Below are 57671 nucleotides of genomic sequence, written 5' to 3'. Positions count from 1 at the left end.
TGGCGGGTCTCGACTATACGGCCACGTCAGGAACGCTGACTTTTGCGCCAGGCGTTTCTAAGCGAAACATCGTCGTTTCGATTCTCAACGACGAGATTTACGAATCGCCGGAATTGTTTCAGCTGACGCTGACGAATGCAGTCGGCGCGTCGATCGCAACGCCTGAGGCGAGTGGTGAAATCAAGAGCGATGATCCCCCTGCCGAAGCCGCAACGCAATTGCAGACTCGGATTTCTGATCAATTCCTCTCCGTCAACGATTCTCCAGTAACGATCGAGCTTGCAAACTATATTTCGTCGTCCAGCAACTTGACTTTTACCCTATCAAACTCTAACTCCGCACTGCTTGCAACGAATGAAATAGATGGAGTGCTAACGTTAACCCTGGCGCCGGGCGAAATCGGACAGTCCGAGATTACGGTCATAGCAACGGATCTGGATGGCGTACAAGTAAGCGACACTTTTCTGGTCATCGTCGAAGCGGTGAATTCGGCTCCCACGGTGATCACGCCGCTGGGCGACATTCATGTTGATGAAGATTTTGGCGAGTGGACGCTGGATTTAGCGACCGCGTTCACGGACAGCGAACTTGTCGATTCAGATGACACGCTACTTTACGTTTTGCTGGAGCATGCCAACGCTATTGAGTCTAGCGTGCCTGTGACCTCCACCTACATTTTCGACGGAAACTTGCACATTTCGGCGCCCGAAAATAGTAGCGGCACATCCACGATTACCATTCGGGCGATCGATTCGATGGGAGAATTTGTCGACGAGACGTTTACGTTCACGATCAATTCGGTCAACGACGCACCGGTTGTGATTGGCGAATTGGGCGATGTTTCGACAACCATCAATTCCGCAGCGACGATCGTTGACTTGGCCGGACTCTTCGCGGATGTCGATGTCGAAACCGCGTCCGATGAGTTGGCGTTCAGCGTCACGTCGATTTCCGCTGTGTCGCTGCTCAGCGCGGATATCGTCGGCAATCAACTGACAATCACCCCGTTAACCGACCAAACCGGCGAAGCGATCGTCACCATTCGCGCGACGGATCTGGCGGGGGATTTTGTCGAATACGAGTTGCCAGTCAAAGTGATCTATACGGGTCAGGCCCCCATCGTTTCTGCAGGCATAGCCGATCAATTGGTCGACGAGGATTCGGAGGATCTCGTCATCGATATTTCGACCATCTTTGCTGATGCTGACATCGCACTGCAGGGAGATAGTCTTAGCTATTCGGTTTCCGTTGATTCGAATGATGTGCTTTCCGCCGAAATTGACGGAACCAATCTGGTTTTGGTCTTTCTGCCTGACGCTTCGGGGAGCGCGACAGTCACCATCACGGCGACCGATCAATCGGGGCTAACGGGAACAGACGAATTCTTGATGACTGTTTCTCCAGTCAATGATGCCCCGACGGTAACGAACCCGCTGGATCTTAGTTATACCGGCGGCGTCTCCCAGTCTGTGATTGATCTATCGGCAATCTTCTCCGACGCTGACGTGTCGCAAGGAACGGACACGCTGACCTATCAGCTAATCTCGGAATCCAACACGATGCTGGCCAGCGCCGATTTACAGAATGGCTCGCTGACGTTGAACTACGATCCCGCAGAGATCGGCGAATCAGAGGTTGTCATCCGAGCCACTGACTCCTCTGGAGAATGGATAGAGAGCATAATCACTGTTTCGATTAGCGATACGGTCGCCGATTATCACGGCAGAATTGACAATGTACAACTTGCAGATGATTGGGGATACGAGTTTGAGAGCTCCACTTACAACGCAGGCGTAACTGGACGCATCCTGGCCAAACTCCCTTCCGGACACGTTGAAATTGAGTTCGATCACGACGGCGATGGGATCGTCGATGGCGTCAAAGTCGTCGAATCCCCTGAGCTGTTTACCTATGATACCTTCTACTACAATCCTCGAGCGATTGACGAATCGCTTTACCTATTTGAGGGAGATTTCACGCTTGGATATCGGTCCGCTGAGGTAGATGAAAGCGGTGCGGTGAAGACGTATCGCGACTGGGCCGAATTCCAATTTAGTTTGGAAACGCTGCCAACTGGTCTAATCGCCCAAGTCTCGCTGTTGGAGGATACGAATGGTGTTGGCGACAAGAAAACGTCCAATCCAACCCTGCAAGGCAGCGTTGGCGCCGACAACGCCGGCGCCGTTATCCAGTTTGATCTCGATGATGACCAGCAAGCCGATGGCCAGGCGTTCGCCGACCTGGACGGAAAGTTCCTGTTTACACCGCTGCTGACGGAATATGGCCCGATCACAATTTCCCATCGCGTCCTTCAATGGTCGAGTAACGCTGGGGCATATCTAACGGGCCCATGGATCGACTTTACATACGAGCTGATCCCCGAAACAGGGACGAGAATCACGCAATTCCACCTGGCGAGTCAGGAAGCGAGTGAATACGACGAATTCTATTCGTACGGGGGATCCACGCAGGATCCACAACTCGTGGGGCAACTTGATCCCGACGCAGAGACATTATCGAACGTTCGCATCGAATTCGATCATGACGGCGACGACCAATACGATGGATTTGTCTATACCGGTACAGAAGGCAGTTTTCAGTATTCGCCGACCGGAATGAGTCCCGGCCAGGTGACGATTCGCGCTCGTAGCGTGCGTCTCGACTATCGCACCGACACCGAGGTATACGGCGACTGGACGTACGCATCTTTCAAGCTAGAAGCGCCGGAACTGCCCGAAGTAACGCAGCTCCATCTCGCCAATGACACCGGAATCGACCCCGCTGACAAGATCACCACTGACGGATCGCTGATCGGCCTTGTCACTTTTACCGATGGCCTCAATCTTGACGAGTTGTTCGTTGAGATCGATCACGACGGTGACAACGTCATCGATGGTTTGGCGACGGTCCAAGGAGATGGAAGTTTTCTCTACGAATCGCCGTGGCTATCCGCTGGCGATTACAACTTACGTGCGAGAGTCGCCGTCTGGAACGATACGCTCTTCGATTTTGCCTCCGGGGCCTGGACATCGCTTGCCTTCACGATCGAAAACTCCACGAACACGCCGGCTACCGTTGTGAATATGGAGTTGTTCAATGACAACGGCGTCGACAAGCACGACGGCATCTCCACCGATGCCGCAATTTCAGGCCAGATCGCCAACGATGGCGATGTCGCCTATTGGACGGTCGAATTTGATCAGAACGGAGATGGCGTCTCTGATGGTCGCGTCAATGCGGACGCTAGTGGAAGATTTCTCTATGTGCCGATCGGTCTTAGTTTAGGCGAACACACCGTCAAGGCGCGCGTCCGCGAATGGGACTATGCGTCGCGACAGATCATCACCGGCGACTGGAGCGAATATACCTTTACCGTCGCTCAACCGGTCAACGAAGCCGCTGAGGTCACGCAGTTCTATCTGCTCAGCGATACAGGCGCTTCCCCCAACGACGGAGTCACCGGAAACCCGCTGCTCGGCGGCGTGGTGACAAACGCAGAATCTCTCGATGGATTGATCGTCGAGTTTGATCACAATGGCGATGGAACCGTCGATGGATATTCATTCACCGACGCCAGTGGTGAATTTGACTACGAACCAGTTGCATTACCCTACGGAACCCATACGATCGCGGCGCGTGTCCGCGAATGGGACTACATTTCGTCAACGTACAAGCTAGGTGCGTGGGAACCGCTCACGTTTACGTTCGAAGAGCAAGCGAATGTCGCTGCAGAAATCGTCAGCGTTGGGTTGGCGGATGGAGCTGCAATCGTCAACGGAGCCACGTACGATCCAACCATTTCAGGCGTCATTCGAAACGAAACTACGCTTGCTGGCGTTACAATCGATATCGATTTTGATGAAGATGGAATTGCCGACGCAATCACCGTGACCGATCAACGGGGTCATTTCAACTACACGGTCGACAACCCAGCCGATGGCGAAATCTCGCTGAAGATTCGGACTCGCGAATTCGACTTCGCCACCGGCGCTGAATTGATTGGCGACTGGACTCCGATCGCCTTCTCCTACGCGCAGCGAGTCAACACGCCAGTCTCAATCACGAGCGTTGAGCTCGTTAACGATACAGGAACCGCCGCCGACGGAGTTACCACCGATCCGACGATCCACGGCGTTATCGCCAACGATCAATCCCTCTCAGGCGTCGAAGTTCAAATCGACACCAATGGCGACGGCCTCTTTGACCAGACGACCACAACCAACAGCAGCGGCGAATTCGAATTCAAGCCGACTGGCCTGGCAGCCGGGGAACATACTCTATCGATCCGGGTGAAGGAGTACGACGAGCATAACGTCGCCATTTACAGCGACCTATCGACGGTAACGTTCGAATTAGAAACGCCCCAAGTGACAACGGCCGGCAGCATTTCTCAATTGAAGTTGTTGTATGACACCGGCAATAGCAATTCGGACGGCGCTACGGCCAACTCCACCTTATCCGGAGTGCTTTCCGCTTCCCTCGGCTCGGGTAATATAACGATCGAATTCGATCATGACGGCGACGGCGTTATCGATGGAACCGCCACCGGAGTTGCTGGCCAATCGTTTAACTACCTGCCCGCCGGATTGGAGGAAGGGTACCACAATATCAGCGCCCGAGTCGCCGGAACCAGCGACTGGCGCAGTATCAGCTTCATCTCCAGCACTAATCCTGATTCGGAAGCGACGCAAGATCTCCTCACGTCGCAAGCAAATTTGGGCAACGCGCTGGGAAATATCAACACCGACTACCAGCTCTCAATTGACGGTTCCAATTTCCAATTCAATACCTCCATTACCAGTGTCATCAATCAGTTCGACTCGGCGATCGCAACGGCCACCGCGACCTTCCAATCGACCATGGCGGACGCACGGACCACTTTGGAAGGCATCGTCAAGCAGTCACTATTAGATGTGAACGCCGCCACTTCACTGGCGAACGCAAACTACCTGACCGATCTGGGGCTCTTCAGCGGCGACAAAACCAGCTTCCAGTTCGACGGATTTGAACTAGATGACGCGCCGCAATCCATCGCCTACAAACTTGCCAGCGGCGATGATCTGGTCACCGCGCCGCAATACGACGCCGAGCCAAACTACTTCCGCTTCGACATCGAAAAAGACCCCGTTTACCAGGCGTCGAAGCGTGCGGCCTACCAGGTCCAAATGCAATCAAAAAGGACCGCTGTTGCGAACTATAAGCAGACGGTACACGACCTAGCCGAGGCGGCCAACGGCGAGATCGCGACGATTCTAAGCGATCTGGAAAAGGAGATAAACGCAGCCGAGCGGCTGCGCGATCAAAAACTGGCTGACGCCGAAGAAATTCTGGCCGGCCGTGCCGAAGGACTGCCGTCCGGCGTTAGCGCTTTTGACCTGAAGGCCGAACTGGATCGCGTCAATCAAGATCGCGAAGAGCTCATGGAGGGGTATGAACCATTCCTCGCGATGACGAATTGGATACTCTCGTTCAACTACTCGTCTCTCGCCCAAAGTTTACCGCTGGGGTATGAGCACGTCGTGGATGTCATTGGACAAGAAGTTTACGACGAACTCAACGAAGCCGCCTCGTTCTGGTCCGGTCAGTACAGCGTATCCTCTCAGTACATGGCGGCCCATACGTCCGCCTACAACACCTTTTACCAAAGAACCCTCGACGTTCAACAGGCGTTGGAGAACTGGCCGGGCGAGCCAGGTCCCGACGCCCCTTATGAAGAATGGGACGAATGGTACGAAAGCCAGACCGAGTACTATTACGAGCAGATGGCCGACGCCGCCGAGGCGTACTATAAGACGCTGGCCCCGACTGAGTACCAAATCAGCATTGAGGCCTTGGATACCATGGCCGACTTTAATCGGACGATGATTGAAAAGAAGCGGTCGTATGAACTGAAGAAAACCAGTCTCGACCAGAAACGAGCCGACGTACTGAGCAAGTACGCAATCATCGAGCAGAAATATAAAGCGCAGGTCGAGCACGAGTATCTTACGACGATGTCGACGGCTTTGTCTACCGCGGAAGCCGCCGTACTGCAGATACAAAAGACAAAATACGACGCTGCCACCAGCGCAGCGGCGACCCGTGACAAAGATCTATTCAATGCCGACGTCGTCGCCCAAACCTCGTTGCTTACCGAAGGGACCGGCGCTGTATCCGCCTACGCTCAGGCCGATTCCTCGCAAGCCGCTACACTTCAATTGGATCAACAAAATAACTCCCAAGCCGTCTCCGAGGCGATTCTTACCAAGCAGTTGGAAGTCTTTAACGCCATCGCCGACGACTTGGCGAGCGCTCAGGCCAGCGCCGTATCGCAGCAGTCCCAGGTTGCCAGTCAACTCGCCGCGATGCAAGCAGCCATCCGCATCAGTGATTCGGATGCCTGGATCCAGGCCAATCAGGCTTCACTAGACAACGAACTCGAATACCGACTCGCCGAGAACGAAGCTTATTACACATCGCAAGAAGCGTTCACAGACGCCGTCTATGACGCACTGATCGATCGAGTCAAAGTCTGGCACGACGGCAATAAGCAACTGGCCAAAGATATGCGGGACGCTGTTGCGGAGTGGGAATATCCCTATAGTCGTGACTACTATCCGCAATACTTCGATGATCTATTCCCGCACGAATCGAGTCCAGGACGCCCTAGCAGTTTGACCGGCGACCTGAATCGCATCAAATCGGATACCTTCTCAGGTTATTACAACGGTCAGAATGCGTATGCCGACGGTCAAATAAACGTTGACAAAGTCGCCGCAATCGCCCAATACGACTTGGACATCGCCGAAGCCAAGTTCCAGTGGCAAAAGACCGACGCCCAAATTTGGACCGCTTACGAAATTGAAATCCTACAGCAGGATAGCGGCTATCTGGAGAGCGCGACCAGTCAGCAAGCCAGCGCCGATCAGGCCAATCTCGATACCATTCGTCAGTACGAAGCGAACGCCGCCGGGCTCAATCGCCAACTCCAGGAAGAGATTGCAAACCAACAGGCGACTTACGAAACCACCGACGCAGGCCTCTCGTCTCAATTTGACCTAGATCGCGCGGCGGAACATCAAGACAAGCTGGCCGATTTTGACGCGGCCCAGGGAAACTCCTATTCAGCCAATGCGCTCGCTGACTTTACTTCCTACTTTTCTCAGATCGTCACTTCGGCCGGCGATTTGTTCGACAGCTTTATCGACTCGGCGGCCGAGCTCTCCAATACGCTCACCGCCGCGCTTGCGGCGGCAAACGAAGAGGCCGCGATTTCGGTCAGCGACGCGTCCGCCGCTGCAGACAAAAAGTCAATCACTGATGGCGCTCAGGCGACGCAGGATCTACTCGCCGCCCAAGTCGCCTACCAAATCGCCATGCTCCAGGCCGAGCGAGATCGCGATATCGCACAATTCACGGCGGAACGCGACAAACGGGTGGACGACGTCACCGCGAACTTCGAACTGCAAACGGTCTATGCCGAAGGTAACGCTAAAGCCGCCGCGTCCAGTGAAGAGTGGTATCACTACTGGTACAGATCCAGCCCTTATTATGATCACTTTTTGCCGGAACCTGAACAAACCTCCTACGAAGTTGATCTAGAACGAAGACGCGACAACGTCGACGCCCAAACCGAATACGCTCTCGCCAAAGCACAGGCCGAGGTTGAGTACGTCACCGCCAGCGAAAACGCCAAGACCGCCTTCGCCGGCAAATATGTCACCGCCGCCAACACCCTGGCCGACGCCATCAAAAATTCCAGCGATCGTCTCGCCGACGCCGACAAACAAACGATCGACAAATGGAACGCCGATTTAGCCAAGAGCGACACGGCGGCGACCAAGGCCCAAACCGCCGCCTACCAAGTCTACGACACATCGTTCACCGCTACGCAAAACACGCTCGATACGTCGCTGTCGCCGCTCGAAAACACGCATCGTCAAAATGTCACCTCCAACTCCGGAATCCTGGTCACCAGCGTTGCAACCGATCATCACACGGCGCTGGAAGCCGCCGACTTTGGCGGCCCGCTGTCGACCCTTTTGATCGGTCAAGCCAATTCCGACGTCGCCTCGGTCACCGCTTCTGTCGCCCAACAAAACGGCTACGCCGCCGCGACCGCTTCCAGCCTTGACGCGATGACCAACGCTTTGGCCCCGGTCGCATCCGCGTTCGTCACCGCTACCGCCAACGCCGCCAAAGCGGCTCTCGACGCCTACTCTAGCAATTCCGCGGACTACTCCAACACGGCGACCAGAGCTTCCACCACCGCCGACTCGGCGCAAATCAAAGCCGCCAACGCCTACGACGCCGCCACCCTCAAAGCTGGCGTCGCCCACTTCCAACAGCAAGCCGCCGCCGAAGCCGCCGCCAAAATCGCCTTCGTCCAGAACGATTACGACTGGATAAACAGCGTAGCGCCGAAAAAGCAGGCCTACGAACTGGCGCTGCTTATTCCCTACGATTACCCGCTGGACGAGTTCGAATATTACGACTACGTTCATCCAGAAGTGACCGCAACGCTAGGCGCTTACAATGCAGCCCTGGAAGCGGCCAATCAAATACGCTCTGACGCCAACGGCTCCGCCGAGGAAACCCAGGTCCAGGCCCTCGGCGACGCCGTCAACGCCCACGTCACCGCCAACGGCGTCGCGGTTCTGGCTCACGCGACAGCTGTCGGCGCAGCCTATACCAGTTTCGTCAGCAATCTCTCCGCCGCCGCGACCAAACTGGTCGGCATGGATAACACCGTCGAGTCGACCGCCCAGCAGCAGACCATCGCCGCCGAAACCCAACAAGCCTCCACACAACAGTCCATCACCAACACCTTCAGTTTCGCCCTCTCCGCCGCAGGCACAGCCCAGTGGACTGCGTCGATTCCGGCGATTCAAACGGCGGCCGCCACCGGCGCCACGCTGCTGCACTCCTACTACCTGGGGAAAGCGGCCAGCGACACCGCCGCGTGGTCCAGTCTGGCGACCGTCCAGCCCGGCGTCCGCGCCGATGTTGGGCTCGCCCAGGCCCAAGGCAAACAGGCCTACCTTACCGCCAACACGACCGAAACGGTCCGCAACCAACTCGAACAAACCAACTCCCTGATCGAGTATCAAACCGCGCAGCAAGCCACAACCAACTTGCTCCTTTCGTCGACGAGCACCAAGCTTGACAACTACTACAGCGACCTCAGCAGCAACGGCAACACGCTCGACATCACCTTCTCCGCCGCCAGTCAAAAATATTCGCTCGACTTGACCAAGGCACAACAAACGCTTGACGATCAGCTTGCCGTCGCCGAAGCGAAGCATGGCGCAAAACTCGCCGCCGACTATGTCGACTACTACGCCAAAGCGGTCGCCGCTCAGGTCACTTACCAGATCGAGCTCAACGACGAAGACCAAGACGTCGTCGACGGCGCCGAAGCAAAGCGAGACGCCACCTTGCTCGCCCTCGATCTGGCCCAGATCGAGAAAACCGCCCAGGCCGATTTTCAATACGCCCAGGATACCGCCAACCACCTGAAAACGTACAACGCCGCCGCGATCGACGCCGACTACAGTTTCACGATCAAAATCGACAGCGCTCAGTACGCCTACAGTCAGAAGTCCGCCCAAAGCGAAAAGGCCCTCAACCTCGGGCTCGAAGCGACAAACGAATCGGCCCTCGCCCAAAACAATGCGGCGTCCAATGCACTCAACGCCCGCCTGACGACCAATACCGCGACGCATCAAGCCAACCAGGCCGCCGCCCAACAGGCAGGCGTCACCACCATCGATACGCTGCTGGACAATGACTACACCGCGTTCCTCACCGCCCAGTTCACTGGGCATCAAACGGCCGCGACCAATCTGCTGACCGAAACGGAAGATTGGCTCCTCGACAACATCGGCTCCAACGTCGCCTACGTCGCGATCGCCGCCGTCGCCAGCAATACCTATTCCAGTCTTCGTGAATCGACGATCTTCGCCCGCAACCTGCTCGCCGCTTCCAGTTTGAAGCAGGCCGAAGACCAGATCGCCGGCAGCTACCAGTCGAACGGATCGCAACTGGCCGACGCCATCGCCGCCTACCAAATCGCCGAAGCCCAGGCGCTCCGCGACCATCGCATCGCTATTGAACAAGCCGACCGTCGCTTCGCCGACAACGGCGATACGACCGCCCGCAACACCTCCCTCACAGACGCCAACAAAACGCTCCGCGCTGCCCGCGAAACCTTTACCGAAGCTTACTACAAAGCGGCCATTGGCGCCCAAGGCGCCCATCAATCCACCGTCGCCAAGTCCGAAGCCCAGTACGAAAACAACGTCGGCCAATCCCGCGCCCAGTCAACCAAGGCAATCGCCGACGCCCAGGTCAACTACGTCACCACCGAAGCCGCCGCCTACCGCACCCAGCAAGAAACAGTCGCCGCCCGCGATAAAGAATTCGCCGAGTTCGGTGTCGATAACGACTACGACTCCCTGGTAGACGCCCTTGCCGCACTCACCGCCGCCAACAACGACACCGCCGATCCCTGGACCACCAAAGCCCTGGCAGTCGCCGCCGCCGTCCAAGACGCCGCCACCGACATCGCCGCCGCAATCCACGATTACGACGTCAGCCAAGCCGCCGCCAGCGAAGCCAATGATGTTGCAAACGCTCAGGCCGATCGCGATCGGACGGTTGGAGAGGTGCAAGCGGATGTCGGCAAGACGGTTACGGAGAAGGATATTGTGGCTGATCGGGTCACGAAGGAAGCGGCGATTCGCGAAGTGAACGCGGACTTGGCGCCGATTACCAATGCCGGAAATGCCGAAGCAAGCGAAGTTGAAAGCGACTATGCAAATCTGCCGGTCAGGATTCCAGAGAATTTGATGCGGCCGACGGAGATCGGGCTGAACGACGAATCTGTTGAAATTGCACCTGTATTGGCGGCGCCCACAGGCCAAAATTCGGTTAATGGAATTGGCGTATCGCTTTCGTATAACCCGAACTACTTGCTGCCTTCAAGAGTGAATGATCTTCTCGCCAATGGATACGCCAAGCGGGCAACCTTACCTTCGGTTGGTAATGACTTTATCTATCTTGTGGACGTATCAGGCGGAACGCTTCACCAAATCATTTTGGAGCGGGTACCCACAGTCACCGGACATACGAATGGCGTCCCGTGGAAGCCAGGTCAGCATTTGCCGAAAGCAGTGCGAACGATTCCAGAGCACTACCGTGTCGTAAAATGGACGACAAGCCTAGCTCAGGGTGGCGGCGCTCTGGCGATTGACGAGCTACTGAAAGCTCATCTAAGCCAGGATTCCGTAAATCACAACCTGAGTACCTATCAAAGCATTGAAGACTCTCAAGGGAAAATCAATCGCAGATACGCCGCCGTAGCCGCTTACCGGGCATTTCCACTGTTCGCAAACACGTTCTTAGAGTTCGGCGACGGAAATAAAGAGGAAGCGTTCATTTCCGCCGCTGGCGACGTAGCGACGATTGTAACTCTAGGGGCTGGCTCCGCCGGAGTACAAGGCACCAAGGCCGCCGTAGTAATGTATCGTACCGGCGCCACGATCAACCTTGCGACCGGATCGTACTTCACTTACAAGGGCATCATGCAGGCGATCCAGAATGAAGGGGTCGATCTAGAATCGGGCTCCAACATCGGCATCGGCCTCCTGCATCTGTTTGGCGCAAAACTCGATCTCGGCAAGACGTCAGGCGTCCGTTATGCCGATTTACCTACGGCCGACTGGTTAAAAGCAAGCAGGTTAAACAACTTCCAGGCAGGCGCTCAGACCGTTCGGATATGGACAGCTAACACAGTCGAGGAAGCAAAAATATTTGCGAAGACGTATGTCACAGAGCTGGACAGAATCTTGGCCAAGTCGCAAAAGGGAGTCGTGGTCAGCGCCAACGGATTTGGTAATATTAACGACATTGCCGAAGCGTCAAGCGAGGCGTATAAAAAAGCGGTCGCGGCGGTTAAGAATGCTCCCGTTCCCTTTGGGACACCTTACCGACAGTTAAGCCGTAATAAGTACAACGAGTTACTTAGCAAGGTAGAGTCTCGTACCATTACGAACGATGAATGGAGGCGATTGCAATGGTACGAGCGACTGACTGACAGACGACAAGCGGGAATTGATGCATTTTGGGATCGAGAACGAGAACTGCTTTCTCAGGGGTTGCCGGGAACTCGCAACTGGAACGACCTAGCTCGAAAGACGATTTTGGCTGGCGGTCAGCCACGGGGAATTTTCAGCCACCATAGTTACAGCGTCTCCCTTTATCCCCAATTAGCCGATGACCCAGACATCATCACTCCGTTGACGTTCCGTGAACATTTCTTCAAGTATCACGGTGGCAACTGGTGGAATCCAACACATGGCGTTCCGTTGCGACCGGACCTGCCAGACGATTTTTGAGGTAGTTCACATGGCGCAAATAGCACTAATTCTTGACGATTTTGGGACGATGAAAGCGGATGTCCTTAGAGAGCTTCGCACATTTTGTACGTCCAGCATTTCGGATGTTACCGCTGCTGTCGCAAACTCAAGCCCTTTATTTGTGCGCCCGCTTTTTAGTCGAGATAATCCAGAGTTCCCCGAGCGACTTATGTCATTCTTGGAATGGCTTGAGGCCAACTCGCTTCCTTACAGGTCCTATCAGGTATTAGATGGTCAAGACTTCGATGATGCCAACTGCGACAGGTATTATATCATTAACGCACTACGGTTGAAGAATATCATTTTAACCCGACTTGCATCTTTGGAGCAACAACGGGAATTGGGGCGCTCGCAGGACGAAGTCGACGACTAGAGCACGGCGCTTGCGCCATGATGGGCAATCTGCAACAATCCGGCAAGTGCGTCTTGGTTGGTTTTCGCGACTTGCGTTTCGCTGCCCGACGTTCGCTTTGCAGGAAGGTCTTGGGGATGTCTTCTTCGGCCGCTTCGATTCAACCAACCTCGGGCTCGAAGCGACAAACGAATCGGCCCTCGCCCAAAACAATGCGGCGTCCAATGCACTCAACGCCCGCCTGACGACCAATACCGCGACGCATCAAGCCAACCAGGCCGCCGCCCAACAGGCAGGCGTCACCACCATCGATACGCTGCTGGACAATGACTACACCGCGTTCCTCACCGCCCAGTTCACTGGGCATCAAACGGCCGCGACCAATCTGCTGACCGAAACGGAAGATTGGGGCCTCGACAACATCGGCTCCAACGTCGCCTACGCCGCGATCGCCGCCGTCGCCAGCAATGCCTATTCCAGCCTTCGCGAATCGACGATCTTCGCCCACAACCTGCTCGCCGCTTCTAGTTTGAAGCAGGCCGAAGCCCAGGTCGCCGGCAGCTACCAGTCGAACGGAACGCAGCTGGCCGACGCCATCGCCGCCTATCAAATCGCCGAGGCCCAGGCGCTCCGCGACCATCGCATCGCCATCGAACAAGCCGACCGTCGCTTCGCCGACAACGGCGATACGACCGCCCACAACACCTCCCTCACAGATGCTAACAAAGCGCTCCGCGCTGCCCGCGAAACCTTTACCGAAGCTTACTACAAAGCGGCCATCGGCGCCCAAGGCGCCCATCAATCCACCGTCGCCAAGTCCGAAGCCGACTACGAAAACAACGTCGGCCAGTCCCGCGCTCAGTCCACCAAAGCCATCGCCGACGCCCAGGTCGACTACGTCACCACCGAAGCCGCCGCCTATCGCACCCAGCAAGAGACGATCGCCGCCCGCGATAAACAGTTCGCCGAGTTCGATGTCGACAACGACTACGACTCCCTGGTAGACGCCCTCGCCGCACTCACCGCCGCTAACAACGACACCGCCGATCCCTGGACCACCAAAGCCCTGGCGATCGCCGCTGTAGTCCATGACGCCGCCACCGACATCGCCGCCGCAATCCACGATTACGACGTCAGCCAAGCCGCCGCCAGCGAAGCCAATGATGTTGCAAACGCCCAGGCCGATCGTGATCGGACGGTTGGCGAGGTGAAAGCGGATGTTGGCAAGGTGGTTACGGAGAGGGATATTGTGGCGGATCGTGTTGCTAAGGAAGCGGCGGTTCACGAGCAGAATGCGAACTCGACCCCGATCACAAACGCTGTCACTGGAAATTCAGATGACTCGGCCGGGGAAGGCGAAAGCGCCTACGCCAATCTGCCTGTCAAGATTCCAGAGAATCTGATGCGGCCGACAGAAACCATTCTGCAGCCTGAAGAGGGCGAGGTGACTTTTGCGTTTACCAATCCCGGACCACACTACAATTTGGATCCTCCGCTTTACCATCAACCCTATGTGGACCGAATTCCTGCTCTCACCGAAAGTGAAAAATCGAAGGGAGAACTTGCCCTCAAGATTGCCCGTGATGTGTTCGCTGCGCGAGACAACATTTCGGATCTGGCGCGTAGAATCGCCGTCCTCGAAAACAGGCTGAACAGTGCGGACGGACAACGAAGAAACGAGGCGTTTCGAGAAGGGCTGCGAGAGCAACAAGCAGTCCTGGAACGCGAAATCCTTCAACAGAGCAACAATATCAAGGCCAATCTTTACTTGCTGGCGACAACCTATTCGGATGCGGTGATTCCGGAGCTGTCGTCCAATAATCCTTCTGAGCAAGGCTGGCTAACAAGGTTTTATGGAGGCGTTGGCGGCCAAGCCGCCCTCGATCGCGTTCTTTACGAACGGAACTTTGGCTCCGCTCCGAAAATGGAAAGCGTTTTCGTGGAGGACTTTCTCGCTGTTTACTTTGCAGGACGGTCTATCGCTCAAGCAGTGATGAAGTCGTATGTTACGGTAGGAATCCGTGGAGCGGCTACGACTGGCGGGAAGGAAGTTCTTAAGGAGACGGCGGACGCCAACTCGGAACAGCTGTTCGGATTTTCTCCGCGTACTGTTGTGGAAGGAGCTGCTAAGGGGGCCGCTAGACGTTACAATGGCGTTGACGTAAACCTTTCGAGACTTGATGCCCCAACAAGAAATGTCTCACGTTATTCACGAGACGTATTCGAGGGCAGGCGCATTTACCGTGCTGCGGATGACTTCGATCTTGGTGTTCCCACGAACGTTGATCCGAAGTATGTCCACAAGAGCATTCGTCAGAAGATCGAGAACGGTTGGACGAACGCCGACTTGATGAGAAACGGCAATGCTCCGATTGGGCGTGATGGCCGACCAATCAATCTTCATCACGTTTTAGGTGATGAGCCGGGACCGATGCTGGAGATTCTCGGTAGCACCCACAAGCGGCACCACGGGCCGTTGCATGGGCTGATCGAAGACGGCAACAGCTTCCGCAACGTGCCGGGGTTGGAGAGCCAATACAACTCTTTCCGTGGTCGGTATTGGAAGTGGCGAATCGAACAACTTACAGGGAATTGATATGGCTGACATTGATTCATTGATCCAGCAGCTTGACCAAAGCGGCAAGGATGTCTTTTGGCAAGGTAAGGCATCGCAGGAGTCCATTGAAAAATTGGAGTCACTGCTGGGGTCTCGACTTCCGGTTTCGTTCAAGACCTTTTTGGCAGAATACGGCGGTGGCGGTGTCGTCGAGGAAGAAGTTTCTGGCATCGAAGATGACGACCCCACTCTTGAGCATCGAGGAACCGTTTATGGTGACACGTTGCTTTGCCGTGAAGATTATTCCCTGCCAGAGAATCTGGTTGTGATTTACCTTGGGGCCGATGATGTTGTGTGGTGCCTTGATGTAAGCCAGTTTGATGGGGATGAATGTCCCGTCGTGGCCTTCGATGTTTTTTCTAAGTCCACCAAGCCGCTGGCACCAACCTTCAATGACTTCTTGGCAGAGTATCTCACGCTGAGAATCTCAGCCTGACTTCGGCTTCTGCATCACGATCTTCGCAGGCTGTGCCGGCCTGAAGGGTTGCAGCTTGGCCGGTTGAGCCGGGGCGCCGTGGTCACGGCCTTGCGTGGCCATGATTGTGCGTGAGCGACAGGCTCACATAGGCCCCAATCGTTTGGTCAAATTTCCGTAGGATGCACCGCAGTTAATTCGCCAACGGCATTCATGGCCACGAAGACGTGACCACGGCACCCGGGCTGCCGCCTATCGCACCCAGCAAGAAACAATCGCTGCCCGCGATAAACAGTTCGCCGAGTTCGGTGTCGATAACGACTACGACTCCCTGGTAGACGCCCTCGCCGCACTCACCGCCGCTAACAACGACACCGCCGATCCCTGGACCACCAAAGCCCTGGCAGTCGCCGCCGCCGTCCAAGACGCCGCCACCGACATCGCCGCCGCGATCCACGATTACGAAGTCAGCCAAGCCGCCGCCAGCGAAGCCAGTGATGTAGCAACCGCCCAGGCCGATCGTGATCGGACGGTTGGAGAGGTGAAGGCGGATGTTGGCAAGGTGGTGACGGAGAAGGAGATTTCGGCGGATCGTATTACGAAGGAAGCGGCGGTTCGCGAAGTGAACGTCGCTGGATCTGGAATGCAGACGAATGGTTGGAATGGGGATGTCGTCCAATCGCCCACGGCCGCAGGTGGCCAATCAAATTCGGTTGAGATTCCAGGTGGCGTTTCCCCGGCGACTTCGCCTAGTCTTTTAAGCGAAGAAGCTGAACTGAATCTCACGAATCCATCGTCGCATGCGAATCAAGGCTCGATTGGCGTAATTGGCTCAAATACTTCGATCAATACATCGCCGCCTAGCCGTCCCGCCCGACTGGTGAGTACCTTCGATTCGCAAATGTTCCTGCAAGACAAGGGCGCATTTACATTTGGCGCTGAGAAGGGCTTTACTGTTGAAGCCGTCAAGAAATTGCAACAGCTAGGCTTAACGTCAACTGCGACGAGCTTAGTCGAAATGAAAGTGCGAACGGGGCGCGGTACGTCGAAGACCATAAAAGCCAATGAATTGGGAGACTATCTGACCGTTGTGGAAGTCAGCAACGGGATGGCCACTATTTACGTCCTGAAGCTTACGCGGACATCCAAGCAAGGAAAGCAATATTACTCCCTGGAGAAGGAGATTCATCTCCCAGCTCCGGGCAACGAAGAGGATGAATTAGAGCGTCTTACTTCGGACGAATGGACAAAGAAATTCATTGAAACGGCTCCTGAATTCAATCGCGTCTACCACAATGACGGGCTTGGCGTCGCCCAAGGGGCGGCCAATACGGTTAATGGTGTGCAGGATATCGTTGTCGGGCTTTTGAATACGCCAGCCGCAATTACCAACACAATTATTTGGGCGGAAGAGCAAGTTGGAATTCTAGATGAGGACCCCAACTTCCGTGTTGGCTACATTGCCTTCTACGATTGGTCGCGCGGCCTTATCATCGACGAATACGGCGAAGAAGGTGCTTGGAATGACAGCCATGGATGGAGCAAGTTCATTGGGGGATCCAGCGTAGAGATCTTGACCGGGGCGTACATTGAAAAGATTGGTCTTTTCGGTAAGCTGTTCAAGTCTCTGGGTGGGAAGGGGGCCAGCAGCGCAGACGAAGTCGCCGAGGTAACGGCTGCTGGATTGGATGAAACAAGGTCCTTGGCTTCGAATATAGATGACGTAGACAAGGTTAAGGTGACATCATGGGCTGAGGCTGGCACTACTCCCGATTTAAATCCTGGACGTTGGGTTCAAATAGGCGGACCAACTCCATGGAACTATATTAAGACCGGCCTTTGGGGAGGTAAATTTGAATTGGGACTTAGCAGGAACTTTCCATGGGTTTTCAAGTGGACAAACTCAAACGCGCCGATTTCAAACTATGTTTCGGAGTTCGTTCAGCAATCACAGTTGATGTGGCCCAGAGGTTGGGAATACATTAAAGGCATCTTGGGTCAGAGGATAGTTAAATGATTTCAGTCGCCGCTTGGATTGTCAGCTGGACCGGCACAATCCTCATTGCATTCTGTTGTTTTATTGTTCTCATTAAATGCATTTGGAACATAGGTTTGCCCTACGCAATGCTACTTAGCAAGGAAGAGCGAGGCTGGTCAACGTTTCCCGTTATAGAAGTAGTGCCTTTGATTATAGCTTTATCTATCGCATGGCTCACGGAACAAGCAGGATTGTTCTCTGTTCTGAATATTGCAAAAATTGGTGTTATATTGATAGTTGCGACGTACATACACTTCTGTGCGGTTTCCATCATCGTTGGCATTTGGCAGTACAAGCAAGTTTCCACCAAAAAGGACAGGGAAAGCGACGTAACGAAATAGTTACTAAAGTAGAAGACGGGACGTTGGGTGGCATCCAACGCCGGTAACGATTTCGTCTTCTAAGAAATAAGTCTTGATGCGGCCTGCGGTTAAGCAGTTCAATGCGGTCGACCAAAACCATATGCACTGATGACCAAGAAAGGATTCTTGGATGCCGCATCAAGACAGCACCGATATTCGCACGAATTTACAGGCTTTGAAAGCCGTCTTTCGGGAACTTTTGCCGGCGAAGTTCGACCTGCCCAAGTCGCACGGCAACGCTTCGCTAGACCCGCAGACGCTAGCAGCGAGTGATGTTGCAACCACCCAGGCCGATCGTGATCGGATTGTTGGAGAGGTGCAAGCGGATGTTGGCAAGGCGGTGACGGAGAAGGAGGTTACGGCCGATCGTGTTACGAAAGAAGCGGCGGTTCGCGAAGTGAACGCGGATTTGGCGCCGATTACCAATGCCGGGAATGCCGAAGCAAGCGAAGTTGAAAGCGACTACGCCAATCTGCCGGTCAGGATTCCAGAGAATTTGATGCGGCCGACGGAGATCGGGCTGAACGACGAATCTGTTGAAGTTGCACCTGTATTGGCGGCGCCCACAGGCCAAAATTCGGTTAATGGAATCGGCGTATCGCTTTCGTATAACCCGAATTATCTGCTGCCTTCGAGAGTGAATGATCTTCTCGCCCATGGATACGCCAAGCGGGCAACCCTACCTTCGTTAGGGAATGACCTTATCTATCTTGCGGACGTATCAGGCGGAACGCTTCACCAAATCATTTTGGAGCGGGTGCCCACAGTCACCGGACATACGAATGGCGTCCCGTGGAAGCCTGGTCAGCATTTGCCGAAAGCAGTGCGAACGATTCCAGAGCACTACCGTGTCGTAAAATGGACGACAAGCCCAGCTCAGGGTGGCGGCGCTCTGGCGATTGACGAGCTACTGAAAGCTCATCTAAAGCAAGAATCCGTAAACCACAATCTGAGTACCTATCAAAGCATTGAAGACTCTCAAGGCCAAATCAATCGCAGATACGCCGCAGTAGCCGCTTACCAGGCATTTCCACTGTTCGCAAACACATTCTTAGAGTTCGGCGACGGAAATAAAGAGGAAGCGTTCATTTCCGCCGCTGGCGACGTAGCGACGATTGTAACTCTAGGGGCTGGCTCCGCCGAGATCCAAGGCACCAAGGCCGCCGTGATAATGTATCGTACCGGCGCCACGATCAACATTGCGACCGGATCGTACTTCACTTACAAGGGCATCATGCAGGCGATCCAGAATGAAGGGGTCGATCTAGAGTCGGGCTCCAACATCGGCATCGGCCTTCTGCATCTGTTTGGCGCAAAACTCGATCTCGGCAAGACCTCAGGCGTCCGTTATGCCGATTTACCCACGGCCGACTGGTTAAAAGCAAGCAGATTAAATAACTTCCAGGCGGGCGCCAGACCGTTCGGATATGGACAGCTGACACAGTCGAGGAAGCAAAAATATTTGCGAAGACGTATGTCACAGAGCTGGACAGAATCTTGGCCAAGTCGCAAAAGGTAGTCGTGGTCAGCGCCAATGGATTTGGTAATATTAACGACATTGCCGAAGCGTCAAGCGAGGCGTATAAGAAGGCGGTTGCGGCGGTTAAGAATGCCCCAGCAAGTGGCATCGTTCGTGGCTCGAACCCAAGTCGCTTGGTTTTTGAGGGAATAGAAGTCCGGGCTGTTCGGAGCTTGTCGCATGTCGAATACAGCACGCTTCGAGCGATGACGAAAAACGGCTTCGCACCGAAAGACATCAACGGTAAGAAACTGATTCTTCACCATCTGGACCAGGACCCGGTTGGGCCGATTGTCGAAATGCCCGGTTTCCGCCACAACATTGGGAACCGAATTCAACATCCCCTTGGCAATGCCCCGGGGGCAGGGCTTACTGCTGAACAGCGAGCAGCCTTCAATGCGTGGAGAGAAAGCTACTGGAAAGCAAGAGCCTTGGAAGAATTGGCTGCTAGGAGAATTACACCATGACACCAGACACGATTGAACGACTTGACAATATGTTCGCTGAATCACCAGTGATGCGTGCCGACGAAGTTCCGACAAGCGATGAAGTAGATTCAGCTTCACAGCAAGTCTGCATCCCATTTTCCGAAGATTACCGACAGTTCCTTTTGCGTTACGGTGGAGCAATGGTCGGACCATATCCGGTTTTTGGGCTTCGGGGATCGGATGTCATGGAAGATGATCGTTGGTCAGTCATTGACGTAACAAATGAGGTTCGGCAGTCGGTAACCGATGGTGTTTCCGATTGGGTTATTTTTTCGGAAGACCATTCAGGTAACCCAATCGGCATGGATGTGAATGGTAAGGTCTGGATTTTCGATCATGACTTTGGCGGCGTGACTGAATTGGCTTCTGGATTTGAAGACTACATTCGCACGCAATGCCTCAAAGTTGAGGCGTGAATACTTCACGCCTTCTCAGCGTTTTATCGATGAACTACAGGAAGACGTTTTTTAATGCATACCCACACCTCGAAGATAAGGTGTGAGGTGGTGCCTATGACGAATAGGAACCCAGATGAGCCAGACGTCACACGGCGATTGCGCCATGATGGGCAACCTGCGATAATCCGGCAAGTGCGTCTTGGCGATTTTGCGATGTTCGTTTCGCGGCCGGGCGTTCGCTTTGCAGGGAGGGTTCCGGCATGTCGTCTTCTTCGGCCGCTTCGATTCAACAGCACTTTTCGAACCTGACCGATCCCCGGACGCGGAAGGTGACTTATCCGCTGGTCAACGTCGTGACAATGTCGCTGTGTGCGGTGCTGGGCGGAGCGGACGATTTCGTGGCGATCGCCGATTGGGCGGAGGACAAGAAGGAGTGGCTCGCGCAGTTTCTCGACATGAGCTCTGGCGTTCCTTCGCATGATCGTTTCAATGCGATTCTCGGTGCGCTGAAGCCGGCCGAATTCGAGAAGTGCTTGCTGAGTTGGATCACGGCGCTGCACGAAGTGACCGACGGTCAGGTCATCGCGATCGACGGCAAGACGCTGCGGCGCAGCTTCGACGCAGCCAGCAGTAAGGCCGCTATTCATATGGTCAGTGCGTGGGCGACCGTCAATCATGTGAGCCTCGGTCAGGTCGCGACCGACGCGAAGAGCAACAAGATCACCGCGATTCCGCAATTGCTCGACATCATCGAGGTTTCCGGCTGTTTGGTGACAATCGACGCGATGGGTTGCCAAAAGGAGATCGCCGAAAAGATCGTCAACGCCGGCGGCGATTATTGCCTAGCGATCAAGGGAAATCAGCGATTGCTGCATCAAGCGATTCGCGATTACTTCGCCAATGCGATGGAAATCGACTTCACGAAAAGGAAAGTTCATCGACACGAGACGCACGAGAAAGGACATGGCCGTGAGGAATCGCGTTACTACTATCTCTGCCCGATCGACGCGGATGATTTTCCGTACGCGAGCAAGTGAAAGAATTTGAAGGCGATCGGCATGACGATCAACCTCGTCAAGCAAAATGGCAAAGAGGCGAGCGAAGTTCGCTATTACATCGTGAGCAAATACCTCACCGGCCGGCGCTTTGCCGAAGCGGTTCGCGGGCACTGGGGCATTGAAAATAGTCTGCACTGGCAACTCGACGTGACGTTCGGCGAACACCAAAGTCGAATCAGAAAAGGACACGCCGACATCAACTTCAGCCTGCTGAGAAGAACGAGCCTGAGCCTGCTGAAGAACAACAAAACGGCCAGGGTAGGCGTGAAGAACAAGCGACTAAAGGCGGGTAGGAATGACAAGTACCTGCTGGAAGTGCTGCTGGGGAAGTGATTTATGGTGCGATCGCCGTGGGTTGGTCGGCACAAAGGTCGATTCGAATGCTGATATATCAAAGATTTTCGAAGAGATTGCCCGACGAAAGAACTTACCATCCAAGGCGGCTGCTCGCCGGTGGTTGAAGAATGCGGATGACGGATTTGGTGGAAAGGGACTCGCTCCACATCATGCTGGTGGTGACACGATCGAACTCGTTCCAACAGCAGTTCACAAAGTACAACATACAGACATCACCCACTAGAGAATAAACTATGAATTGGGTTGACAAGCTTCAAGAACTGGGCGTGACGCCTCTGGAAGGTGATCAGTTTTCACCATTGAGCGAAGATGAGCTCGAGCGGCTTGAAAACAGCGTTGGGGTTGCCTTCCCTGATGACTACCGAACTTTTCTCCGTCAATTCGGAGCTTGTGACTTGGAAGAATATGCTGTGATACTAACCGAAGACGGCAGCATTGCCCCCGGCTCGTTCTTTGGCGATGACTTGGCGGGTGCGTTGAACGACTTTAGCGAGCGGCTTCCAAGATTGGTTATTCCCATCAATGATGATGGTGCAGGCAACCTCATTTGTATTTCTCTTCGTCCTGATTGCTTTGGCGCAATTTGCTTTCAAAGCCATTCAGTCGGATGGGATGATTCTCTTGGCGATGAGGATGCCGCAAAGTCGGCCACGCTTATTCGAGTCGCCCCTGACTTTGGCAGCTTCATTTGCAAACTTGTACTTGAATAGGAGTTGGTGCCGAGCAGGCCTTCTCACCAATCACCTTCACTTACTTTTGGGAACGCTCATTCTCAGCAGCGATCCTCAGGTTAACGCCTTGTCTTTGCGTTTCTGCTTAGTTCAACTTTTGCACTTTTACACGGCAATTGCGAGCGTATGTTCCAGGAGTTGTTTTACTTTTCGCGAGCCTGGGCCATTCAGGATAACGTCCTAATTACTGCGCAAATTTGAGAGCCAGCCCTGGCTCTGGTATGGATTTGATTAGCAACATCAACCACCACCAGAACCAAGGACTGACCATGACGAATTTACCAGAAGATCGGACCGGCGAAGAGATCCGGGATGCGATTAAAATTGACGGCGAAGCGGTGCGGGGGCATCTTGATGAGCTGGTCCGCTCGACTGTCGAGGAGACGTTGAATCAGATGCTCGACGCCGAAGCGGATCAGATTTGCAAAGCGAAGCGGTACGAACGCTCGCCGGACCGCGTCGACTCGCGAGCCGGGTCGTATTCGCGGAAGCTGCAGACCAAGGCGGGCGAAGTCTCGCTGAAGGTTCCGCAGTTGCGGAGCTTGCCGCTTGAGACGCAGATTATCGAACGTTACAAACGTCGCGAATCGAGCGTCGAAGAGGCGTTGGTCGAGATGTACTTGGCCGGCGTCTCGGTCCGTCGCGTCGAAGACATCACCGAGGCGTTGTGGGGCACGCGGGTCAGTTCGAGCACCGTCAGCGAGCTGAACCAGAAGATCTACGAGCGAATCGACGTCTGGCGAAATCGGCCGCTGGAAGGAGAACATCCGTACGTGATGCTCGACGGCATCTGGCTGAAGCGAAGCTGGGGCGGCGAGGTAAAAAACATCGCGGTGCTCGTCGCCGTTGGCGTGCGATCGGACGGGCATCGCGAGATTCTGTCGGTCGCCGAAGGGACGAAGGAAGACAGCGAGAGCTGGCGAACGTTCCTACGCCATCTCAAAGAGCGTGGCCTGCAAGGCGTGCGGCTGATCACCAGCGACAAGTGTCTCGGCCTGGTCGAAGCGCTCGGCGAGTTTTTTCCCGAGGCGGCTTGGCAGCGCTGCATCGTGCACTTCTATCGCAACGTGTTGAAGGATGTGCCGCGCAGCAAGTCACGCGACGTAGCGGCGATGCTGAAGGCGGTGCACGCCCAGGAAGACCGAACTGCAGCGACTGAAAAAGCGGAACAAGTCGCCGAGAAACTGGCCTCGCTACGGCTGGGGAACGCGGCGAAATGCTTCCGAGCAGGCGTCCAGGAAACGCTGGCGTACATGAACTTCCCCCGCGAGCACTGGACAAGACTGCGAAGCAATAACATGCTGGAGCGAATCATGAAAGAGATCCGCCGTCGCACGCGAGTCGTCGGAGCGTTCCCCGACGGCCAAAGCGCCCTGATGTTGGTCGCCGCCCGGCTGCGTCACATCGCGGGCACACACTGGGGCACACGGCGTTACCTGGACATGGACCGCCTGCACGAACCGGAGGAGAGGGAAGATCACGGAGCGTGAAAAATTGTTCTTGCCGCGCGCGGCAAAAACAATTTTCCAGAGCCAGGGCTGAAAATCAAATGTGCGCAACTTGACGGACACTACCATTCAGCACGCTTTGACCGCCGTAGGCGCTGTCGGCCACGGCATGAAAACGCCTGTTTTTCCGGTGGGAACAGAGCGTGTCGAGCATCTGCACCGCCAGTTCTGGTCGGGTCCGATAAACGCGGCGATGTTGGTTGGCCTTCGCCTTGTTCAGATACAAACGAAACAAAATCGGCAGGCAGTAATAATGTCCCGGACGAAAGGGCAACTCGACGATTACTCCCAGCACGACCCAGCTATGCCCCCAATTCATCACCGCCTTGCTGCGCGTCGAAATGAGCGGATCATGATGCATGCCGCAGCCGAAGATTTTCAAGCCGCGCTTGCGGGCCAATGTGTCATCCAACGCCAACAGGACGTCGCCATCGATCCACGGTTCGATCAAGTCGAACACCGCCAGACCGACGCGGTCGAGCGACCAGCGGGCGGCGCTGAACACGCGATGGTAGGACGAAAAATGTTTGTCGGCCGAATCGCCCGCCGCGAGAATCATGCGTGTAACAGTCCGTCCACTAGCCAGCACCCACCCGGCCATCAGCGTCGCCAGACTCTCCAAGGTCGGAGTCGTCATCGCTTGGGCAAAGGGTTGCAAAAGGGCAGCAAATTCGGGTACAAGTTCCATTGTGAGCCTCCTTGCTCAAGTGCCTGGATGTGAGATACCCAAGCATCTTGACGGAGGCTCACGCTATTTCGGAAGACCAATTCCTGGGACTGTAAAAGTGCAAAAATTTGAACTAAGGATTGAAGGAGATGATCCCATCCTAATTCGACATGTACTCTACCAAGTCAATGAACTGCGAAAGCAATTTCCTGGCTGGGAGTTCACCGTAGATTTTGGAAAGTAAAAAATGATCGACATTTGCAAAACTAATCGTGCTACTGACGAATCAGAGTTCATTCCGATATGCTCGGCGGAACAATACCAAAAATTATGGCGGCCAGCGATTTCCAAACTAAATCTTCCGATGCTTGCAGCGCTCCCCGCACTGGAAATAGCTTTGGAATTCAAGACGCAATTCCTTTCGGAAGTGGAAACACTCAAAATGTGGGCGATTTCCCAAAATGAGACCCCGTACGTTCAAATGCTGCTTGAAGCTATTGAACTGATTCAAACGACTCTTGATTCAACCGACCTCGATGAGTACGAAATCTCATTTGGATAGATTTCGTGGAAACTCCTTCTCTGTTGATGCGGCCGACAGAAACCATCCTGCAGCCGGAAGAGGGCGAGGTGACTTTCACGTTTACCAATCCCGGACCAAGCTACAATTTGGATCCTCCGCTTCGGGCAGCATCGCTAATAACGCATCCTGATGGACTGCAACCGCCGACCTGATGGCAGGTGTAATCCGCTCAGCCGGAGTATCGACTATGCAGCAGCTACCAGGCCGACGCAGAACGCCGCCGCTGGTTCGGCTTCGACGGGTTCAGATGGCGGCACCATCACGGTCGATGGCAAAGCTGATGCGACGACCGGGAACCAGCATTCGCTGGGGCGTCCAGGTGATTGAAGATCGCAGATCTTTGAGCGGAGTCGAATCCCTTCAGATCAAGCAAAACCTTGTCTAAGCCTTGCTTGTTCAAGTGTCGGTTTGACGGTGACTCGGCAGATCGTCTGCCGGACGTTGAGCTGATCGTGTTGCTTTTTGAGAGAGGTTTCCGTCCAGAACGAAGAATCCTGTTAAGAAACCGACCTCGTGGTTTTCTCCGTTTTTGGCCCAATCTTGACCCAATGGATTGGGCCCAAAAAAACGGCCCGCCAGAAAGTCTTTGTTTACAAGACCTTACGGCGAGCCATTTTTCTGAAGCGGAGAGGACGGGATTTGAACCCGTGGAACGGTTTGACCCGTTCACCGGTTTAGCAAACCGGCGCATTCGACCACTCTGCCACCTCTCCAGTGGAACGAACAGATTAACTTTTGGCTTCTGTTTCGGCAATGGGGAGACCGGGAAATCGTGGGCTGGGTTCGGCCGCTTTTGGCGGAATTGCCCGACTAATCGGTACAAATTTTGGCCATTGGGGAGGAAACCGCCGGTAAATAGGCTTAAATATGGCGTACGGTAGTTTTTCTTTCGATTCCACCTTTGCCCCCTGATCCTGTCGAGACGATTTCCGCCAGATGGTTGAGGGGACCGACTTTCTCGATTTGCACTCGGAGCTTCCGGATGATTCGCCTGATCTCGATTCTTGCGCTGCTGCTTCTCGCGCCGCTGGCCGCCGCCGGCGAGGCGACCCTCGGCGAAGCGGTCCATTCGATCCAGAGCGACGATATTAAGCGCCACGTCGAGACCCTCGCCGCCGATTCCTTTGAAGGACGCGAAGCCGGCAGCCGCGGCGGTCGCGCCGCTGGCAACTACATCGTCGAGCTTGTCAAAGCGCAGGGGCTGCAGCCGGCCGGCGATAACGGAACTTACTTTCAGTGGTTCGGCAGTGAATATCGCAACATCCTGGCCATGCTCCCCGGCAAAGATCCGACCCTCGCCCAACAAGTGATCGTCGTCGGCGCCCACTACGATCATGTTGGTTACGGTAACTCGACCAACAGCTTTGGGCCGACCGGCTACATCCACAACGGCGCCGATGACAACGCCAGCGGAACCTCCGGCCTGTTGGAAGTGATCGAAGCGTTTCAAACCTTGGCCGAACCGCCGCAGTGCAGTATTCTCTTCTGCTTTTGGGATGGCGAAGAGAAAGGGCTGCTTGGCTCGAAACATTGGTTGCAACATCCGACAATTGCGCTGTCGCGCGTCAAGTTCTATCTCAATCTCGACATGATCGGGCGACTACGAAAAGGCCGCGTCGAAGTCTCCGGTGGTCGCACGGCGCATCGGCTTCGCAGTCTGATCACGCGCTCCAACGAAGCGACGCAGCTGATGCTGGACTTCGATTGGGAGATCAAAGCCAACAGCGATCATCATCCTTTCTATGAGCGGAGCATTCCCTACGTCATGCTGCACACCGGGCTGCATGACCAATACCATCGCCCCCAAGACGATGTCGAGCTCATCTCGTTCGACGGCGCCCAGTCGGTCGCTCGCATGGCGTTCCAGTTGACCTGGTTGTTAGCCAACGAAGAGACGCCGCGCACGTTTCGCGATCTAGCGCGGCGCGAGGGTCCTTCGCAGCGACGACGGTTTGAATCCCCCTATCTCGGTCGTGGTTCCCGTTTAGGCGTCCGTTGGGCGACTTCCGAAGCAGAAGCGATCGACGGGCTCACCGTCAAAGGAGTCGTGCCTGCGTCGCCGGCTTCGCTCGCCGGTGTTCGTAGCGGTGACAAAATCATCGCGTTCGCCGGATTGCCGATCCCCACCGTCGAACAGTTTCTGATCAACGTCCAAGCCTCTCCCGCGTCGACCACGATCACGGTCGAGCGCGAAGGAGAAGAGAGCCCGCTGGAACTACCGGTCACGCTGAACGAAAAACCATCGCCGCTCGGCATTCGCTGGCGCGGCGACGATGCGAATCCGGATGTCATGTTTCTCACGTCGGTCGTCCCGGGCTCACTCGCCGCCGCATCCGGCCTGCGAACCGGCGATCGCATCTACGAAGTCAACGGCCAAAAATTTGACGATGGCCACCAGTTCTTCGACTTGGTGACGGACTTTACCCAGCCGCTTCGTTTGGTCGTCGAGCGACAAGGGCGACTCGACACGGTCGAAGTCGATACGTCTAAACTGCACGCAATCCTCGGCATCACGCCGACCGCCGAACAGCCGCCGGCCGAAGTCGCCCCGGCCGAAACTGCTCCGATGGACGAGCCCGCCCCAACTGAGCCCGGCTCTTCGTAGCCCGACGCGCCAGCGAGGGAAATCCGGCCTCTATTTCAAATGACGAATGAAGAAGTCCGAATATCGAAGGAAAGCCCGAAACCCGCATTACCGCCGCGGAGCGCTTCGTACGACATTCTGGTTTCAACGTTCACCATTCCCCAAGGTAGGACCGGACCGCAGTACTTTTTTGGGGAGTCCAACGATCGGCTGATTCAACATTCCAGAAGGTTGGACTGGACCGGACCGCCACGTTTTTTTGGAGTCCAGTGATCCAATAATTCGACATTCTGATTTCGACATTCAACATTGGCCCCTAGGTTGGACTGGACCGGACCGCTACGTTTTTTTGGAGACCAGCGATCCAATATTTCGACATTCTGGTTTCGACATTCGACATTGGCCCCCTAGGTTGGACTGGACTGGACCGGACCGCCACGTTTTTTTGGAGTCCAGCGATCCAATAATTCGACATTCTGATTTCGACATTCGACATTGGCTCCCTAGGTTGGACTGGACCGGACCGCCACGTTTTTTTTGGAGTCCAGCGATCCAATAATTCGACATTCTGGTTTCGACATTCGACATTGGCCCCCTAGGTTGGACCGGACCGCCACGTTTTTTTCGCGCGGCGATCGGGTTGTTCTACCTTCCCCCCCATTGCTGCATCAGGCCAAGGCCAGACCTACAGGTTCACTCGTCTCCAATCGCCCAACCAACCGACGGAAACCAAACCGCGCAGCAGTCCCCGCTCGCGCCGGTCGTTACGGACCGCCGGTGGATTCATCTCGCAATCGACCATAAAGCGGTGCGCTTTGTCGAGAGACAATTTTGGGCGCTTTTCCTGCGATATCTGAGGAGGTCAGGCGGGCGCCATGGCCACGGCTTCTTGCCGATCGAAACGCGTGAACATTCGACTTGATAACGAGCGGGGATAACATTCGTAGAAGGGACCCCTGAACGGTATCGACGATCCTTCAACGTGGTGGACCACATTCATTGTCACAAAGATATAGCGACGGCGTTTGCGATAGAGAAGAGGAAGAAAAGAGACTGGCTGAAAAGGGCGAACGTCCCTCGGATTAGCAGGGATTTCACCATGACCGCTTGGTCGCGATTTAGGGGAATTTAGCGCGTGACGGCGGCTCCGCATCTCGCGCCTTGCGTTCCGCGATTTCCGCCTCGCGGAGCTCTTTGATTCTGCTCGGCGGGTTCGCCCCCCACGACCGCCATCGCTCGATGTCGGCTCGCGCATTCTCGAACGAGGCGCCATGTTCCTTCAACCATCCAACAAGTCGGTCATAGTCCGTTCGCTGCTGCGGAGTCATCTGCGGCAGACGTCCTTCTTCGCGTATTACGACATGGAGAAGCTTACTGTTTTGATTCTCTAGATAGATATCAGGATCCGCCCCGGCCTTCAGAAGCATCAAAACGATGTCGTACTGTCCAAAATGGACACAAGCAAGCGCGGTCGCAGGTACTCCGCTCGCATTCAGCGCATTTAAATCTGCTCCCTTGTCGATCAGGAGACGCATCTTCTCCTTTCGCTGAACCAAGGAGCCGGTGATCAGCACGAAGATCGGCGTTTCTTTCTTTTGGGGATTCACCAGATTGGGATCGCCGCCGTGTTGGAAAACCAACTCGAAATAGCCGGGAAAATGGGTCTTGCAGACCATGTGCGTTACTGAGTCGCCTGGTCGAATCGCCGAGTTACGAGTGTTGAAATCACTTTCGACGATCACGTTCGGATTGGCGCCTAGCTCCAGCAACTTGCCGAAGCGTTCGGGATGATTGTCGGGCAAAGCCCACAGCAGCGGCGTCATCTTCCCTTTGCCCAACGCATTCACGTTGGCGCCCGCCGCGACCAGCCGGTCGATCTCCTGGAGATCATTCGCCGCGATCGCTTCGCAGAGAGCGATTGCCTGCGGATCGTCAAAATACTCCTCCGCCTTCCAGTCGAATTTTTGATGCCAGGAAGTGCGAACTGGAAGCGGCATTTTTTCACAGCCCGTCGCTGATATGAGCGTCCAAACCGCTCCAGTGACGCTCCAAAATAAGAGCCATGCGAATGGATAGCTGTGATTCATGTAACGGCGATTGCTTAGAAATCGGACAAGGAGGCGGGGCCGGACACGGCGATTGCGCCATGATGGGCAACCTGCGACAATCCGGCAAGTGCGTCTTGGCGGTTTCGTGATTGCTTGATCGCGGCCAAGCGTTTGTCTTGCCGAGAGTTGTTCAGCATGTCGTCTTCATCGCGCGCTTCGATTCAAGAACACTTCGCCGATCTGACGGATCCGCGGACTCGCAAGGTAACTTATCCGCTAGTCAACATCGTCACGATGTCGCTCTGTGCGGTGCTAGGTGGAGCAGATGATTTCGTTGCGATCACTGACTGGGCCGAAGACAAGAAAGAGTGGCTTTCGCAGTTCCTCGACATGAGCACCGGCGTTCCTTCGCATGATCGCTTCAACGCGATTCTCGGCGCTTTGAAGCCGGCTGAATTTGAGAAGTGTTTGCTTAGCTGGATCACTTCGTTGCAAGAGATTACCGATGGGCAGATTATCGCGATCGACGGCAAAACTTTGCGGCGCAGCTTTGACGCCGCCAGCAGCAAGGCCGCGATTCATATGGTCAGCGCCTGGGCGACCGCCAATCATGTGAGTCTCGGGCAAGTCGCGACTGACGCGAAGAGTAATGAGATCACGGCGATTCCGAAATTGCTCGAAATCATCGAGGTTTCCGGCTGTTTGGTGACGATCGACGCGATGGGTTGTCAGAAAGAGATCGCCGCCAAGATCGTTAACGCAGGCGGTGATTACTGTCTGGCGATTAAAGGGAATCAGCGTTATCTGCATCAAGCGATTCGCGATCACTTCGCCGCTGCGATGGAAATCGACTTTGCGAAAATGAAAGTTCACCGCCACGAGACGCACGAGAAAGGGCATGGCCGCGAAGAGTCGCGTTACTACTATCTCTGTCCAATCGACGCCGATGATTTTCCGTACGCCTCGCGTTGGACGAAGCTGAAGGCGATCGGAATGACGATCAATATCGTCAAGCAAAACGGCAAAGAGACGAGTGAAGTACGCTACTACATCGTGAGCAAATATCTCACCGGCAAACGCTTCGCCGAAGCGGTCCGAGGGCACTGGAGCATTGAGAATTCGCTCCACTGGCAACTCGACGTAACGTTCGGCGAAGACCAAAGTCGAATCCGCAAAGGCCACGCCGACGTCAACTTCAGTCTGCTAAGAAGAACAAGCCTGAGCTTGTTGAAGAACAACAAAACGGCGAAGTGGGGCGTGAAGAACAAGCGGCTAAAAGCTGGAAGGAACGACGCCTACTTGTTGGAAGTGTTGCTGGGGACGTGATTTATGGTGCGATCGCCGTGCGGGGCCGGACGCCATGCCGGGGTGCTGTTCCTGCCGCCGAAAGAGTTGCAACAGGTTCAGCGTGGCTTTGTCGTGTACTATTCTTCTCTTCTAGCAAATATATCGCAACGCCTCGTCTGAATGAACTTGCAACCACATTTACCTCGCTCGCGCGTTTTTGAAGTTGCGCTATATTTCGGAACCAAGAATGGAACACGGCCAGGCCACGGATGAAGGGACGGTAAAACAGGGCAGGAAAGCAAGCTGGAAGAACATGGAAAAGGGCCGGCCGAAAAGCGCTTCCAATGAACGGAGAATGGGAATGAGCCTGGGTGAGCAAGTTTCTCCCTTCTCGTTTTTGCTCATTTGACGGGAGTGGAACGGCTCGGGTGAATCCGAAAGCAAGACGCTGCCGCGCCTCCATTTCGGGCGCTGCCTCACCGCGCTGCCGGGGGTGTCGCAGAGCAATAATCGTGTTCAGCAAAATAAGGGAGACGCGAAAAAAGTTGATGACACGTGACATCAAGTTAGGTACAGTGGTGGGGGTTGCTAATGGCGTTCCGCTGCATTTTTTGCTTGGTCGATTAGGGCAAATCAGTTTGCGGAGAGCCGAGGAGCGAGAAGGCGGGATCCAAAAACGGAAGTTGCCAAATAGCTCGCCCAGCGCTTCGATGGTGAACCGCTAAACAATTGAAAACATGGGCCGCTGCGTTCCCGCTCGCTCGGTTCCTTGCCGCAGTGGCGATCCTGGGATTCGATGAAGTCGCTTTGGTCGATCGTAAATCGCTGATCGCTCGCCAGTCTGCGTTGGATGGCTGGTGGTGGCTTCATTACTTACTTAGGCGCACTATTATGTTGTAAATCATCCGTTAGGAGAACTTGCTCTCATGGCAATGCTTACGCGAAGAAACTTTCTGAAATCATCTTCCTTGTGCAGCGCCGCTCTGGCGTGCGGAATTTCGCATGGCGCTCCTGCAAACAGCAAGCTGAACGTCGCGTCCGTAGGGGTAGGTGGAAAAGGTTGGTCCGATCTTAATGCGGTTGCATCGAGTCCTTATGTGAATGTCGTCGCGTTGTGCGATATCGATGAGGGGCCCAACAATCTTGGGCGGGCCGCTGAAAAATTTCCCCAAGCGAAGCGTTATGTCGACTGGCGAAAGATGATGGAGCAATCCGGTATCGACGCTGTGATCGTCTCGACTCCGGATCACATGCATGCTCCGATTTCCCTGGCCGCGATGTCGCTAGGAAAGCATGTCTATTGCCAAAAGCCGTTGGCGCACAGTGTGGCTGAGGCGCGGGCGATGACAGAGGCCGCCGCGAAGATGGGGGTCGTGACGCAAATGGGTAATCAGATCCAATCGCACACGTACTATCGTACTGCTGTTCGACTGCTGCAGGAGGGAGCCATTGGCAAAATCCGTGAGGTCTATTCGTGGCAAAGCGGGAATACGTCGTGGAATCTCTGGGACGACCGAGTCCCAGGCAGTAATCCAGTTCCCTCGGGAGTCCATTGGGACCTTTGGCTCGGAGTCGCTCCCGAGCGGCCTTATGTCTCGAAGTGCTACCATCCTTACAATTGGAGAAACTGGCAAGATTTTGGCACCGGCAAGCTCGGAGATTTCGCCTGCCATATTCTGGATCCTGTCTTTACGGCATTGGAACTGACAGCGCCGACTTCGCTAGTCGCCGAAAATCAGGTTTTGAATAAGGAAGTCTGGTCGAAGACGAACATCGTAAAATATAAGTTCCCCGGGACCCAGTACACGACGGATCCGACAATCAAAGTCACATGGTATAGCGGGGAAGGCCATCGGCCTACGCGCGAGCAATTGACCTTGCCGGAAGGGGTTAAGATCCCCAAGGCTGGCTCCGTGTTTATTGGAGAAAAGGGGCATCTTATCCTTCCGCACGTTGGCGCTCCGATGCTCTCGCCTCGAGAAGCATTTGAGGAGTATCCCGTCACCAAGGTCGAAGGCCGGGACCATTACACCGGATGGGCGGACGCGTGTCGCGGGGAAGCGGATACGACCTCTGCGTTTAGTTACTCAGGACCGCTGACGGAGACAGTTCTGTTGGGAATCGTCGCGAGCCGTCTGCCGACGCAGTCGTTGGAATGGGATTCCGCCAAGATGAATATCACCAACGCTCCCGAGGCAAATCAGTTTTTGAGGAAGGACTACCGATCTGGTTGGACTGTGCCGGAGGTGTAAACGCCAGGGCCCAATCGTTCATCGGTGCGTTTCCCTTTCAGCCGCATGGATTCGTTAATTCGATTTTGCGAAATGCATGCGCGTTGCAAGGGAGAGTCTTGATGCCCAGCACAGCAGAGACTGCGCTGCCGCGACGCACCTATCTTCACTTTCCTTCAGTGACTTTGATTCGACAATCGCATGAATGATTGTTTTGGTATTGCTCGCCCACGCGATCAGCCTGCGGCCTTTTGACCTCCTCCGTGCAATGGGATGCATTCGACCAAATACCCAGGTATCGCTTGGAACTCGGCTGAGGGGACGGATAAATCCCATTTCAAACGACAGCAACACTCAACTTGACCTTATTTCACGGCTTTAACTTCGCCGTCTTCCTCGGGAGTCACTATGAAACTTGATTTCTGTTTCGCAACTCGATGTTTGTTTGTATTGCTCCTTGCGCTGGGCTTCGCATCAACGCCTGGATATTCGGCCGAACCGATGCCGCCGGAAGGGTTTCGTGCTTTGTTTAACGGGCATGACCTGAGCGGCTGGTATGGGTTGAATCCACACTTAGCCGCTAAATTGGACGGAGAAGAAAAGGACAAGAACTTACGGACGCAGCGAGCCGAGTTTTCGAAATATTGGAGAGTCGAAGATGGGAGCCTTGTCAATGATGGAAAGGGGCCCTATGCGACTACCGTTGACGAGTTTGGTGACATGGAATTGCAACTGGAATACAAGACGGTGGCGGGGGCTGACAGCGGTATCTATTTAAGAGGCGCACCCCAAGTGCAAATCTGGGATTCGAACCAAAAATTCAACTCGAAAGCGCCGGACCGAAAACCTCATCTTGGTTCCGGCGGTTTGTACAACAATACTCCAGGCGCCCCAGGTCGCGACCCGCTTGAATTAGCCGATCACCCGTTTGGTGAATGGAATCAACTCCGTATTCGACAGATCGGCGCCCGGACGTGGGTTTGGCTGAATGGAAAACTGGTCGTGGACGATGCTGTGATGGAAAACTTCTGGGGGCGAAGCAAACCGCTTCCCTCGACAGGGCCCATTATGCTGCAAACGCATGGAGGCGAAATCTCTTGGCGAAATATTTTCGTACGCGAGATTGGGGCCTCGGAAGCCAAGGAAATCCTCGCCCTAACGAAGAAGTGACCACCCCTTTGTAGTCGGTTGTAAGCCGGGGCGCCGTTGCCGCGGCTTTACACGGCGTTGGCGAAGGTCGACCGATACGGCGGAGGAGCGATGTTGACGCCGGTTGGAGCGCTACGTAGAAAGAAACGCTAATGCGCCGCTAGCCAGGCATCGAGATTCGCACTTTTCTCGACGACCAATTTATCTTGTTCGAGCGTGGTGACGGCGGCCGCGTGATCGGGGTGTTTGGCTAGTGCGGCAAAGCCTTGCTTGGGGCCCAGAACGCTGATCGCCGATGCCCACGCGTCGGCTTGCATCGCGGTGGGGGCGAAGACCGTTACCGTGCGACTGGTCGTGACGCCGTATCCGGTGCGTGGGTCGAGGATGTGCGAGTACCGGGCGCCGTTAATTTCGACAAACTGATAGGCGTCGCCGGAAGTCGCGACGCCGCAGTTGGCCAGTTCGACGATCATTGCTTCGGCGCCGGGCTTTTTCGATTGAGCGACCGAGATCTTCCACCCGGCCGACTGCGGGGGCGCGGCGCCGATGGCCATGTCTCCGCCTGCATCGACCAGCGCCTGCTTCAGGCCGTGGTTGCGTAACGTCTGCAAGCCGGCGTCGATGATGTACCCCTTGGCGACTCCGCCGAGATCGAGACGCATGTGGGGGATCGTTAGCTCGGCCGTGTGAGACGCCGGGTCGAGCTTCAGCTTGGCGTAGCCGACGGTCGGCAAAAGATCGGCGATCGCTTGCCGATCGATCTGGCGGCGGCGCCGCATCCGCCTCCAGGCTTTGGTGAGCGGGCCGACGGTGACATCGAAGGCGCCGTCGGTGGCGTGGCTGATTTTTTCGGAATAGGAAAGCACGTCCCAGAGTTCTGGTCCGATCGGCGTTGTGCCGGGGCTGGCCTGGCCGAGCCGAGAAACCTCGGAGGTCGACTCGTAGTCACTGAGAATCGCGATCTGGCGATTCATCTCGACGAACGCCGCGTCGATCGCTTGCTTGGCGGCGGTGGGCGTATCGGCATAGACGATCACTTTCGCGACGGTTCCCATCAACGGGCGAACGCTTTCGAACCGCTGCAGCGGCGCCGCATGCGCGATCGGCAGAGGCGCGCAGAGGAGGGGGACGAGGATCAAAACGGCTCGAAGCATGGGGAACTCTGACTGGCGGTCGAAATTCGGAAGGGCGGTCTATTATACCTTCCGACTTTGAAGTTGCGCTGTTTGGCAGGTTCACCAATGATCGAATGCGAACAAAGGACCGTATACATGGATAGAATCAACCGAAAATCGTCACGCCAGCCCGCCAGCGCCAGCGAGGAAAGGCGGTTTGCGATCCAGAGACGGATTGAAGCGGCGAGCCGTATTCCCTCGCACGCTTGCGCAACGGGCGATGAAGAGAGAAAGTTCGCCACACCGACTGGCCAAGAAAAACGGCAACCCGCATCGAAGCGGTAGGGAGACTCGATGCGGGTTGCGAGAGAACGATCCGCCAGGGGCTGGAATCCTGGCAAACCGTTAACCGAGCGGTTGTCGATCGGCGGCGGTGACGGAGATCGCCGCGAGCGATTCTAAGAGGTCATCTTCTTCGGGCGCCTGCGCCAGGCCATCTTCCCATGCGTCTCCGTCCACGGCGCGAAGCGGAGGACGCACGACCGCGTGCGTCGCGATGTCGTAGACGCCATACAGAACGCTGACATCGGTTCGGTCAACGCTGTCGGCCAATAGTTTCAATTGATGCGCTGACGCTGCGGCGTTTAGCGTAGTCGCGACGTCGATCAGGCGCTTGCGATCGGTCTCGCGGCGGAAGTCGACGCCGATGGTGGAAGCTTGAATCGAGTGCGCGGCCAGGACCACGGCCGGATTGATCCGTTGCAAAATGCTGCGCAGTCCGACTGACGCGAGCCCCAGGTTCAGCCCCCAGTTGCTCAGGTACGAATCGACCGACGCAGTGACGGCGCCGCAACTTCCGTGCCCGAGCACGACGACCGTTTTGATGGTCGGCATGTGGCTGAGCGCATATTCGACGCTGCCCAGGCATTCGTCTCCCATCGTTTGGCCGGCGGTTCGGACTTCGAAGATATCGTTCGCCGACTGTCCGAAAAGCTGGCGAACCGGAACGCGCGCATCGGAACAACCGAACACCGCGGCGAACGGGGTCTGCTTGGGGACCTTACCCGGGGGGAACAACGTCTCGAGCGCTGCGCGACGCTGCGCGAAGTCGACCTCGTCGGTCGATTCGTTGCCGGTGTAGGCGTTGGCGATCCAGTGCCGGAAAGCCAGGTTCCCTTGTTCCAATGCTTGTTGTGCGGCGACTGCGTCGCTGGGACGCTGCATGGTCGTGCCTAGCGAATACTGACTATTGAGGTTGTAAGCGAAGCTAGAGAACACGGCGGCGCAATCCTTGTGGGTGGTTGCGAAGTCTATTTCGACGCGGAGAAAGGAGCCTGCTCGGCGATGCATCTCATGCCGAGCGGGCCAAAGAGAATAGCGTGGATCGCTGGCGGCGGCTACTGGGCTGCGCGAAACGATTGATCGCGTTCGTCGACTTCGACATGATCCGCATAAGCGAACAACGCGTATTGGCTCAGTTGAGCGAACTGGGCGGCATGGATCCAATCCAGGATCTTGGCCCCGATTTCGGTGGTCGTCACGATCTCTAGACGCAGCAAGTCGTCGCCGTTGTAGAGATCGCCGGTCACCGCGTGGTGACCTTGGCCATGACAATTCATAAAGCTATAGCTGCGGACTCCCAGTTCGGAGAGCTTCTCCAGCATGAAGCCTTTGAGCGCCGCGTCCATCACAATCGTGACGCGACGCGCGTTTTTGGTAGTAAACACGGAATATCTCCAAAGGTCGTTGTGTGCTTGAAAACGGAGGCTGTCGACCGACCCGCGGGCAGCCAAAATCGGCCGACAGCCATCCCATGATTGCGCTTGGGCCTAACTGACCGGAACGGGGAACGTGTCAATGACGAACTTCGCCATCTCGATGTAAATCGGAATGCCCAAAGTCACGTTCCAGGTGAACGTCAAACCGAGCGACGCCGCCAACGGCAACGTCGGGCTGGCTTCCGGAATTGCGATTCGCTGCACCGCCGGAACGGCGATGTACGATGCGGCTCCGCAAAGCACGGCCATCAACGCATACGTACCGGTTTCAAAGTGATGTCCCAGCGCCATGCTGTAGGCGTGCAGGGCGCAGATGCCGATGAAGGCGAACAAATTGGGCGCCAACAAGCCGAACACAATGAACCCGAAGCCGGCCGACTTCAAGTCTTGCAGACGGCGGCAAGCGGTGATGCCCATCTCTAACAGGAACAAGCACAACGCCCCTTTGAACATCATCACGAAGAAGTTGTTCGGGCCTTCGACGACATGCGGATCGATCAGGGCCTGACGACCACTGATGAAACCGACGACCAAACCGCCAAACAGCATGAAGAGTCCCGGGTTCAGGAAGACTTCGTGTAAAATCTTCGGGCTCAGAATTCCACCGCTATGAGCGGCCGCGGCTCCGACCGATTTGGGAGCAAGCTTCTTCGAATCGTCATGAGCATAGGGGTCCGCTTCGCCTGTTCCAGCCCCGTCGGACCAGGAATCATCGCCGGCAGGTCCCGAGTATCCGGCTTCGTCCGGCATGTTGCCCGAGATGTCCATTCCTTGGCGCCGCAAACGCGAGATCAGAAACAAACCGACCAGACAGCCGGGGATTTCCATGACCGCCAACATGACCGGCATGTAGCTGTCGTGGAGCATCCCCAAGGTCGCTAAGATGCCCAAGCAGGTCACAAAAGTACCGGCCGAGTCCGAACCGTAATAAGAACCGACGGTCACCGCATCGATCCGACGCATCGGAGTGAAGGTTCGCAGCATCCACGTAGCTGCGATTCCGATGACGCCGTTCACGACGAACCCCACTACGGCCAATCCGCCGGCGACCGCCAGTTCCGATGGAGCGAGAGCAGCCATCAGCTCGCCGCCGTGCCAACCGATCGCTACTAACAAATAGATGGTCAAGCTTTGATACAAAGCTTTCGGGAATTCAAAGGGGACATGCAACAGCGGAATCGCGAAGCCCATGAAGAAGAAGAGCAACAACGGTTGGAACAAGTTGGCCACAAAGTTGCTCGCGATCGATTCCAACATGCCGACGTTGGCATGATCGACGTACGGCGACAAGCGGAGGATGCCTTGGGCGTCGGCGACGCGGGCCTTCTCGAGTTGGCCGCTGGTCACCTGCAGCGTGACGACGCGCGTCGGATAAAGCTCCGGCGCGACGTGTTCGGCGGCGGCTTCTTCCTCAGCGGCGACAACTTTCTCCGGCTCCGGCTTTTCGCCGCGGGGAACTTCGACCGATTGGACGCGGACCTTTTTCAAGATCTTCTCGACGTGACCATGATCGCCGCCGAGCGTAACCAGCGCGACATCGACTTCGTCGCCGGCCTTCAGGGTCGACGGGTCTTCAACTTCGACGACGGCGCGAAACTCGCGCATGCCGATCGGGCGATTTTTCAGTTCGTCCGCTTTGCGGGTCGCGACCTCCGCTTCGTTTTTCATCGATTGGCCCAAGACGACCGAAGTAACGGCGGAGGCTTCCTTTTCCTGGGCCTTCGCCGTATTGGTCAGCCAGTAGGCGCTTTGTCCGACGGTCACAAGGACAATCGCAAGACAAGCGCCCTTCCACCACCGACCGCGGCCGGTAGCGGCGTTTTGAGCAGAGCGATGCTTCTGCTTTCGCATACTTCACCTGTATAAAATTGTGGGGTTGGATTGAATCTGTGGCGGACTTCCTACATGAAGTCGACGCCGGCGTTCGTTTTGGTCGCGACAGGATCTCAAACTCGTAAGCCAAACGCGTGGACAGATGACTTTTTGAGAACGTGCAGCGGTGAATTCAAAACGAGGTTGAATAAGTGCATGGTGGGCATGAAGAGAGCGGCGACTAAATCGCAGGGGGCCCGCGCAAGAGAAAATTGTTCCGGCTTCGCGGCGACGGGGCAGCTTGTTCTTCGAGGATATGCGAAGTTGTGGAATTTCGCACAACGCTAGGGCGCAAGTCGATGGTCGCCAAAGGGAAGTCGGCGTCCGATTTGGACTGGGCGTCGCACTGTTCCGTTTCCGCCAGAGCGGGATTGTCCGAATCGAGACAGTTGACGTCGACGTAGGAGCCAGGCAAAGCGGCGAGAAAGATCACGCTCAACGGGACCGGAACAAAGCGTGCGAACTTTCCCCGCAGCAGCGAAAGCAGACCGACTAGCAGCAGCAAAACGCCGCTCATGACAGCGATTTCAAAATCAGTTCGCATCAGTTCGTAAGAAGACTCGCGCAGCAAGCTGAGCGGATCTCCTTCGATGCTGATCGCGACGTTAGCGGCTGCCATTGCGAAAACTTTGCGTTGCGGTAAGTCAGCGGAACTTGTATCGGTTTCTCGACGGCGGGCGTTCCCGTTCAGCAAACCTGCGCGGCGGCGTTGTGCGACAATGTCGCCGCCGCCGCCGCTCAGGTGCTGGGGACTGCTACAAGGCTTGCGTTACTTGTGCCGTCAGCGACGGATGTTTCCAGGCTTCGCGGTGGGGAGCGAAGCGGCGAATCCCTGCGGAGGTTATCATGGGGGGCTTGGGTGTGTTGTTTTTGTCGCGAAGACGAAATCCGTTTTCGCCCTTTGCAGCTGTTGAAGCGGTGCACTTCAACTGTGATGCAATTTTGCGTCGAGATGCCGGAAAGTGCAAAGGTCGTTAGAATTAAAAAACATTCATGTTCTCGCAGTGACGCTCCTCTCGTACGGTAGATTTAATGGTTTCAGCGGCAAAGTAACCGCCGCTTGGGATGTAAAAACGAAGCTCGGATCGCCGTAATGCACATATTAGTCGTCGAAGACGAACAACTCCTGGGCAAGTCGCTGTCACGCGGTTTAACCGAAGCGGGGCACGAATGTACGTGGACCCGCAGCGGCGAGAAGGGACTGGAATACGCCAGGACGCAGCAGTTTGACGCGATCTTGCTGGACTTGATGTTGCCGGGGATCGGTGGGCTGGAGGTCGTTAGAACGCTGCGTGACGAAGGTATCGGCACTCCGCTGTTGATTCTCACGGCCCTGGGGTCGGTCGATGATCGCGTCCAAGGGCTGGATCACGGCGCGGACGACTACATGGTCAAGCCGTTCGCTTTTCCAGAATTGCTCGCGCGGCTCAACGCGATGTGGCGCCGAGCCAGTCCGCGTCCGGCGCTCAACTACGAAGCAGGTCCCCTGGCGCTTGACTTGGGAAGCCGCAAGGTGACGCGCAGCAGCAAAGAGATTGATCTTTCGCCGTCGGAGTTCAGCATCTTAGAACTACTGATGCGGCACGCAGGTCAGATCGTCTCGCGCAAGATGCTGAACGAGCATCTGTGGGGACAGGACTGGAACGGCATGACCAATGTCATTGACGTCCACATCAACCATCTGCGGCAAAAAGTAGATCGCGGATTCGACGAGCCCCTGATCCATACCGTACGGGGCAGGGGCTACGTTTTGCGAACCGGCTAACGCACGTGCTCGCGTCGTCGTCGTTTAGAACGCTAACTGGCAGCGCGCGGCGAAGATGTTCGCGTGGCTGTCGCCCAATGTTGGATCGTTCAACATCGCATGGATGTAGTTGAACTGGAACTTGGTGAACTTGTTGACGTACCAGTTCAAGCCGAGCGTCGCGTCGTTCAATTGACGGCCAGGACCAGCGTTGGCGCCGACCCATGCGCCGTTGAAGTCTGCATAGGACCATCGCGCCGTCACTTCCCAAGCGCCGATTCCGCCGTAGCAAGGCTTCACGTCGTGGAAGGGAGTGATTCCGCCAAATACGCCGGTCTTGCGATTGTACGGCAGCTTCTCGCCGGTCAGGATGTAGCGACCTTGAATGTAGGCCGCTTCGATCGTTTGGTTCGGTCCGCCCAGCTGATCCAGCTGCAGCCACTGCGCTTCGGACTGGACGTAAAATCTTCCATAAGCGGCGGCCGCTTCCAAGCGATACGAGCTGACGTGGTTGGTCGGAACGACGCCGGTGTCGATGAACGGCGGCACGCTCGATAGAATGTTTCCTTGGAAGCCGGTGCTGTCGACGATCTGAATTTCAGGCTGCGAGGCGAAGCGAGTCGTATTCAAGGAGGGATCGACATAGAAGTAGTCGGCGCCCAAATGCACTAAGCGTTCGCCGTCATCCTGATAGATCGGCAGCATCGTATAGCGACCGACGAAACCATAGCCTCCGTTGTCGCCGGCGGTGTTGCCAAAGTTATCGGTCTGATAGCGAATGACCGAAGCGGCCCAGGTCATGTTTTCGCCTTCGCTGTTATCGTAAAAGCCGATACCGGTTTGACGGAACGGCGACATCGAAAACAACAGCGAACGTTCCAAGAATGGCAGTTCGCGCACGCTGGTCAATTCGTCCATGCCGAACGGCTGACGCCAGCGACCGATGCGAACGTTGCCCAACAGGGCGACTTCGCTAAAGTTGACCCAGACGTCGGTGAAGCGGGCCTGGCTGACCGCAAAGTCATATTCCATGTTGTAGTTGACGTTTTCGGCCACATTGCCGTTGACGCCCAGGCGCGAGCGACGGAAGCCGCTACCATCTTGAATGTCGCCCACCGTGGCGATATTCGCCTGATTTTGGTCAAACCAATCCGTGTCCAAGTGAAAGAACCCCGAGACCTTCACGGTCGGATAGGTCGCGGCCGGAGGGCACGGCGGTAGGCCGGCGTTGGTGTTGATCACCCAGCGTGCCTCTTCCGCAGGCGTCGAATAGGAGGCCTCGTGGTAGGGTGCGCTGCCGACCGTTTTTGCGGCGGCCAGTTCATTGCGCAACAATTCGATTTCGCTCTCCATCGAAAGGAGACGTCGTTCGACATCGGTTTCGACATAGGCTTCCTGCCCGAAGCTCGTGCGGACAAGCCCAATGCTGGCGAAAAGGAACAACAGGGTCGCGATCCGGCGTATGATCATGAAGCTTCCGACAGTTTTTGTTTTTGACATAGCGAGTGGGGTGTTCGATTTTCATCGGCTATCTCATTTGTCGATGTCAACTATTAAAATACCTTAAGGCGCCTGGTCTTCCCGGATTCACGCGATGCTAGCGAGCGAGTTTGCGATTCACGAAACATACGACTGTCTGGTTTTGAAATTTGTAGGTGAAGCATGAGTCCCTTCTCTCTCTGGATTAGCGAACGTTGGAAGGCCCTGCAAACAGCGTCTCAAACGCTGCGATTTCGGTTGATGGTCTGGAACGCGATCGTCGTCTTGCTGGCGGCGGGGGCGACGCTAGCGGGACTGCGCGAAGGGGTTCGCTACGCGCTCTATCATGAAGTCGATCAGCTGCTAGCAGAGGACATGCGGCAAATCGTATTGATGCTGAATGAGCGACCGATTGACTTGGCCGACATGCGTCAGACGCTCGAGCAGCATGCGGAAGGGCACCTGCAACATGGTTGGTTTGTCGCGTTTATCGGCGAGCAGTCGGACGTCATTTGGGCCAGCGCAAAAGCGCCGGACGTGGCGCTGCGCTATGCGAAGCAGATTCCTGACTCTCGGCCGATCGAAGTTGGTTCGATTCGCTTCGTGCAGCACCAATTGGGAAAACCGGAAGAAGGGATCGCGTCGATCCGTTTAGGAACCAGTCTGCGGCCGATTTGGGACGATCTGACGCGGGTCGATCGTCAGGTCTTGGTCGCATCGGGGATTGTTTTATTGCTCGCTCCGCTGTGCGGATATTGGCTCGCCGGGCGCGCCACCGAACCGTTGTCAGAAATGATCCGCGCGTCGGCCCGATTGCGCCCGAGCCATCTCGAAGAGCGCTTGCCTTGGCGAGGAACCGGCGACGAGATGGATCAGTTAGCGGCGACGATCAACGGATTGCTCGATCGAATCGCCGTGCATGTCTCTCGCAAACAAGATCTGCTGGCCAACGCAGCCCATGAACTGCGCACTCCTTTGGCGGCGATTCGCAGCAGTATCGAAGTCACGTTGAACGAGACGCGGCCGGTCGAAGATTATCAAGAGCTGCTCGGCGAGTTGATCGAAGAGAACTATCATCTTGAGACCCTGGTCAATCAGCTGCTGCTCCTCTCCGAAACCGAATCGGATCGGCGCTATTTTCATCTCCATCGGATGTCGCTCGACCACGCGGTCCAACGCTCGGTCGATATGTTCCGCGGCGCCGCCGAAGAGAATGGATTGACGCTCCATAGCGAAATGGAATCGTGTTGGGTGCGCGGCAATGTCGAGCATCTTCGCCAGGTGGTGAACAACCTGTTGGACAATGCGATCAAGTTTACGCCTGAGGGGGGGCGGATTGACGTGTTGATCGAAAAGTCGGCCGACAATTCGACGGTGGAGCTATCGATCGCCGACAACGGCTGCGGCATTCGCGAAGAAGACCACGAGAAGGTCTTTGAACGCTTCTACCGCGGCGATCGCAAACGCGTGCCTGGTGAACCGACGCAAGGGACGGGCCTGGGGCTTAGCATCTGCGCAGCGGTCATCGCGTCGCACGACGGCAGCATCCGGATCGAAAGTGCGCCTGACGTTGGCACCACCTTCCGCATCACGCTGCCGCTGTTTGACGCTACGACGATTGAAGACAGCGCCAGCGATGGCGAACTAACGGTCGGCGAATCGGCGAAGCAAGCGGCGAAGTAGCCGAACACGTTGCTAGAAGAGAAGTGCGCCTGGGTGAGCAAGTTGCGAGTTTCCTAATCATCCATTCTTTAGGCCCCACAGGCCTCGATAACATCGCCCGGGGGCTCGGTGCTGTTAGAACTGCTGGCGTTTGAGCCCGATTGCTCGGGATTTTTGTCCAACGTCAGTGTCCCGGTTATTCGCTTTGACCCGGGGCTGCGTCGCTTGCAGCGACTCCACCCCAGACTATGTTGGAACGGCCCGGCCGGACCTAAGAGATTTGCTATTTGGCAACTTTCGCGGCCCCAACTTGTCCGTCATTACGGAACGGCGCCATGTTGTTTCTTGCCCTGTTTTGCCGCGTTTCATCTTCTCCTCTAGCAAATAGCGGCCCTTCAAAGCTCGCGTGTTGGGCTACGCATGCCCAAGAAACAACATCAGCCGTTTGGCGAGAAACGGCTGTTGTCGAAAAATGGGGTCTTGGTTGTTGGCGAACTAGCGACGTCCGAAGCCAAAACCGCCGCGCGAACGATCGCCGCGTGACGGCGGTCCGCTGCTCCGTTCGGAAGGGGACGCCGAAGCGGTCGATGACGAGGAACGGCTGGACGACGAGGAGGAGGTTGATGCAGCCGTGGTCGCGGACCCGCCGCCGAGCGCTTCCTTCGCCGTGATAAAGCCGTCGCCGTTCAAGTCATATTTGGCGAACTCGTCCGCTTTGCTGTCGGACCAGACGACCGAGTATTCGCTCATGTGAATCTGGCCATCTTCGTCGGCGTCGTTGTTGTTAAACCAATCGGGCAACCCTTTGGGCAGACGCTCTAGCGGGGTTAAAAAGCGATAGGTCTCCACCTTTTGACCCTCGGCGCGACTGGACGCAAACGACGATCGGTTGGCGAAGCTCGAGATGCGGCTGGCCAGTTCATCGGTCGAGATCTTGCCGTCGCGGTTCTTATCGTAGTTACCGAGATCGCTTTTGAACCATTCGTCCTTTTCGAGATAGCCGTTGCCGTTTTTGTCATGCTGCTTTAGCAGGGCTTTCGCATTTTCGCGGATGTCGCCTTTGTCATCGGAACCGCGACGATCTCCGCCAGCGTCATCTTTGCCGTCATCGCGACCGGCCGAGAACCCAGAAACTCGCTTGGCCAGCTCCAGGCGATCGAGCTTACCGTCTTTGTTCAGGTCGGAGCCTTCTGGCGGAGTGCGCCAGCGAGCGCCTGACCATTCGTAGCTGTCGAGAAAGCCGTTTTTGTCTTTGTCGTAGCGGTCCAGCATGCTGGTGACGCTGTCGATCGTCTTCTGGTCAAACTTGTTTTCCAGGGCTATTCCGGTGTAGGGAGGAGGCGCGTCGAACCCTTTGGCCATCTCCAGGCCCGCTTCTTCGCCGAAGCCGGGAACAGTTCCCGATTCGCCTGCTTCGCGTTGCTTTTTCAGCGCGTTGGTCAGCTTTTCGATATTGACCGGGCCTTTGTCGCTGTAGCCCGCTCTTTCTTTGATTCGATCAATAAATCCGCCCCATCGTCCTGAGACTTCGTCGTCGTCCAGCACGCCGTTGCCGTTTTTGTCCATTCCCTTCAGCATGTTGGTCGGATCGAAATTTTTCCACCGATCTTCGCCCCCGCGGTCTCCCCCACGGTCATCGCCGCCGCGTCCGCCGCGATCATCTCCTCGATCTCCACCTCGATCATCTCCGCCGCGTCCGCCCCAGCCGCCGCGATCGCCGCCGCGACCTCGATCTCCTCCACGGTCACCGCGATCCCCTCCACGGTCACCGCGATCGCCGCCGGGACCTTGCGCCTGGGCGGCCAAAGGAAGGGAGAGAGCTAAAACGAGCAGCAGGAGGTAGTTTCGCATTGCGGAGTCGTCCCAAAAGGAGGGCCGGTAAGGAAGGCGATCAACAGAGATACCTATTATTAACCGAGCGGTCGATCGGTTGTTTCGGTTTTATCGGAATCAAGCCGAAATCGCCGGAACCTCGGGCCCTCTCGCGGGTTAGATTTACGGTGGTGATTCATCAACTAGCGCCTTACAAGGCGTTTTTCATCTAACGGTCGCGGAGAATACGGTCATGAAATTGCGATTTGCCGGTTTGTCGTTAATGGTTGCGGCGCTTGTGGTTACGTTCAGCTCCATCTCGCTGGCCCAAGGCCCCGGCGGACGTGGCGGTTTTGGCGGCGGTCCCGGCGGGGGCGGCGACGAATTTGGCCTGTTGAACAGCCCGCAAGTGCGAGAAGAACTGGAAATCCCCGACGCCCAATATGAAGAGATCCGCGAAATCCAAAATTCCGTTCGCGAAAAGATGCGCGAAGTCTTCCAGGGAATGGGCAATTTTCGCGACATGAGTGAAGAAGAACGGACCGAATTTCGCGAATCGATGCAGGCCAAAATGGCGGAAGTTCAAGCCGAAGTGAAGACCGAAATGGAGCAGGTCTTGCTGCCGCATCAGGTTTCGCGCTTGAAGCAAATCGCGCTGCAACAGCAAGTTGCCCGCAGCGGCGGACCCGGCGGCGGATCAGGCGCCGCGAATGCGTTGACCAACGAGCGGGTTGTCGAAGCATTGGGGCTGACCGAAGAGCAGATCGCCGAACTACGTGAAAAGCGGGAAGAAGTCGCCCAAGAGCTGCGTGAGAAACTGGCGGCCGCCCAAAAAGAAGCGGAAGAAAAGCTGTTGAGCGTGCTGACTCCTGAGCAACAAGCGAAGTGGAAAGAACTGCTCGGCGAACCGTACGAATTGCAGTTCGGCGGACGAGGCGGTCCAAATAACCGCGGCAATCAGAACAATCGTCGCGGTCGAACGCCAGCGGGCGACAACACCAACTAGGCGTGCGAGCGAAAATTGACCAGAGAACCCCTGGTTTGCCCGCACGGGCCAGGGGTTTTTTTGTTGCGGTTTGCACGTTTTGCGAAACTTTGACGCTATTTCCGGCGTTGGAAGTTAGTAGACAAACAAACTATCGAACACAATGAGTCATTCTGGGGGACGAACAGTTACAATAGGTTCCGCCTCCTCTTTTTCACCCCTTATCCCATCATCTGCCCCAATCATGGTTGAAGCCGGCGAAATCTTGGTGCGTCATGGATTGATCTCGGCCGAACAGTTAGAGATCGTTCGTCGCGAGCAAAAGCTTCCAGGTGACGCGATCGAGCGCGCTGTGGAGTTGGGGTTTGTCGATGAAGAAGACGCGCTGAAAGCGCTCGGCGTGGAAGTGGGGCTCGATTTCGTCGATCTGACCACCGCCGATATCGATCTCTCGCTGTTGAAAACATTGCCGCAGCGGTTGATCTATCGCCAGTCTCTGTTTCCGCTGCAGCGCCGCAACGGTAGCGTGATTGTCGCGACCAGCGATCCGTTTGATCTCTACCCGCTGGACGAAGTCGCCGCGGTCACCGGCTTATCGGTCGTTCCGGTGTTGGCCTCACGGGTCGAAATCGCCAAGCTGATCAAAGCCAATTTGGGGGTCGGCGGCGAGACGGTCGAAGGCTTGCTGGCGCTGAAAGAAGAAGACGCCGGCAGCGACATCGAACTGCTGGATGACATCGAATCAGACGGCTCAGAACTTTCCGAAATGGCCCAAGAGGCCTCGGTCGTTCGCTTGGTCAACGAGATCATGTTTGAAGCGATCGAATCGCGCGCGAGCGACGTTCATATCGAATCGCAAGGGAGCGGCCTGGTCGTTCGGTACCGCATCGACGGCATGCTGCACTCGCAGCCGGTCCCGCCAGAGATCAACTACTTTCAGGCGGCGATCATCAGCCGCTTGAAAATCATGTCGCGTTTGAACATCGCCGAGAAACGTCTGCCGCAAGACGGCCGGATCAAGCTGAAGGTGCGCGGCCGCGAGATTGATATCCGCGTCTCGATGATCCCGATGATTCACGGCGAAAGCATCGTGATGCGTATTCTCGACAAGGGTTCGCTCACGTTCGACCTACGCACGCTGGGAATGGACGAAGACGTCTATCAACAATTCAAAAGCATCATCTCGCTACCCCACGGCATCGTGCTGGTGACCGGCCCGACCGGTTCGGGAAAGACGACCACGCTCTATAGCTCGCTGCTCGAAATTCAAGACGAGTCGACCAAGATCATCACGACCGAAGACCCGGTCGAATATCAGCTGGACGGGATCAACCAGATTCAGGTCCATCCGAAGATCGGGCTCACGTTCGCCGCTTCGCTCCGCAGTATTTTGCGTCATGACCCGGACGTGGTGCTGGTTGGTGAAATTCGTGATAAAGAGACCGCTGAAAACGCGGTGCAAGCCTCGCTGACGGGGCACTTGGTGTTCAGTACGCTGCATACCAACGACGCGGCAGGCGCCTTTGCGCGAATGATCGACATGGGGGTCGAACCGTTTTTGATCGCCAGCACGATCGAAGGGGTCATGGCCCAGCGCCTGGTTCGCAAGCTCTGTCCGCACTGCAAAGTCGCCTATGAGCCGAAACGAGCGGAACTGCCGGCCGATTTTCCGTGGGATGACTTTATCGCGGCCGGCGGCAAACTGCACCAGCCGACCGGCTGTCGTCAGTGTCGCGGAGTTGGCTATCGCGGTCGAATGGGTATTTACGAGTTGTTGATCACGACCGAAGAAATCCGCGAGCTCGCGCACGAAGGGCTGAGCACGCACAAGATCAAGCAGATTGCCAAAAAGAACGGCATGCTCACGTTGCGACAATATGGCTGGCGCAAAGCGTTGAGCGGCGATTCGTCGGTCGAAGAGATCTTGCGAGTCACCAAACCGGAAGTCGTCGGCTCTCCGGCGCATGCCTAACCTGCTTGCTTCCTATTTCACGCTTTTCGATCCCTCTCATTTCGCTGTAGCCACCGATGCCTGACTTTACTTACATCGCGCGAGATACGACCGGCCGGAAGGTCAACGGCGTGCTGTCGGCGGCGACCGAGAGAGACGTGATTGTCCAACTGTCGGGCAAGTCGCTCTTTCCGATCGAAGTCAAAGCAGAGTCCAAGGGAAGCGGATTTCGGATCGGCGGCAAACGGGTCAGCGCTCAACAGTCGGCCATTCTTTACGCGCAGCTTTCTTCTTTGATCCGCAGCGGCGTGCCGCTGATGCGATCATTGAAAGTGCTGCGTGAACAAGCGTCGAACGTCGCGCTGCAGGAAATCTTGGACGACATCGTCAGCCGGGTCGAAGAAGGGGCTTCGCTCGATGAAGCGATGCGCCGCCACCCGAAAGCGTTCAGCGAAATGGCGACCAACATGGTTCGCGCTGGCGCCGAAGGCGGATTCCTGGAAGATGCGCTCGATCGCGTCGCCAAATTCACCGAAGACCAGGAAGATCTGAAGGGCCGCACGATGAGTGCGCTCGCCTATCCCGTTTTTCTCGGCGTCGTCGGCTCGTTCGTGCTTGGCTTTCTGCTGCTGGTCTTCGTGCCGCAGTTTGATGAGTTGTTTGGACGCTTGCGTGAGCGCGGCCAATTGCCGGCGATCACCGATTGGCTATTGTGGTTCAGCACGTCGGTCAAAAATTTTGGCGTTCCCCTTTTGATCGGCTTTGTCGCGCTGGTTTTTTATATCAACGTGCAGCTGAAGACCGAGACCGGCCGTCGTCGCTGGGACTGGATCAAGATCAAAATGCCGATGCTCGGCTCGATTTTGTTGTCGCTGGCCGTCGCGCGGTTCTGCCGCGTGCTGGGAACGATGCTCAAGAACGGCGTGCCGATCATTCGTTCGTTAGAAATCAGTCGCGACGCCGCCGGCAATCTGATCTTGGCCAAAGCGATCGAAGACGCTTCCGAAAATATCAGCGCCGGCGAATCGCTGGCGAGTCCCTTGTCAGCGTCCGGCTACTTCCCCCGCAACGTGGTCGAAATGATCAGCGTCGCGGAAGAGTCGAACTCGTTGGACACGGTGTTAGTCGAAATCGCCGATGGTCTCGAGAAGCGGACGTCACGTCGGCTTGATCTGACCGTGCGGTTGTTAGAACCAATGATGTTGTTGGTGATGGCCAGCATCGTGCTGGTCGTCGTCATCGCGCTGCTGTTGCCGATCTTCCGGATGAGCAGCAGCTTGTAAGCCCCTTATTTTGTTCAAACGTTAGGAGTGAGTTTAGCTATGTCGCATCAGCGCAATCGCCGTCGGCGCCGCGGGTTTACCTTGTTGGAAGTGTTGCTGGTCCTGGTGATCTTGGTGATTCTGGCCTCGTTCGCCGGCGTAGCTATTTTCAGCAGCTTCGATCAAGCGAAAGAAAAAAGCACGACCGTGCAAGCTGCGATGCTGGAACAAGCTTGCAAAACCTATCTCCTAAACATGGGCCAATTGCCCGAAAAGCTGGAAGACCTGATCGTCGCGCCGGCCGGATCGACCAAGTGGAAAGGTCCCTACTTGGAAAAAGAGACGCTGCCGAAAGATGCGTGGGACAACGACTTCAAATACAAGAAAAGCGCCAGCGGCATGCCTGACGTTTACTCGGCTGGCCCCGATGGCGTCGACGGTTCGGACGACGATATTCAATAAGTTGGACGTTTATGCAGACTCACCTTTCCATGCCAAAGTCACGACGTTCGAGCGGGTTTACTCTGCTCGAACTGCTTGTCGTGCTGACGTTGCTGGTGATTCTGTTGTCCCTCGCGGCGCCCAGCATTCTGGCGCCGCTTCGTTCGCAACGTTTGAAAAGCGCTGCTGACACCATCTGCGCCGAGTTCAGCAAGGCCCGCGTCGAAGCGATGGAATCAGGACGCGTGCGCATGTTCCGCTTTCAAAAGGATACCGGCAATTACCAGGTCGAACCTTGGCTGCGCGCGAGCGACACGCAAGAGAACAATCTGGTGGGCGAAGGAGACCGCGTCGTCGGGAATTCGCTAATCACGCAGTCGGTCGAAGCGGCCACGCGTCAGGCGGAGTTGCCGGAAGGGGTCGTGTTTATGGGAGAGCAGGTCGATATCGATATGCGATCGTATGAGACGACCGATGGACAAATCGCGGAAGGTGGTTCCGCCGACCAGTCGCGGCCCATTCTCTTTTATCCCGACGGAACGACGTCCGACGCGATGGTGGTGTTGAAGTCGGAAGATGGCTCGATGCGAATGGTCAAACTCCGCGGCTTAACGGGGATCGCCAAGATCGCCGAAGTCGAGAGCACGGAGGACCTTTCGCTATGAACGCAAGTCTTTGCAGGACTCGGTTAGCCGCGATAGCGGAGCTCTCGCGGCCAACCAGGGAAATAACGCAACCTCGCAACTTGCGCTGCGGGCTACGAAGAACGAATAACGTTGGTTTTTCGCTGCTGGAAGTGGTGTTGGCGTTCGCGATCTTGGCGGGCTCGCTGGCGGTGCTGGGGCAGTTGATCAGCATCGGATTTCGCAGCGCGCGCGAAGCGGAAGGGCTGACCGAGTCGCAGATGATCTGTCAGACCATCATGGACGAAATCATCGTCGGCGTCCGCTTGCCCGATCCGGTGCAAGATATCCCGGTCGACATGCTCAGCGAAACCAACATCACGCTCCCGGCGCGCGAGGTCGTTTGGTCGTACTCCATCGACTCGCAGCCGGCGACGATGGATGGTCTGTTGGCGGTGAGGGTTTCGGTCCGCCGCATCAACGCAACGTCGCTGGCCGACGCCGATCAATTTCAACTGATTCGCTGGATCCCCGATCCCGAAGCGGAACTCTTAGAAATGCCGGAGTCCAGCGATCCGAATTCGAGCAGCAGCGCGAGCGGAGGCGCGATATGAACCGCATCTCCCACCGTCGTCGGCGGCGCCGCGGACTTTCGCTGCTGGAATTGATGGTCGCCTCGGCGATCGCGGTCGTCTTGATGGCGGCAGTCGGCGCGGCGATTCATATGTATTCGCGCAGCGTCGATATCGGCCGCACCAATGTCGAAGAAGCGCAGCTGGGGCGCGCCGTCATGAAACTGATGGAAGAAGACCTCCGCAACTGCATTTGGAAGAACGAGATCGATTTCTCCTCGGTCGAAGCGATGGCGTCCGGCTCGGCTTCGAGCGCGGCTAGTTCGCTCACCGGAGGCGCGATTTCTTCCGACCTCAGCAGTCTCGACTCCACGGCCGAAACCGACGCGAGCCTGAATACGACCGATCTGGCCGCGTCCAGCGGTCCTGCGATGCAGATTGGTCTGTATGGGAACGCGACCGAATTGCAGTTCGATATGAGCCGCTTGCCGCGTGTCGATGAGTACGATCCCGAGTACGTAGGTTTCCGTTCGCAAAAGCTGGCCGATAAGCCGAGCGATGTGAAGACGGTCACTTACTATTTGTTGATTCCCGGTTCGGCCTATCAAGGGACCGTTGGCGAATCGCCCGATCGAACGGTCGAACAGACCGGCTTGGTTCGTCGCGTGCTCGATCGCTCGGTCACGCAATGGGCGCTGGAGAACGGCGATACCAAACAGTTAGACGCAACGGCCGAGATCATCGCACCGGAAGTCTGCTTTTTGAATTTCCGCTATTTCGACGGATACGAGTGGTACGAAGAATGGGACTCCTCGACGATGGGCGGTCTGCCGCTGGCCGTTGATATTGTGGTCGCGATTCGTTCGGCCGACGAGCGCGGCGGCGCTGACGACGAGGGAGAGGCGATCGTAATCGGCGTCGCCGAGGGTGACATGATCTATCGCCGGTTGGTTCGCATACCGATCGCCGTGCCGATTGATCCGTTGGCCGAAGAAGAAGCGATGATGGACTCCGGCTCTAGTTCGGAGGCCCCCCTATGAGTCGCAATCAACGAGGACAAAACCGTCGCGGCGCGGTGCTGATTGTCGTGCTGGTCGTCGTCATGATGCTGACGCTGGGCGCTTATGCGTTCACTGAATTGATGCAAACCGAAAACCATGCCGTTCAATTGACCGGGCGACAAATTCAAGCCCGCGCTTTCGCCGAGTCGGGCGAGTCATTTCTGGAATCGTACTTGGCCCAAGAGCCGGAATATATCACCGAGTTGGGCGGGATCTACGACAACCCAGCGATGTTCCAAGGGCAGCTGCTTGTTGATGATGAAGAAGATGAGCGACAGCGCGGCCGGTTTACGATTCTGGCCCCGCTCGTCGATATCGACGGCTATCTCGACGGAATCCGCTACGGGCTCGAAGATGAATCGGCCCGGTTGAATTTGAACGCGTTGCTGATGCTGGAAGAGCAATCCGGCGCCGCTTCGGAACTCGCCAGCGCCGCTGGCCTCTCGGATGCAAGCGGCGCTGCGGCGGCCAGCGGAGCAGGCGCGTCAGCGACAATCACCGGTCTGGCGAGCGACGAGGCGCTGACTTCCGGCAGCACCGGCCGGCAATTGTTGATGGGCTTGCCCGGCATGACTGAAGACATCGCCGACGCGATTCTCGACTACATCGACGAAGACGATGAGCCGCGTGAGTTTGGCGCCGAAGTCGACTACTACTCAGGGCTTGATCCTCCCTATGCGCCGAAGAATGGCCCGCTGGAAACGGTCGAAGAATTGCTGCTCGTGCGGGGAGTAACTCCGCAGCTCTTATTCGGCCGCGATGAAAACCGCAACGGCGTCATCGATCCGCAGGAACTCGCGCTTTCGCCTGACGCGGATCGTTTTGAACAGGACATGCTGACCGAGGCGCCGGAGCGGGGCTGGACTTCATTCCTGACGTTGTATGGGATGGAGAAGAACTACGGCGCTGATGGGGCTGAGAAAATCTTCATCAACGATGAAGATGTCGAAGCGCTGCACGCGCGCCTGCTGGAAGTCGTGCCGCAAGAGTGGGCCGATTTTATCGTCGCCTATCGCATGTATGGCGCCAGCACGTCGACTTCGAATGCGACCAATCAAAAATATGTCACCTCCGTCCAGTTCGATTTTTCGCAAGAGCCGAAAGGGACCTTTGCCAGCGCGCTCGATTTGATCGACGCCGTCGTCTCGGTAACTCAGTCAAACGGCGGGCAAAACTCTGGTCAGAGCGGCCAGGCGCAGATGATGAAGTCGCCGTTTCAGCAGCTCAACGCCGCGCAGTGGATGCCGGACTTCATGGAACTGCTGACGGTGAACGAGTCGCCGATCATTCCGGGACGCATCAACATCAATCAGGCGCCGCGTGAATTGCTGCTCGCGATCCCCGGCATGACCGAAGAAGCGGCCGAAGCGATTATCGCGAGTCGCGTGCCGGTCGCGGACGAAGAGAACCCGCTCCGCGCCTATGAGACCTGGATCTGGATGGAAGGGATCGTCACGCTGGACGAGATGAAGACCCTGTTGCCGCTGGTCAACGCCGGCGGAGACGTCCATCGGGCCCAAATTGTCGGTTATTACGAAGGTGGACTTGCATTTAGTCGGCATGAGGCCGTGATTGACGCTACTCAGCCTGAGCCGCGGCTATTATTGTGGAGAGATATTAGCCATCTCGGGCGCGGTCATCCATTGGAAGTATTGGGAATCGGCCTCGGATTTACAGGCGCAGCCAACTAAGTGGGAGCGTACGCCAAATGGCGAAATTGATAGGTATCGAATGGGACGGCAGCGAAATTCGCATCGTCGTCGCGCGCCCGCGTAGCGGAGGCGTGACGGTTGACACGGCGTTCGCTGCGCCGCGGACCAGCGAACTGGCGGAGTCGATCGCCGCCGCACTGGCCGATCGCAATATCGCCGTAGGACCGGTCTGCGTAACGCTGCCGCGCAGCAGCGTTGAGCTGCATGTGTTGACGCTGCCGCCGGCGCCGGACGAAGATTTGCCCGACATGGTTCGCTTTGCGGCGATTCGTGAGTTTACGGCGCTGACCGACGATTGGCTGCTTGACTATACGCCGATCGAAGTGAACGCCGTCGGACAAACGATCGTGTTGGCCGCCGGCATCTCAGGCAAAGGTCTGAAAGGGGTCGAGTCCCCTTGTTCGACAGCTTCCCTGGTGGTCGAGCATGTCGGCGTTCGGCCGCTGGCGGCCGCTTCGCTGATGGCGCGCGATCCGCATCACGCTGGGTCGGTCGCGCTGGTCGTTGAATCGAGTTCGGATGACATCGAGCTGACCATCATCGCCGATGGCGCCGTCGTCTTCACCCGTTCGACGCGCCTGCCGGGCGAAGAAGGGAGCGAAGAGCGACAGAAAGCGTTGCAGCTTGAGTCGCGCCGCACGCTGATCGCCGCTCGCAATCAACTGGGCGCGCATAGCGTCGAAAAAATCATTCTCGTCGGCCAGGAAGAATTGTCGGGAATGAAAACGTCGCTTGCCGCGACATTAGGTTTGCCAGCCGAGTTGTACGACCCATTCACTAGCCCCGCCGTGAAATACAGCGGCGCCGAGAAGCTGGTCAATCGGGGACGCTACGCCGGCTTGTTGGGACTGTTGGTCGATCAAGCGACGCCGTCGGTGCGATCGTTGGACCTGCGCAATCCGCGTCGACGTCCGGCTCCGCCGAGCAAGCGTCGTCAATATGTGACGTACGCAACGGCGGCCGCGGTCATCGCAGCGCTGGTTGTCGCGGTGATCTGGATGCGGCTCGGTTCACTCGATAGTGACATCGACGCCGCCAAGACGAAGCTGGCCGTTTTGAAAAAATCGAACGAAGCGGCTGTAGCGCAGCAAAACGACGTCGAGAAAATCGATCGCTGGCTCGAGTCGAACGTGCAATGGCTCGATCAGGCCTACTGGATGGCGACCAGCTTGCCGCCGGCCGAAGAGACGATCCTTTCTCGATTGCAGATGGACGCGTCGCAGACCGCTGGAGGCGTGATCATGCTGGACGGCTTTGTCGCCAGCGAAGGGGGAATCAAAAAGCTGGAGTCCTCACTGCGAGATGACCAGCACCAGGTCAGCAATCTCGGCAGTAAACAATCCGAAGTGACCGGTTACGACTGGAATTTCCAAGAGCGGATCATCGTCGCCAAGCCGACGACAACGCCGTTTGCTGAAGCGGAGCCGGCCGAAAAGAAATCGGTCGAAGAGCCTACGAATCAAGAACCCCCGAAACTCGAACCTAATCCAACGGAGCCAGCTCCTACCGAGCCGGTCAACACCGAACCCGCCGCTGACGACGATGTCGCCAACAAGACGGATGAGGGGGCTCAGTCATGAATCAACGTGAGAAGATTTTAGTTAGTCTCGTCGGTTTGCTTATCATTTTCGGCGTGCTCTATTTGGGCTATGGCCGCTATGCGAGCGCCTATGACCAACGCGCGAAACAGCTCGCGGCGCTGCAAGGACAAATCGATCAGGAAGAGTTTGTTGAAATCCAAGCGATCCTCGCCGCCCAGCGCTTGGCGACCTATCGCGATCACTCTCTGCCCGAGGATTATCGTGTTTCGCAATCGTTGTACTCCAACTGGTTGCACGAAAAAGTGGGCGAGGTCGGCTTTGAAGATGTCAGCATCAAGCCGCTGAGCGGAAAAAAAGTGGGGATGCACGCCGAGTATGCGTTCAGCGTTCGCGCGAAGGCGCCGTTGGCTCGCGTGACGCAATTTTGCTACGAATTTTATGCGTTTGACGTGCTGCACAAGATCAAGTCGATCTCGCTGCGTCCGCTGCCCGATACAGAGAACCTCGAAGTGACGCTGGCCGTCGAAGCGATCGGGATCCAAGGGGTCGATGATCTGGTGGACGCCAAATCCAAACGCCGAGAACCGCTCACGCACGGTCACTTGGCCGACTACCAGAAAGTGATTCTGGCGCGCGACTTCTTCCGCCCCGGCAACAAGACGCCCAAGTTGGTGTCGACCACCAAGCATACGGCCGAAATGGGGAAGACGTTCAGCTACGCCGTCAAAGCCGAAGATCCAGACAAGAAGGATCGCGTTTCGTTCAAGTTGGGCGAAGGCGCGCCGACAGGACTGCAAATCAGTGAGCGCGGAACGATCAGCTGGAAACCGAGCGAATTGGGAGAATTCAAATTCAACGTCATGGTGCACGACAATCGTCAACCGACCGTGATGGACTCGAAAGAATTCACGATCGCCGTCGTCGAACCGAAGCCGCCGGAAGCGAAGCCAGAACCGAAACCGTCGTTTGACGACGCCGCACATGCGTTTTTGACCGCGACGATTGTTTCTGGCGAGCATCCCGAAGCATGGGTCAGCCTGCGGACCAAAAACAAAATGCTTCGTTTGAAGCCCGGCGAGAAGTTTGAAATCGGCCAACTTCAAGGCAAGATCCTCTCGGTCGGCGACAAGATGATCGAGATTCAAATCGGAGGCGAAACCGTGCAGCTTCGCATCGGCCAACCGCTGAGTGAAGCCCGCAGTGCCGCCGAATTGTAGGACTTCTGTTTCCAACGCATGAAGTGGCGCAATTTTCCGGTTGGCCGCGATAGC

The 57671-nt window shown here is 56.2% G+C and carries 38 protein-coding genes, 1 tRNA gene and 1 pseudogene (1 of these 40 cut by a window edge); 29 read left to right on the top strand and 11 right to left on the bottom strand.

Annotation, left to right across the window (positions count from 1 at the left end):
• The 4 genes from DSM3645_RS16610 to DSM3645_RS16595 form a co-directional block, all read left to right on the top strand.
• Window positions 1-12377: the final stretch of a Calx-beta domain-containing protein gene (locus DSM3645_RS16610; RefSeq protein ID WP_002653408.1), read on the top strand. The gene continues 14941 nt to the left of window position 1, outside the view; only the last 12377 of its 27318 coding nucleotides appear in the window; its start codon lies off the left edge, out of view; it ends in the stop codon at window positions 12375-12377.
• A 10-nt stretch (window positions 12378-12387) separates the two neighbouring features.
• Window positions 12388-12771 carry a hypothetical protein gene (locus DSM3645_RS16605; protein ID WP_131282638.1) on the top strand — a complete coding sequence of 128 codons (384 nt, stop codon included), beginning with the start codon at window positions 12388-12390 and terminating at the stop codon, window positions 12769-12771.
• Window positions 12772-12868: 97 nt separating this feature from the next.
• Window positions 12869-15346 (top strand): HNH/ENDO VII family nuclease, encoded by a 2478-nt coding sequence (locus tag DSM3645_RS30955; RefSeq protein WP_002653406.1) that lies wholly within the window; start codon window positions 12869-12871, stop codon window positions 15344-15346.
• A gap of 1 nt (window position 15347) precedes the next feature.
• On the top strand, window positions 15348-15803 hold the full coding sequence (locus DSM3645_RS16595; protein ID WP_002653405.1) for an SMI1/KNR4 family protein: 456 nt from the start codon (window positions 15348-15350) through the stop codon (window positions 15801-15803).
• Between the two features lie 190 nt (window positions 15804-15993).
• On the opposite strand, the gene DSM3645_RS16590 is transcribed toward DSM3645_RS16595, so the two are convergent.
• Complete coding sequence (locus DSM3645_RS16590; RefSeq protein WP_002653404.1) at window positions 15994-16461, bottom strand: hypothetical protein; 468 nt, start codon at window positions 16459-16461, stop codon at window positions 15994-15996.
• A 222-nt stretch (window positions 16462-16683) separates the two neighbouring features.
• Between DSM3645_RS16590 and DSM3645_RS16585 the strand changes: the two genes are divergently transcribed.
• From DSM3645_RS16585 to DSM3645_RS16550, 8 genes and pseudogenes are all read left to right on the top strand, one after another.
• Window positions 16684-17799 carry a hypothetical protein gene (locus DSM3645_RS16585; RefSeq protein WP_002653403.1) on the top strand — a complete coding sequence of 372 codons (1116 nt, stop codon included), beginning with the start codon at window positions 16684-16686 and terminating at the stop codon, window positions 17797-17799.
• Window positions 17796-18161 (top strand): hypothetical protein, encoded by a 366-nt coding sequence (locus DSM3645_RS16580; RefSeq protein ID WP_002653402.1) that lies wholly within the window; start codon window positions 17796-17798, stop codon window positions 18159-18161. The genes DSM3645_RS16585 and DSM3645_RS16580 overlap by 4 nt, the downstream gene beginning before the upstream one ends.
• A gap of 151 nt (window positions 18162-18312) precedes the next feature.
• A complete protein-coding gene (locus DSM3645_RS16575; protein ID WP_002653401.1) occupies window positions 18313-19701 on the top strand; it encodes a hypothetical protein in 1389 nt (462 codons plus the stop codon).
• Window positions 19680-20168, top strand: coding sequence for an HNH/ENDO VII family nuclease (locus DSM3645_RS16570; protein ID WP_002653400.1), 489 nt, complete (start codon window positions 19680-19682; stop codon window positions 20166-20168). Before DSM3645_RS16575 ends, DSM3645_RS16570 begins: the two co-directional genes overlap by 22 nt.
• Window positions 20165-20605 carry an SMI1/KNR4 family protein gene (locus DSM3645_RS16565; protein WP_002653399.1) on the top strand — a complete coding sequence of 147 codons (441 nt, stop codon included), beginning with the start codon at window positions 20165-20167 and terminating at the stop codon, window positions 20603-20605. Before DSM3645_RS16570 ends, DSM3645_RS16565 begins: the two co-directional genes overlap by 4 nt.
• Before the next feature lie 242 nt (window positions 20606-20847).
• Window positions 20848-21978, top strand: a pseudogene (locus DSM3645_RS16560) (ISAs1 family transposase).
• Window positions 21979-22235: 257 nt separating this feature from the next.
• Complete coding sequence (locus DSM3645_RS16555; RefSeq protein WP_002653396.1) at window positions 22236-22712, top strand: SMI1/KNR4 family protein; 477 nt, start codon at window positions 22236-22238, stop codon at window positions 22710-22712.
• Between the two features lie 290 nt (window positions 22713-23002).
• Window positions 23003-24223, top strand: a complete 1221-nt coding sequence (locus tag DSM3645_RS16550; protein WP_050769450.1) for an IS256 family transposase — start codon at window positions 23003-23005, stop codon at window positions 24221-24223.
• Window positions 24224-24278: 55 nt separating this feature from the next.
• Here DSM3645_RS16550 and DSM3645_RS16545 read toward each other — a convergent pair whose 3' ends face one another.
• On the bottom strand, window positions 24279-24929 hold the full coding sequence (locus DSM3645_RS16545) for an IS701 family transposase (RefSeq protein ID WP_050769405.1): 651 nt from the start codon (window positions 24927-24929) through the stop codon (window positions 24279-24281).
• Window positions 24930-25155: 226 nt separating this feature from the next.
• Between DSM3645_RS16545 and DSM3645_RS16540 the strand changes: the two genes are divergently transcribed.
• Complete coding sequence (locus DSM3645_RS16540; protein ID WP_002653392.1) at window positions 25156-25470, top strand: hypothetical protein; 315 nt, start codon at window positions 25156-25158, stop codon at window positions 25468-25470.
• Between the two features lie 645 nt (window positions 25471-26115).
• On the opposite strand, the gene DSM3645_RS16535 is transcribed toward DSM3645_RS16540, so the two are convergent.
• A tRNA-Ser gene (locus DSM3645_RS16535) sits at window positions 26116-26204 on the bottom strand.
• Window positions 26205-26473: 269 nt separating this feature from the next.
• Between DSM3645_RS16535 and DSM3645_RS16530 the strand changes: the two genes are divergently transcribed.
• The gene (locus DSM3645_RS16530; protein ID WP_002653389.1) at window positions 26474-28096 is read left to right on the top strand and encodes a M20/M25/M40 family metallo-hydrolase; all 1623 of its coding nucleotides are present in this window, start codon (window positions 26474-26476) and stop codon (window positions 28094-28096) included.
• A 1097-nt stretch (window positions 28097-29193) separates the two neighbouring features.
• On the opposite strand, the gene DSM3645_RS16525 is transcribed toward DSM3645_RS16530, so the two are convergent.
• Window positions 29194-30072 carry an ankyrin repeat domain-containing protein gene (locus tag DSM3645_RS16525; protein WP_131282636.1) on the bottom strand — a complete coding sequence of 293 codons (879 nt, stop codon included), beginning with the start codon at window positions 30070-30072 and terminating at the stop codon, window positions 29194-29196.
• A gap of 246 nt (window positions 30073-30318) precedes the next feature.
• Here DSM3645_RS16525 and DSM3645_RS16520 point away from each other — a divergent pair, with 246 nt between their 5' ends.
• From DSM3645_RS16520 to DSM3645_RS16510, 3 genes are all read left to right on the top strand, one after another.
• Window positions 30319-31449 carry an ISAs1-like element ISBlma8 family transposase gene (locus DSM3645_RS16520; protein ID WP_002653385.1) on the top strand — a complete coding sequence of 377 codons (1131 nt, stop codon included), beginning with the start codon at window positions 30319-30321 and terminating at the stop codon, window positions 31447-31449.
• A gap of 887 nt (window positions 31450-32336) precedes the next feature.
• Window positions 32337-33662, top strand: coding sequence for a Gfo/Idh/MocA family oxidoreductase (locus DSM3645_RS16515; RefSeq protein WP_040351903.1), 1326 nt, complete (start codon window positions 32337-32339; stop codon window positions 33660-33662).
• 387 nt (window positions 33663-34049) lie between these two features.
• Window positions 34050-34811 carry a 3-keto-disaccharide hydrolase gene (locus DSM3645_RS16510; RefSeq protein ID WP_002653382.1) on the top strand — a complete coding sequence of 254 codons (762 nt, stop codon included), beginning with the start codon at window positions 34050-34052 and terminating at the stop codon, window positions 34809-34811.
• 128 nt (window positions 34812-34939) lie between these two features.
• On the opposite strand, the gene DSM3645_RS16505 is transcribed toward DSM3645_RS16510, so the two are convergent.
• The 5 genes from DSM3645_RS16505 to DSM3645_RS16485 form a co-directional block, all read right to left on the bottom strand.
• The gene (locus DSM3645_RS16505; protein WP_002653381.1) at window positions 34940-35944 is read right to left on the bottom strand and encodes an FAD:protein FMN transferase; all 1005 of its coding nucleotides are present in this window, start codon (window positions 35942-35944) and stop codon (window positions 34940-34942) included.
• A 366-nt stretch (window positions 35945-36310) separates the two neighbouring features.
• Window positions 36311-37183 carry a carbonic anhydrase gene (locus DSM3645_RS16500; RefSeq protein ID WP_161603361.1) on the bottom strand — a complete coding sequence of 291 codons (873 nt, stop codon included), beginning with the start codon at window positions 37181-37183 and terminating at the stop codon, window positions 36311-36313.
• A gap of 119 nt (window positions 37184-37302) precedes the next feature.
• The gene (locus DSM3645_RS16495) at window positions 37303-37632 is read right to left on the bottom strand and encodes a P-II family nitrogen regulator (RefSeq protein ID WP_002653379.1); all 330 of its coding nucleotides are present in this window, start codon (window positions 37630-37632) and stop codon (window positions 37303-37305) included.
• Window positions 37633-37734: 102 nt separating this feature from the next.
• The gene (locus DSM3645_RS16490; protein WP_002653378.1) at window positions 37735-39534 is read right to left on the bottom strand and encodes a sodium-dependent bicarbonate transport family permease; all 1800 of its coding nucleotides are present in this window, start codon (window positions 39532-39534) and stop codon (window positions 37735-37737) included.
• A gap of 202 nt (window positions 39535-39736) precedes the next feature.
• The gene (locus DSM3645_RS16485) at window positions 39737-40174 is read right to left on the bottom strand and encodes a hypothetical protein (protein WP_002653377.1); all 438 of its coding nucleotides are present in this window, start codon (window positions 40172-40174) and stop codon (window positions 39737-39739) included.
• Window positions 40175-40648: 474 nt separating this feature from the next.
• Here DSM3645_RS16485 and DSM3645_RS16480 point away from each other — a divergent pair, with 474 nt between their 5' ends.
• Complete coding sequence (locus DSM3645_RS16480; RefSeq protein WP_040351902.1) at window positions 40649-41320, top strand: response regulator transcription factor; 672 nt, start codon at window positions 40649-40651, stop codon at window positions 41318-41320.
• A gap of 24 nt (window positions 41321-41344) precedes the next feature.
• Here the strand turns inward: DSM3645_RS16480 and DSM3645_RS16475 are convergent, their stop codons facing one another.
• Window positions 41345-42769: an OprO/OprP family phosphate-selective porin gene (locus DSM3645_RS16475; RefSeq protein ID WP_161603360.1), complete on the bottom strand. Its 1425-nt coding sequence runs from the start codon at window positions 42767-42769 to the stop codon at window positions 41345-41347.
• Between the two features lie 192 nt (window positions 42770-42961).
• Here DSM3645_RS16475 and DSM3645_RS16470 point away from each other — a divergent pair, with 192 nt between their 5' ends.
• Entirely contained in the window at window positions 42962-44461 is a 1500-nt protein-coding gene (locus DSM3645_RS16470; RefSeq protein WP_002653374.1) for a sensor histidine kinase, read from the top strand.
• Window positions 44462-44935: 474 nt separating this feature from the next.
• Here DSM3645_RS16470 and DSM3645_RS28515 read toward each other — a convergent pair whose 3' ends face one another.
• The gene (locus DSM3645_RS28515; protein ID WP_085970163.1) at window positions 44936-46291 is read right to left on the bottom strand and encodes a hypothetical protein; all 1356 of its coding nucleotides are present in this window, start codon (window positions 46289-46291) and stop codon (window positions 44936-44938) included.
• 214 nt (window positions 46292-46505) lie between these two features.
• Between DSM3645_RS28515 and DSM3645_RS16460 the strand changes: the two genes are divergently transcribed.
• The 10 genes from DSM3645_RS16460 to DSM3645_RS16415 all read left to right on the top strand — a co-directional run bounded on the left by DSM3645_RS16460 (window position 46506) and on the right by DSM3645_RS16415 (window position 57617).
• Window positions 46506-47258 carry a hypothetical protein gene (locus tag DSM3645_RS16460; RefSeq protein ID WP_002653371.1) on the top strand — a complete coding sequence of 251 codons (753 nt, stop codon included), beginning with the start codon at window positions 46506-46508 and terminating at the stop codon, window positions 47256-47258.
• A gap of 223 nt (window positions 47259-47481) precedes the next feature.
• A complete protein-coding gene (locus tag DSM3645_RS16455; protein WP_002653370.1) occupies window positions 47482-49209 on the top strand; it encodes a GspE/PulE family protein in 1728 nt (575 codons plus the stop codon).
• Between the two features lie 56 nt (window positions 49210-49265).
• The gene (locus tag DSM3645_RS16450) at window positions 49266-50471 is read left to right on the top strand and encodes a type II secretion system F family protein (RefSeq protein ID WP_002653369.1); all 1206 of its coding nucleotides are present in this window, start codon (window positions 49266-49268) and stop codon (window positions 50469-50471) included.
• A 39-nt stretch (window positions 50472-50510) separates the two neighbouring features.
• Window positions 50511-50912 (top strand): type II secretion system major pseudopilin GspG, encoded by a 402-nt coding sequence (gspG, locus tag DSM3645_RS16445; protein ID WP_002653368.1) that lies wholly within the window; start codon window positions 50511-50513, stop codon window positions 50910-50912.
• Window positions 50913-50941: 29 nt separating this feature from the next.
• Window positions 50942-51556 (top strand): prepilin-type N-terminal cleavage/methylation domain-containing protein, encoded by a 615-nt coding sequence (locus tag DSM3645_RS28505; protein ID WP_002653367.1) that lies wholly within the window; start codon window positions 50942-50944, stop codon window positions 51554-51556.
• Window positions 51553-52128 (top strand): hypothetical protein, encoded by a 576-nt coding sequence (locus DSM3645_RS16435; protein WP_237564834.1) that lies wholly within the window; start codon window positions 51553-51555, stop codon window positions 52126-52128. The genes DSM3645_RS28505 and DSM3645_RS16435 overlap by 4 nt, the downstream gene beginning before the upstream one ends.
• Window positions 52125-53126 carry a PilW family protein gene (locus tag DSM3645_RS16430; RefSeq protein ID WP_002653364.1) on the top strand — a complete coding sequence of 334 codons (1002 nt, stop codon included), beginning with the start codon at window positions 52125-52127 and terminating at the stop codon, window positions 53124-53126. Before DSM3645_RS16435 ends, DSM3645_RS16430 begins: the two co-directional genes overlap by 4 nt.
• Entirely contained in the window at window positions 53123-54838 is a 1716-nt protein-coding gene (locus DSM3645_RS16425) for a type II secretion system protein GspK (protein ID WP_002653363.1), read from the top strand. Before DSM3645_RS16430 ends, DSM3645_RS16425 begins: the two co-directional genes overlap by 4 nt.
• 17 nt (window positions 54839-54855) lie before the next feature.
• Complete coding sequence (gene pilM, locus DSM3645_RS16420; protein ID WP_002653362.1) at window positions 54856-56439, top strand: type IV pilus biogenesis protein PilM; 1584 nt, start codon at window positions 54856-54858, stop codon at window positions 56437-56439.
• Window positions 56436-57617: a putative Ig domain-containing protein gene (locus DSM3645_RS16415; RefSeq protein WP_002653361.1), complete on the top strand. Its 1182-nt coding sequence runs from the start codon at window positions 56436-56438 to the stop codon at window positions 57615-57617. The genes pilM and DSM3645_RS16415 overlap by 4 nt, the downstream gene beginning before the upstream one ends.
• Window positions 57618-57671 lie beyond the last annotated feature (54 nt).

It is taken from the genome of Blastopirellula marina DSM 3645 (assembly GCF_000153105.1).
Lineage (GTDB): Bacteria > Planctomycetota > Planctomycetia > Pirellulales > Pirellulaceae > Blastopirellula > Blastopirellula marina.
The sequence above is the reverse complement of the archived record's forward strand: the minus strand, read 5'-3'. Positions and strand labels throughout refer to the sequence as shown.

Bases quoted from the DNA above. Each gene is read 5' to 3' on its own strand.
- DSM3645_RS16435 (WP_237564834.1), top strand. From the start codon at position 51,553: ATGAACGCAAGTCTTTGCAGGACTCGGTTAGCCGCGATAGCGGAGCTC.
- DSM3645_RS16575 (WP_002653401.1), top strand. From the start codon at position 18,313: ATGCCGCATCAAGACAGCACCGATATTCGCACGAATTTACAGGCTTTG.
- DSM3645_RS16470 (WP_002653374.1), top strand. From the start codon at position 42,962: ATGAGTCCCTTCTCTCTCTGGATTAGCGAACGTTGGAAGGCCCTGCAA.
- DSM3645_RS16415 (WP_002653361.1), top strand. From the start codon at position 56,436: ATGAATCAACGTGAGAAGATTTTAGTTAGTCTCGTCGGTTTGCTTATC.
- DSM3645_RS16505 (WP_002653381.1), bottom strand. From the start codon at position 35,944: ATGCTTCGAGCCGTTTTGATCCTCGTCCCCCTCCTCTGCGCGCCTCTG.
- DSM3645_RS16605 (WP_131282638.1), top strand. From the start codon at position 12,388: ATGGCGCAAATAGCACTAATTCTTGACGATTTTGGGACGATGAAAGCG.
- DSM3645_RS16595 (WP_002653405.1), top strand. From the start codon at position 15,348: ATGGCTGACATTGATTCATTGATCCAGCAGCTTGACCAAAGCGGCAAG.
- DSM3645_RS16530 (WP_002653389.1), top strand. From the start codon at position 26,474: ATGATTCGCCTGATCTCGATTCTTGCGCTGCTGCTTCTCGCGCCGCTG.
- DSM3645_RS16520 (WP_002653385.1), top strand. From the start codon at position 30,319: ATGTCGTCTTCATCGCGCGCTTCGATTCAAGAACACTTCGCCGATCTG.
- DSM3645_RS16545 (WP_050769405.1), bottom strand. From the start codon at position 24,929: ATGGAACTTGTACCCGAATTTGCTGCCCTTTTGCAACCCTTTGCCCAA.
- DSM3645_RS16450 (WP_002653369.1), top strand. From the start codon at position 49,266: ATGCCTGACTTTACTTACATCGCGCGAGATACGACCGGCCGGAAGGTC.
- DSM3645_RS28505 (WP_002653367.1), top strand. From the start codon at position 50,942: ATGCCAAAGTCACGACGTTCGAGCGGGTTTACTCTGCTCGAACTGCTT.
- DSM3645_RS16490 (WP_002653378.1), bottom strand. From the start codon at position 39,534: ATGCGAAAGCAGAAGCATCGCTCTGCTCAAAACGCCGCTACCGGCCGC.
- DSM3645_RS16455 (WP_002653370.1), top strand. From the start codon at position 47,482: ATGGTTGAAGCCGGCGAAATCTTGGTGCGTCATGGATTGATCTCGGCC.
- DSM3645_RS16425 (WP_002653363.1), top strand. From the start codon at position 53,123: ATGAGTCGCAATCAACGAGGACAAAACCGTCGCGGCGCGGTGCTGATT.
- DSM3645_RS16525 (WP_131282636.1), bottom strand. From the start codon at position 30,072: ATGCCGCTTCCAGTTCGCACTTCCTGGCATCAAAAATTCGACTGGAAG.
- DSM3645_RS16510 (WP_002653382.1), top strand. From the start codon at position 34,050: ATGAAACTTGATTTCTGTTTCGCAACTCGATGTTTGTTTGTATTGCTC.
- DSM3645_RS16480 (WP_040351902.1), top strand. From the start codon at position 40,649: ATGCACATATTAGTCGTCGAAGACGAACAACTCCTGGGCAAGTCGCTG.
- DSM3645_RS16475 (WP_161603360.1), bottom strand. From the start codon at position 42,769: ATGATCATACGCCGGATCGCGACCCTGTTGTTCCTTTTCGCCAGCATT.
- DSM3645_RS16540 (WP_002653392.1), top strand. From the start codon at position 25,156: ATGATCGACATTTGCAAAACTAATCGTGCTACTGACGAATCAGAGTTC.
- DSM3645_RS16460 (WP_002653371.1), top strand. From the start codon at position 46,506: ATGAAATTGCGATTTGCCGGTTTGTCGTTAATGGTTGCGGCGCTTGTG.
- DSM3645_RS16550 (WP_050769450.1), top strand. From the start codon at position 23,003: ATGACGAATTTACCAGAAGATCGGACCGGCGAAGAGATCCGGGATGCG.
- DSM3645_RS28515 (WP_085970163.1), bottom strand. From the start codon at position 46,291: ATGCGAAACTACCTCCTGCTGCTCGTTTTAGCTCTCTCCCTTCCTTTG.
- gspG (WP_002653368.1), top strand. From the start codon at position 50,511: ATGTCGCATCAGCGCAATCGCCGTCGGCGCCGCGGGTTTACCTTGTTG.
- DSM3645_RS16565 (WP_002653399.1), top strand. From the start codon at position 20,165: ATGACACCAGACACGATTGAACGACTTGACAATATGTTCGCTGAATCA.
- DSM3645_RS16555 (WP_002653396.1), top strand. From the start codon at position 22,236: ATGAATTGGGTTGACAAGCTTCAAGAACTGGGCGTGACGCCTCTGGAA.
- DSM3645_RS16585 (WP_002653403.1), top strand. From the start codon at position 16,684: ATGTTCCTGCAAGACAAGGGCGCATTTACATTTGGCGCTGAGAAGGGC.
- DSM3645_RS16515 (WP_040351903.1), top strand. From the start codon at position 32,337: ATGGCAATGCTTACGCGAAGAAACTTTCTGAAATCATCTTCCTTGTGC.
- DSM3645_RS16580 (WP_002653402.1), top strand. From the start codon at position 17,796: ATGATTTCAGTCGCCGCTTGGATTGTCAGCTGGACCGGCACAATCCTC.
- pilM (WP_002653362.1), top strand. From the start codon at position 54,856: ATGGCGAAATTGATAGGTATCGAATGGGACGGCAGCGAAATTCGCATC.
- DSM3645_RS16485 (WP_002653377.1), bottom strand. From the start codon at position 40,174: ATGGCAGCCGCTAACGTCGCGATCAGCATCGAAGGAGATCCGCTCAGC.
- DSM3645_RS16430 (WP_002653364.1), top strand. From the start codon at position 52,125: ATGAACCGCATCTCCCACCGTCGTCGGCGGCGCCGCGGACTTTCGCTG.